Below are 57,671 nucleotides of genomic sequence, written 5' to 3'. Positions count from 1 at the left end.
AGATTAGAGGCTCGAATGATAATCTGGTTACAACTCAAACGCTGGATCAAAGCAAACATCTTTGTTTTGAATGGCAAAAACTTACTGTTCACTTTTCTTGGCTACATCGCTTTATCGTGGTCGATGCTGTATTTGGCGGGTGAAACAGATTTAACCAGTTCGGTTACCGTATTCGCTTACTACTTGGTGGTGACGGCTTCTACGGTTGGTTATGGTGATTTATCACCGACCACGGTAGCGGGGCAGTGGATCGTTATTCTATTTGTGATTCCAGGCGGGTTGAGCCTTTTTGCCGCGTTGCTCGGTAAAGTGGCGACAGAAGGTGTTGAATATTGGCGAGCGGGCTTGCTAGGAAAAAGGAGAGTTAGAGTGGACAACCACATTTTGATGTTGGGGTGGAATGAGCAAAGAACCATTCATCTCATCCGCATGCTACAACACGAAGAAACGGGTAAACGACCAATCGTGCTATGTACGCGTTCAGATATCGAGAACCCGTTACCCGGTGAAATCAATTTCGTCAAAGTAAACAGCTACACCGATGGCAAAGAGATGGAGAAAACGGGCATTGAGTCTGCAAGTTGCATCCTGATTGATAACCCAGAAGACGACATTACGTTATCTGCGGCGCTTTACTGTGCCAACCGAAACCCTAAAGCGCACCTTCTTGTTTACTTTAAAGATGAAGCGCTGAGCGATTTGTTACACAAGCATTGCCCTAACTCAGAATGTATTCCAGCGGTGGGTGCTGAGATGCTAGCAAAGGCTGCGGTAGACCCAGGTTCCAGTGCGCTTCACCAAGAATTATTGAGCTCAACAAGAGGCATGACACAGTATTCAACGTATTTCCCTGAAGACGCTGAGTCTGTCACCGTCGCGCCTATTTTCTCAGTGTTTAAAGAGAAGTATCAAGCAACTCTGATCGCCATTGATACGGGGAGCGGTATTGAACTCAACCCAGAGTTAGATCAAGTGGTCAGCAGTGGCACTAAGCTGTTTTATATTGCTGATGAGCGAATTGATGACTTCGATTGGAAAGGCTTCTAAAGCGACTATTTTATTTCGTCTGAAAACTAAAAAAGGCCTCATAATGAGGCCTTTTGGCTTGTATAAAGCTAACTGTTATTGAGCTTCAGCCAGTGCAATGCCACGCTGCGTTAGTCCGCAAAGCATCACAGGAACAGCGTTAAAGATCTCTTCGAACTGCTCTAGGCCTTCGATGCCTTGCTCTGCAAGCGTAGCAATTGACGTTTCTGGATCGTAAAGCATGCTCAGTGACAGCAGGACACCGCCAACGAGTGCGTTATCTTCGCTATCTTCAGGCATTAGTGTTTCCCAATCGTCGCGAGCAATCTGCCAGCCTTGAAGTAAGCCTTCACAAAAATCACGAGCGGCAGTGTTCACCACTTCTTCGTCGTCTAATTGACAAGCTTCAGGCCAAACCCAAGTCCCTTCAATCAGTTCAGGGCGGGTTTTATTCCAAAGCTCGATGATAACTTCAATGTAGCTTTCTAGCTGTTCACCATCCGTAAAAGGTGCGACTTCTTCGCCACCCCATAAGAACGGTAGCCACTCATGCGGGGTTAACACATTCGGTGCCGCTGCCATTGCAGTGACAAAGCCCATTGTTTTGTGTTCTGTGATTAGCTTTCCTTCCAACTCTGGAAGCGCAAGAATATCTTGTAAAGTCAAAGTGAGGTACCGTAAAAGGGAACATATTTGCGCTTATAGTACCAATGAACTTGTGCCAATCAAGCTTCAATCTAAAAAGGCTTGATGTCATGGATGATAAACACTAGGTTTAACAGAAAAGAAAACAATAAAAGAATTATGCAGATACGGTCGTCTTTAAAGAAAAAAAGCATGGTAGCGCTTGGATTATACCTTGCGATGTTTATTGCCATTGTCGGTAGTGTGACGTATTACGTCGTAGAATCCCCTGTGCGCGCCAAATTACAACAAAATCTCGACTTGCGTACGCAATTGTTATCCGCATTGATTACAGAGCCACTCAGCAGCTCTCAAGGCTTTGTAGACAGTCTCGTTGGGTTTGCTCAAGCACATCGAAATGGTGATGATGTTATTCCGCTATTTAAGTCCATGTTGGCGGCGAGCGACGATACAATTGTCAGTGCCGGTATTTGGCCTGAACCTTATGCGCTCGATTCTAAAAAGCTTCTCAACAGTTACTTTTTTAATAAAGCCGACGATGGAAGAATCGATCAGATATATTCTTACAACAACCCCAAAAATGCCCCTTATCAAGAAGAGTATTGGTACACCTCTGTCGTCAACCAAAAACAAGGAACGATCTCTTGGAGCGATGTGTATATCGACCCATACACACACGTTCGAATGATTACGGCGTCTTCCCCTTATTATTACGACGGTACTTTTGCCGGTGTTGCCACGGTGGATCTCTCGCTCGAAGAGCTGCTTGGTTTTATCAAGAACCACGCCGAAGAATACAACCTTGGCATTACGCTCAGAGATAAGCTTAACCAAGTGTTGGTTTCGCATAACTTTAATCTCGTTGAAGGCATTTACATCAGTAGCAATCAATTTGGTGATTTCGGCTGGCAAGTGGATGTGGTGAACTCCAAATCACGAGTAGAAGACGAAGTGTTTCGTCAGGTGATGAGCATTGAAGGCGGTATTGTTCCGCTATTGCTACTTTGTGTCATGGCGGGGTATTACTTATTGAACCGTTATTTGATTAGTCCAATCACAAGGATTGCAGCACAGGTTGATAGCTCGAAAGCCGGCGAAATCATTGATGTGGATTACTCGAGTGATGACGAAATCGGCCATTTGATTAAAACCTTCAACGAAAAGACCATTTATCTCGAAGCGGAAAAGGTTAAAGCTCAGGCATCCACCAATGCAAAAACCGCTTTCCTTGCGACCTTGTCACATGAAATTCGCACTCCGATGAATGGGGTATTGGGTACCGCTCAAATCCTATTAAAAACGCCTCTAAATTCTGAACAAGAGAAGCATCTTAAGAGCTTGTATGAGTCCGGCGATCATATGATGACTCTACTCAACGAGATCTTAGACTTCTCGAAGATCGAGCAGGGCAGGTTGGATCTTGATGAAACGCGTTTCCCGCTTGATTCGATCATCGGCAGTATTAACAGTGTTTACTACACATTGTCTTCCGAGAAAGGGCTTCAATTCAAAGTGTACTCTGAGGTGACTTCGGGTCGTTGGTACTTCTCAGATAAAGCTCGCCTTCGCCAAATTTTGTTTAATCTATTGAACAACGCGGTGAAGTTCACCTCCAGAGGCTTTGTTGAGGTGTACCTGAAAGAAGTTGTAGAGGGGAGTGACACCTATCTGAGCATTCGAGTTCGTGATACCGGAATTGGTATTTCTAAAGAAGCTCAGAAGCGTATTTTTAAACCGTTTGAACAAGCGGAGTCTTCGACCACAAGGCGTTTTGGCGGTACTGGCCTTGGCCTCGCGATTGTGAAGAAAATTGCCCAGTTGATGGATGGCAGTATTACTGTCACCAGTGAAGAAGGGATAGGCACGAGTTTTGATGTTCGCTTGAAGATTCAGCCATGTCAGCCAGGAGAAATCGAGAGTTTGCCACATAAGAAGTTGGACTACTCTGGCTTAAAGGTACTGATCGTCGAGGACAACCGAACTAACACGGTGATCATTGAAGCCTTCATGAGCAGTAAAGGCTTTACCTGTAAGAGCGTCGAAAACGGTGAACTTGCGATACAAGCCGTGGTTGCTGAGCGCTTTGATTTGGTGCTCATGGATAACCATATGCCTGTGATGGATGGCGTTGAATCAACCACTGCTATTCGTGCTTTGATAGGCGATGTGTCATCGGTATTGGTGTTTGGTTGTACGGCTGATGTCTTTAAAGAGACTCGTGAGCGTATGTTGGGGGCAGGTGTGGATTATATTATTGCTAAGCCGATTGACGAGCGTGAACTGGATGATGCCTTGTTCCGCTATTCAAATAAGCTTTATCAATACCATGAAGTAAAAGCGGATGAGCTCGAAAGCCAAGACGTAAAACCACACGATTCGAAAAGTAAAAGCGAGTCACTGCCTAAACCTGATCTTCGCAACAAAGATAACACTGAAGAGCTGTTAGTGACGTTGTATGTGGCGCTAGAAGACAACAACCTAGAACTGATTCAATTTGCACTAGAGAGCCTACGTGTCCACGTTGAAGCTATGAACAACGCGGAACTTACTGAACAAGTCGATAAAGCGTTAGAGCAGGTTGCTTTAGGATCACCACCTACACAAGATGTCATTAATATCATTACTGTAAATCTACCTATGGCTTAAATGTTGTTTAATTACGGTAAGTAAATGACGAACTGTCCAATATTTGACCTTGGTTGGATTTTTTGGTGAAAGTGACTGCTTTTAAAGTGGTTTTTGGTTGTTAATTTACAACTTGATTTTTAATTTGGAGTGTATGACTACTAATCTTGTGATTTAATAGCGACATTATCTGGTGAGGTGCAAATGTGCCTTGTTTATATGTTACTAAATCACTAATTAAGCAGTGATATATTTTAGGTTTGTCGTCAATGAAGTCTCGTGGTCCATTTTGTATTCGAAACGCAGCTGCGGATACATTTGCTATGGTCGTTTTCTGTTTTATTTCTGGCATGATCGTAGAAGTGTTTATTTCTGGTATGACGTTTGAGCAATCTCTTGCTTCTCGAACGTTATCTATTCCTGTAAACATTGCTATCGCTTGGCCTTATGGCGTTTTTCGTGATTGGTTCTTACGCAATGGTGCAAAACTTTCAGAAAGCTCATTGATGAAAAACTTGTCTGATTTGATGGCATACGTGTTATTCCAGTCTCCAGTGTATGCGGGTATTTTGTTGGCAGTGGGTGCTTCAGGCGACCAGATCGTTACGGCTGTCACCAGTAATGCAGTTATCTCGTGCGGTATGGGCGTACTTTACGGCTACTTCCTCGATATGTGTCGTCAATGGTTTCGAGTTCCTGGCTACTATCAACAAGCTTAAGAAAAGCAACAAGCGTAAGAATGAAATTTGGTTTGTTTTTGATCTAATGAGTTAATTTGTAATCGAACAAACCGAAAAAGGCACTTTTTTTGAGAATGCCCCTTGACCAAAGCAAGCAGAATCAATAAAGTAGCGCCTCGTTGAGTGACATGCTCAACACACAATTTGTGGAAGGATGGCTGAGTGGCTTAAGGCGCTCGCCTGGAAAGCGAGTATACGTTTATAGCGTATCTGGGGTTCAAATCCCCATCCTTCCACCACTATTCAAAACCCTAGCAGAAATGCTGGGGTTTTCTCGTTTTAGAGCCTCTATATCCCACCTCATCTGTATACCTCCCTAATATCCGTTCCTTTAATCATTGCTTTATAGTTATAATCTCTATTAATACCGTCGCAGAATTAACCATATTAGGTGTTTTTATCATAGATAATCGCTTGATTTTTTGGCGTGAACCTAGATTATTAATAGTACGCAATATTATGAATAATCTAACTATTAGGAATCCATAACCTCATGACAGAAACCCTAGTTTCTCCAATGCTCTCTTTTACGATCGCGATTTCATTACTGTTTATCGGTAAAGGTTTGATCGAGCGATCTGAAGTATTAAGAAAGTATTCACTGCCAGAGCCTGTGATTGGTGGCTTTGTCTGCGCAGCGACCGTAGCGGCGCTTTACTATATTTTTGAAATCCAAATCACTTTTAGCCTAGATGTCAGAGACTTTTTGCTTCTCTACTTTTTTGCTGGCATCGGGCTCCAAGCGGATATTAAAACACTGATTAAAGGCGGGCGACCGTTGTTCATCCTACTGTGTCTTGCTGCCATTTTTATCGTGTTGCAAAACGTAGTCGGAATGGCAGTCGCTTCTGGCTTTGGAATGGATGCGAAAGCAGGCTTGCTATCTGGGTCTGTTAGCTTGATAGGCGGCGTAGGCACAACGTTAGCTTGGGCGCCAATGTTTGTGGAAGAGTTTGGTATTGCTAACGCGCTCGAACTTGGTGTCGCTTCAAACACGGTTGGTTTAATTGCAGCGTGTGTGATTGGTGGTCCGATTGCGAACTACCTGCTCAATAAACACAAAGTAAGCCCTTCTAATGAAGAAGAGGTTACGGTTGGTGCATTCCAAGAGAGTGAAACAAAAACAGAGCTTAGCCACTACGGCGTTCTGTGGGCGTGGTTGATTCTTAACTTAACACTAATGCTGGGTTACAGCTTGAGTGAAGTTATCGACTCTATGGGCCTAAAACTGCCGTTATTCGTTAGCTGTTTAATCGCTGGTATCTTAATCGGAAACGTCGGTCGTGCATTGTTTAAGAAGCGTCGTACACAAGAGAAAATCGCTCAAGGCCGAAAAGGCTTAGCGATGATCTCTGATATCTGCTTAGGCATGTTCTTAACCATGGCATTGATGGGGTTACGTATCTGGGACCTCGATGGACTGTTTGGCTATATCTCTGTTGTCATGAGTATCCAGATCTTACTTTCGCTGCTGTTTACTGTGTTTGTCGTTTATTACTTGATGGGAAGAAACTACGACTCTGTGGTGATATGTTCAGGCTTTGGTGGTATCACTCTAGGCTCGACCGCAACAGCAATTGTGAACATGACCGCAGTAACTCACCGCTATGGCGCAAGCCCACAAGCGTTCATTGTGGTGCCATTAGTGTGTGGTTTCTTTGTTGATTTGATTAATGCGCTAGTGATCAGTTTCTTTGTTGGTCTGTAGCGCTAATTAAGAGCAATTGTCTTAAGCAAAAAAAGCCTAGCTGTGATGCTAGGCTTTGTTGTATTCAAGTATGAGCATTCTCTTCTACTAAGTGTATGTTTAGCTCCGAAGGTAATTGGCTGCTATTGGTGTATATGCGGTCAAAGTCATTCAGTGACGCTACCTTTAGAGCGGCAAAGCGTCCCCATTTACTGGCATCCGCGACAAGCCAGCTTTCACGGCTGTTCTTTATGATTGATTTGGATAGGTCAGCCTCAACTTGCTCATGTTCCATAGCGAAATGACTGTCTGTTACTGAGCCACACCCACAGATGCCAATGTCAGCTTCAAAATCGGAAAAGAAGTGGACCACGCTACTGCCCACCATGTCTTGGTGTTCTCGTCTGAACAAACCACCGGCCAAATACACTTCAATTTGCTCGTTTGCTTCTAAGATACGGGCCACTTGTAGGTTATTGGTGATCACTCGTAACGCGGGCTTTGCCAACAAATACTGCGCAATTCGAGTGACGGTGGTACCAATGCCCATCATAACCGTTGAGCCTTCAGGTATCGCATCGGCAACCGCCATCGCAATACTGTCTTTTGTTTCTGACTCAACGCCAGCGCGGAATCGATAACTCGTGTTCGTGAGCGTAGTAGGTAGGCTCACGCCTCCGTGCACTCTACGCGCTAGACCTTGCTCACACAGGTGGTTTACGTCACGGCGAATGGTTTGAGTAGTGACAGAAAACAACTCGGCTAAGTGGTCAATCTGAATATCTTGGTTTGCTTTAAGCGTTGCGAGTATTTCTTTCTGGCGATGGTTCAGTTCCATAGAAGCCCACTAAAATTGGTTTGGTACGTCAGTGATGATGTTATCGACGCCAAGGTTAAAATATTTAGCCGCCAATTGTGGATCGTTCAGAGTCCATATTTTAAGAACTGCGCCTGAAGCTTTGATCGCTTTTGCTATTTTCTCATCAAGAATGCGGTGATCGATATGAATGCTGTAAAGATCAAGTGATTGAAGGGATTCTAGGCTGAAATCGTTCCACACTTCGCAGATAAAACCACGTTTAACCTCTGGCATCATCTGTTGGCAAAGACTTAGCGCCTCTTTTTTGAAGCTTGAGATGAGCAGTTTTTCAATAGGGAACTGCTTTTGCTCAATCAGTGCGATCACTGTTTCAACTAGAGGCTGAATAGCCTTATCGTCGTAAATTTTGATCTCAAGGTTCAGAGTTACATCAAGTTCTAGGCATTTGTCGAACGCTTCACTCAAAGTAGGAATCGTTGTCCCCGCGAATTCGCTACCAAACCAACTGCCAGCATCTAAGGTCTTGAGTGTGGTTAAGTTTAAATCGGCGATATTGCCCGTTCCGTTAGTACAACGATTGACTGTCTTGTCATGAAAAAGCATAGGGATGCCATCAGCGCTCAACTGGGTATCAATTTCAATCCATTTAGCACCAGCTTTCGCTGCTTGTTCAATACTCACTAACGTATTTTCAGGTGCTAAAGACGCGGCACCGCGGTGGCCTGTGATCATAATTCAATCTCGATGTTCATTTGAAAACTCAGGAAACAGTAGCTCTACTTTATTACAGATTTATTATCTATCCGCTATATCTACTTATTTTAAATGAGAGCTAGCTAAAAGGTGTTGTACAGAGTTTATACAATAGTGAGACCTTATACTCACAATGTTCAAGTCGGTAAGATTAATGTTCATATGAATGTAATAATTCACTCACATACTCTACGAAAACTTAATAACCCCCTCTATATTTAGAAAACGATAGCCACATAAAGGTGATAAAAAATGAAAAAGCTATTAGGTACAGTAATTATGGCGGCAACGCTGCTTGTTGGTTGTGGTGAAGCTGACAAGGCTGGTTCTGAAGCTAAAGACGAGCCGATCAATATCAACATGAGCCTTGTGTTCACTCAAAATGAGCTGCTTACACAAGAGCTAATCAAAGCGACCGACAAAATTCGAGAAAGAACCGATGGCTCGGTAAACATTAAAGTTTTCCCTGGTGGCCAATTGCCTGTTTACAAAGATAACTTGGAACAAGTGGTTAACGGTGCCAACTGGATTGCCGTAGAGGATTTGACTTATCTAGGTGATTACGTGCCTGACTTTGCTGCACTTGCAGGTCCAATGCTGTACAACACCTACAATGAATACTTAGCGATGATGGACACTGATTTCGTCGCTGGCCTTAAGACTAAAGCGGAAGAGAAAGGCATCAAAGTACTGAATGCAGACTACATGTTTGGATTCCGCCACATGATCACCAATAAAGAGATCGTTAACTCTGATGACATGAAAGGCATGCGTATTCGTGTTCCACAAAGTCAGCTGTTCATTAGCACACTTTCAGCAATGGGCGCAGCTCCAGCTTCTCTTCCATTCCCTGAGACCTATGCAGGTGTTCAACAAGGCGTTGTTGACGGTCTTGAAGGTTCTATCCTGACAATGTACTCAACCAAGATCTACGAAGTGGCTAAGAACATGTCTTTGACTAAGCACTTCCTTGGCACAGTGGGTATCTACATTTCACCAACGCTTTGGGACAAATTTACGCCAGAGCAACAACAGATCATCAACGAAGAGCTAGAGGCTGGCGCTGAATCTAACACTGCTGAGCTAGTTAAATTGGATGTTGAATACACTCAGAAACTTGAAGAGCTAGGCGTTACCTTCAATGAAGTGAATTCTGAAGAGTTCAACCAGTTGACGGCAGATGTGTACAACCAGTTCCCAAGCTGGAGTGAAGGTATACACGCGACGATCATGAAAGAGCTAGAAACGATCCGAGCTGCACAGTAATCCTGCATACGTCAATTAATTAGTTAATGATTACGGCCTAACTATTCTTAGGCCGTTTTATTCCTGAAATACCCACGTTGTATTCGGTATTTCGCTGGAGAAGTCTTTTGTTTTTATTGAAAAATATTGAAGAAATCCTCGCTTCTATCGCTATATCGATCACCGTTTTGGTTGTTATCGTTAACGTCGTCCTGCGTTATGGATTTGGCTTTGTTGTCCCGTGGAGCGAAGAGTTGTCGGTTATTTGCTTCATTTGGGCTGTCTACTTAGGGATTAGCTCCTGTTACAAACACAAGCTTCACATGGGTGTGGACGTGGTGGTTGCCATGTTGCCAGAAAAAGCAAAAATCCCATTTAGGCTATGTGTTTCCGTTTTCCTACTGGCTCTGAACCTCTTAATGGCAGTTCTGAGTTATCAATATCTCATGTTATCTAACAAGGTAACGCCAGTCATGGGCGTATCATATTTTGTTATCAATGGCGTGTTGTTGCTTTGTTTCTCATTGATGGCGATCCACACCGTTCGATTTATCGCGAGCGATGTCGCTTCTCTAAAGCGCTCTTCTAAGTAGGTACGATTTATGGAAAGCTATCTTCCAATCCTTATTCTGTTCGTTCTATTTCTATTGAATATCCCCATCGCGTTTTCTCTGATCGCATCAGCGATGGTTTACTTTCTTTTTATCAATGACTCCATTCCGGTGAGCTTGGTGATGCAGCGCTTTATTAGCTCTGCTGAGTCTTTTCCGTTGTTGGCTATTCCGTTCTTTATCATGGTGGGCTCGGTGATGAACTATGCGGGGATCAGTAAGAGCTTGCTTGCCTTTGCCGACTCAATGATTGGCCATAAAACTGGTGGTCTTGCTCAAGTGAATGTCGCACTGAGTACACTGATGGGCGGTATCTCTGGTTCTGCAAATGCGGATGCGGTGATGCAGTCGAAGATTCTTGCTCCTGAGATGACCAAGCGTGGTTATGACTTGCCATTCACGGCCGCTGTGACCGCTGCGTCATCAAGTATCAGTCCAGTGATTCCACCGGGTATTAACTTAATCATTTTTGCGTTGTTAGCGAACGTGTCGGTTCATCAAATGTTTATTGCGGGCTACGTCCCTGCATTTTTGATGGCGTTGTCGCTGATGGTCACTATTGCGTTTATCGCGCGTAAACGTCGTTACAAACCTTCTCGTTCGGAGCCTGCGTCTGCCAAAGAGCGTTTTCATTACTTCCTAAAAGCGATTCCGGCACTGCTGATCCCGTTCGGTATTATTCTGGGCATGCGCTTTGGTTTGTTTACTCCGACAGAAGCTGGGGCTATCGCCGTATTGCTTTGTGCGATTATTGGCATTTTCGTTTATCGTCAACTGGGCTTACGTCATATCCCGCTCATCATGCGTGAAACAGTGCAAGGCACCAGTAGTGTCATGTTCATCATTATCGGTGCCATGGTCTTTGGTTACTACATGACGCTAGAACAGATCCCACACAATGTTGCGTCTGCTTTGATTGAACTTACCGACAACAAGTTAGTCTTGCTGTTGTTGATTAACGTACTGCTGTTAGTGGTAGGTATGTTCATCGAAGGCGGCGCTGCAATGATCATACTCACGCCATTGCTGCTGCCTGCTGTGCTTAACCTAGGCGTTAACCCGGTTCACTTCGGCATCATCGTGATAGTGAATATCATGATTGGTGGTGTGACTCCGCCATTTGGCTCGATGATGTTTACGGTTTGCTCGATTTTAAAAGTTCGTATGGTCGACTTCGTGAAAGAAGTGGCTCCTTTGTTGCTAGCACTACTCACGGTTCTGATGTTGCTGACTTTCTCTGAAAGCTTGGTGATGTTTTTGCCGAATTTGCTTTAACACTGTTTAGTGATTGATTATTTAGAGGTGTAGAAATGAATTCGGTATCGAATGAATTGAACCAAAATTGGAAAAAGATAGATTGGGTGTTAACCGATGTGGATGACACCTTAACGTGGCAAGGTCAATTGCCACCTGAAACCTTGATCGCGTTAAGCAAACTGCGTGATTCAGGGAAAAAAGTGGTTGCGGTAACGGGCGCTTGTGCAGGTTGGTGTGATCACATTGCTCAGTTGTGGCCTGTTGATGCGGTTCTCGGCGAGAACGGCGCGTTCATTATGGAAAAGAAAAACGGTTATCTGACATTGCGCTCTGATATCCCTTTGCCAGAAGTCAGTGCCAATCAGAGTAAGCTGAAAGAACAAGTATTGGCTATTTTGGGCGATTACCCAGAGCTCAGTTTAACGCTGGATCAGTCTTACCGCCTGTGTGAGGTGGCAATCGATATCGGTCAAAACCGTCCTAAAGTCGACGATGCCATTATCGAAGAGATAGTCTCTAAGATTCACGCGTTAGGTGCACATGCGACAGCAAGCTCAATTCACATCAATGCTTGGTATGGTGAGCACTCTAAAAAAGCGACATCGACCGCTTTTCTCAAAGATAAGGGGTTATCTGATCAAGAGATAGTCGAGCGTAGTTGCTATGTCGGTGACTCGATGAATGACCAATACATGTTTGAAATTTTGCCTAACAGTGTCGGTGTGGCAAATATCCAGCATTACTGGGCGCGACTTGAGCATCATCCATCAGTGGTGATGAGCAAGCCCGGCGGGTACGGTTTCTCAGAGTTTGTCGATAAGTTACTCGCGCTAAAATAGTCAGAAAGACATGCTCAAACCCTTCATAGATAAAAGTGAAACTACCCTTAAGGTGGTATCTGTACTTTCTGTCTATGAAGGTTATTTTTAATAAGGATTCATTGTCTGTTGGTGTTTTATTTGGTTTCTTGGTTCGATTTAAATAGAAACTAAAAATAATTTATCTTCCCACAAGATCTACTTCCCATCTTTATTTATCCGCTAATGGCCTATATTTCTGATATCCATTTAATTAGACCTTATTTTCATTTTTATCAGTATTGGCATGAGAAATAGACAGCTCATTTCTGTAAATCCCGCGCGATAGTGATTTATTAACATTGTTGTGATTAACGGAATTTAATTTTTTCGAGTGTCTGTCTGGTATCTTTATTTAGGGTAGAGACTAAAATCTGCTGTTAATATCAAATTTGTCATTGAGATCAGTATCTCACTTTTATTGAATGAATATCACTTTTTTAATCAAAGTTATGTGTATTTTTTGAACCGAAATTCGGTTTTTTTAAGACTTTGTTCACGTTTTTATCAATGGAAAATAAAGAGTTATTGTGTAATTTATAATTTACATAAATTGCCTAAAAATCAAGGATTTGTATTGTCTTTTTTGTTAATTAACGGAGGTTTTGTATAAATTTGATGCGTGAGATCAATGGAAATTTATATATTTAACTCAGAAATGAATCAAACTATAAATTTGGTCGTTTGAATGTTTAATTTTGAGGATATAAGATTGCGACAAACTTTTTCGATGTTGGTTCCAAATGTCTTCAAATAAAAAAATAGTTCGCTTTTTCATAGCGCTATTCGCGTTGCTTGTTCTTTCTGGCTGTCAATCTACAAAACCTGAATGGTATCTAAAGCCTAAAGTAGACAGTGACGAGTACATTTATGCAGTTTCTCAAGCGCTAACTCTGTCTCATGCTAAAAAAATTGCTGTAAACAACATCAACGAAAAGTTATGGACTCAAGTCGAGTCGTCTTTTTACATGAGAGACACCGTTCGAGAAACCAATGGTAAGGGTTTTTCAAATAGTCTAGTTGATAACAAAGTTAATACTAAGACTGAATCCTTGACCTTAAATGGTATCGAATATGTACAAATGGAAGAGAATGATCTTGGTGCGTTTGTCGAAGTAAGAGTGAAAAAGTCACTCGTGACTCAACAGTTGATTCGCGAAATAAAAGATCTAAACCGTAAATCTCAAATCGAACTTGATGCGCTTTCTCACGAAGATAAATTACTTTGGTGGTTAGACAATCGCAGTGTTTATCAAACTGAACACGATGCTTCTGTGCGTATCGCAATGCTTTCATCTCTGAAGCCTAGTTATAAAGCTGACATCAGCGCAATCGAACTGCTGACTATTACACACCAAAAACTAAGCAGCCAAATTAACATCCGTCTCTCTTCAGATAGAGAGTCAAGAAAAGCAATTGAACTGCTGGGGAACCAGTTATCAGAGTTCAATATCGCGACCTCAACTTCAAAGAACAAAAACCAAACTCATGTGTTGAAAGTGGATTCTGAGCGTCGAAGAAACAAAGTCGGAGACGCGTATATTTCAACCTTGGTCTCTAATGTTAAAATTGTAAATAACAAATCTAAAACAGTGTCTCGTAGTGAAATCATCTCTACAGGAAACTCTGTAACTAGCTACAAATATGCCGACGAAGGGGCTGCTCGCCACTTTGATGAGCAAATAAAAGAGAAAGGGATTTGGACTGCGCTGGGCTTAATTAAATAGCGAACCTCTAGTCCTAGAAAAATAAAATAAACATATTCGGGAGAGAATATATGTTAAAGAAAACGTTAATGGCTAGTGCGGTACTTACTATCTTGACTGGTTGTTCGAGTACGCCTGTAGAGGTTTGCACACCTGATACTCGCGTCGAAATTGAGCAAGCTGACGTAACTATCCCATCAACAGAAGACGTTAAAGTTATCGTACTTTCGCCAGATATTTCTTTTCAAGATGAAGCGCGAACAAAGCTGATTTCTTCAATGCGAAATGAGCTTGAAAGTCAGATTTCCAGCTCCGGTGCAGAATTGGTCGATCGTACTTTAGCTAATAAGCTTAAGAAAGAGCTAATGTTCGCCGAGCAAAGTGGCCGATACAACACCAAAGGAGCGTCGGTAGCAGATATTGCAATCATTACTGAAATAACGGCATCAGACCTTACTTACAAGTACAAAGAAGCTCGTAAGAAAACTAAGGATGATGGTGAAGTGAAATATTACCCAGCTGAATGTAGATTCGAGGTTGATGTTAAAGCAGTCACGAAAGTGGTTTCAGTCCCAAGTATGACATTGCTTAAACGCTTTGAAATGGAAGGTGATGAGCAAATTACAGTAGAAGAGCGCAGTTCTGATTGTCCAATCACAATTGGACAATATCAAAGCCTAGCTAGCAAAGCGGCTATGGAAGCGGTTGAACATACCTATGACTTAAAGCAAATGTTGGCAGCAAGTGCTCATGTATCCGAGCTTCGTCAGTGCCAACACGGCAGCATGGTGAAGTTAAATATGGGTAAGAATAAAAAGGTCACACCAGGGGCTGAGGTATTGTTTTCAAAAGCAATGAAGTCAATGGAAGGCGATACGGAAATATTCCCTATTGGTACCGGCCATGTTGTAAACAATGAACACAACGCAGTGACACCAAATTATTCTTGGGTGTCGATTGACGAAGAAACAGCTCTTAAAGTTCAAAAAGGCTCTTTAGGCAAAATGGTGCCAGAAGGCTGTCACTGGGCAGATATAGAATGCACGCTTAAATAGTCAGGTAATTAAAAAATGAAAAAACTACTTATTGCAACTTCACTAGTAGCAGTTCTAGCTGGCTGTCAGAGCAACAACGCGACGGTTAAGGAAGCGCAAAACTTCGCTCCATGTACTTTCCCAGATGCACCTACCGTATCTGCGCCGGGTTGGATTTGTGATGTGATACCAAGCGATATCGCTGCAGCGGCAAAAGGCTACTCCAAGAAGAGTGCAGCTGGTATGAGCGTTATGCGAAAAGTTGCAGTCAATGATGCTCGTGTAAACCTTGCAGCTGAGTTTGAAACTGACGTGAGCAACCTATTCCAAGCGGCTACTGAAGGTGTGACTTCTACATCGGCAGCAGAGGGTGTAACGCTAGTGACTGAAGATGTTCAAGAGACATTCGAGAACATCACTAAGACAGTCGTGAATAAAACGCTTACTAGCAGCCGCATTATCGTAAGCCAAGCAAGCCCAACGGGCGGCTTGTACGTTCTAGTCGGTATGGACCAAGCTGCATACGATGCGAATATGAACAAAGTAATTGATGAAGTTGGTGGTGAAGATTCTGCTTTGTGGGATCAATTCAACAATGAGAAAGCGGCAGCAGACCTTGCGGCGGCGTTCGATGCATTGAAAAAATAACCGCGAACGGAACCGCGATTAGTATTAGTGAAAAAGGCCGCCATTTGAGTGGCCTTTTGTCTCTATACACTCTGGGAGTGAACTATGTACAAAATGATCAATAAGACCGTGTTAGCTGTAGTTATTTCGGCAGCTATTAGTTCTCAGGCATTTGCTGTGTCAGAAGAACAAAAGCAGCAGCTAAACAATGCTGTTGCCAAAGCAAGCCAGTCTCAAGAAGACAAAGTCAAAGAGTTTCATGCTTACGTTAATGCTTATTTGGATGAGTACGAAGCTTGGCGTGATGAATATACTAACAACCTCGATGAGCGCAGAACCGATCTAATCAAGACATGGGGCGAGGGTGAGGTTTCATCTCAAACCAAGCAGGTGGATTACTCTCAAGACGATCAGGTGAAAACTTCAGTCGATTACGAAACCAATACTGCAACAGTATCTGTATTGGTGGATGAAGATAGCAGCCCAGAAGAGATCAAAGCGCTTGTTAAAAACATTCCGGTTGAGGTTGCTGGTCAAAACGTTGAGCTAGCGGAGCTAAAAGCAGAAGACCACGCGGTGCTTTACTCTTTGGAGAAAGAGCAAGAAGAGAAAAACTTCGTTATCCAGCAGACGCAAAGCCAGATGAATGAGTTGGATGTGCAAGCCGAGCGATTGATTTTATCTGATACTGGTATTCCAGACTCTTTCATTTACCAGCGTGCTCATAACAAGAAAATGGCACTACTGGCAAAAGCTCAGGAACGTATTGCGGCGCAAACCAAGCTGTATGACGAAATGCGTGCCAAACATGGTATTGAGGTTAAACGACCAGAGCCAGAAGTTGAGATCGTAAAGCCAGCTGAAAAGGTTGAAGTATCAAAAGAGGTTGCCAAGCTAGAGCCCGCGCCAACAAAAAAGCAGCCGCCAAAAGTTGTGGAAAAAGTCGTCGAAAAAGCGCCACAGCCACAAGTGGTAAAGCCTAAGCCAGCCGTTGACGTTGCGGCGGCCCCGGCTAAGCCGAAAAAAGTGATCAGTTACAAAGTTAAGCTTCCTGAGAACAGCTTAAAAGCGCGCGCGAGCAAGTACAGTGCGTTGGCTGAAAACGAGAGTAAAAACTGGGAAGTTGATGCTGCACTGATTATGGCAATCATGCACTCGGAATCGGCGTTCCGTCCGGATGCGAAATCACACGTGCCTGCGTTTGGTTTGATGCAAGTGGTACCAACCAGTGCGGGTCATGACGTTAACAAACAAGTCCGTAATATCGACGCGCCAATGAAAGTGGCGGATCTGTATCAACCAGTTATCAACGTAGAAACAGGTACGGCCTATTTAGACATCCTAAACAGTAAGTATCTTCGCAAGATAAAGAATGACGAAAGCCGTTTGTACTGTGTCATTGCCGCCTATAACACTGGTGCGGGTAATGTGGCTAGAGCGTTCAATAAAGATCGCTCCACCAGTATTGGCAAAGCATCGAAGATTATCAACCAGCTGACGCCTCAACAAGTCTATGATCAGCTAGTGGTTAATCTGCCGTACGACGAAACCAAAAATTACTTGAAGAAAGTAAACAGTCGTATCGCTTTGTATAAGTAATAAATTAGTTAAGCAAAACAAACAAGTACATGTCATTGGCATGTACTTGGATTACCAGTTAATGAATTGAGAGTAGCAATGTTTAAAATTTTCGCTTTAGTATTTATCGGTATCGGCATTTATCTTGGTCTTAATTACAGCGATGAAATTGAAAGCACCATGGACACGGATGCTTTTGAGCGAGTTCAAGAGAAGGCTGAAGATGGTACAGATGCGCTAATGGATAAAATCGACGAGATCAAAGGTTAAAAATGTCTGAAGAGCAAAACAAGGATATTCAAAAAGATATACAGGAAGAGTTACAAGAACTTCAAGACACTCAAGAGTCTCTGTTGGAAGAGCAGAAGAAGGGCGGTATGGCACGCACTATCGGCTTAGTGTCGGTTATTTCCATTGCTTTGGGCGGCTTTAATGACAGCTTTGACGCGCTAGAAAAGATGTTCGATTTTGGTCTTTCTCAAATGACAGACATTCCATCGCATAGAAAGTTGGACAAAATCTATATTCGTTCATCTGCCGAAACCTTAGACCAAACATTTGGTGCGCCTGTTTATATTAAGCGCGCTACAACGGATGATGTGATTAAGTACTACCAGGACGACAACTTCATCCTTTCTGCGATTACTCGAGATAATGCGATCGTCGCTTATCTGGTCTTCCCAAATGAAGACTTTGCTCCAGAAACATTCGAGCATGCAGGTGGTTCTGAGTTTTTTGCACAGACGTTTAGTTCTATTGAAAGTGTCAATGAGATCCGTGCATCGTTTGCAAGAACAGGTAACTACTACATTGAAGAGAATAATGGTGGCGAATTTGGCTACTTGTACTCATCAATCAGTGGTGCGAGTGAGTTTATTTCGCCGATGTCACAAGAGAACAGGAAGTTGCTTTCGGAAGTGGTAGACGCTTTAACAATGGACGAGAACGTTGTAGAAAGCGTACAGTCTTTACGTTTGAATGCGAAACCTAATTTCTATGGTTACAGTACGTTAGGTGTGGGGGCTTTAGAAGAAGCTATTTTGTCTAACACCGAATATCGTTTAATTCATAAGAGTTAACCATTAACACATCAGTTCTAGCTTATGATCAAGCTAGAACTTTATTAGCAGTGGGATTATGGCAAATTTAAAGTTCGAAAGCTTTCTAGAACGGCTTAAGGGTGATGACAGAATCATTATTCAAGCTCATGACTTCCCTGACCATGATGCGATTTCTTCCGCATACGCTTTAGCATACTTATTAAAAAGCAAAGGGTTGCGCCCATATATTACGTTTCATGGTTATATAGATCGAGTGTCACTCAGGAACTTAATAGATTGGTTAGATATTCCAATCTATCAGCCAAAAGATTTGAAACTACAACCGGATGACAAGGTTATTGTTGTTGATGGCTGTATTGGTGAGAAAAATGTCATCGATTTTCCGGGGCTTGAGGTCGGAGTGATCGACCACCATCAAGTGAAAGCACCTGATTTTGTATGGTATTCCGATATACGTTCAAACTATGGTTCAACAGCAACCATAATGGTTGAGTATTATCGTTATTTTTCTCTGCAGATGCCCCAAAATATTGCGACAGCACTATTGGTTGGTCTGAGTTTTGATACCGCAAACTTTACCCGAGGGGTAGGGACTGCAGATCTAAAAGCATTGTTGTATCTTCAAGCGAAGGCCAATAATGATATGGTTAACAAAATTTGTCGTAATCAAGTAGAGTTCCATGAATTAAAACTTTTCTATTCCATGCTCGATAGCTTACGTCGTGAAAAAAACGCAGCATTTGCTGTGCTTCCTGAAGGTTGCCCTAAAAATATGCTTGGCGTGTTAGGTGATTTCTTGCTGAGTGTTGATGAGCTCGATATTGTTGTTCTCACTGCTAGAAATAGAGAGAAGACCTTTATCTCTCTCCGTTCAGAGTGTTCAAAAAACAATGTCGCGAAGATAGTTAGAAGGGCCCTTAATGAAAAAGGGATTGGTTTTGGCGGCGGGCACCCTCATATGGCTGGCGGCATTATCAACAAACAGTTTGAATTCAGCAGTGAACTTGCTTGTGTTTATGACTTGATTCGACCGAACCTTTTACTTGATGCCTAAGTCCATCAGTGAAAATGATTGTTGCTCTACAAGAAGTAACAACTCAAAGGCGATGACGAAAGTTGTCGCCTTTGTATTATCGACAGCAAGCTAAAACACGTATATCAGCCTTTGATGTAGTGCCTTGAAGTGACTCGGTGCACAAGTTAGTAAGAGCAATTACGATCTTGATAAATTGGGATATATGTTCGCAGCAAATTTGTGAGACGCTTGATCAAGTGTCAGTTGAATCACAAGGAAGTTGAATGCACCACTTTAATATCCGCGCGCTGGAATACCTTAATGCTTTATCGAAATATGGGTCGTTACGTAAGGCATCTAAGATGATGAATGTTGACCCTGCCGCGATGAGCAGAATGCTGACACAGTTAGAAGCGCAAGCGGAAATGAAAGTATGGGAGCGCAACAACCGCCAATCACTGTTAACCGAAGCAGGTAATGAACTGTTGAATTACTACCGTTCCATAGTTCGTAGTGAAACGGCGGTACTGGCTCGTCTAACTAAGTTGAAAAACCTCAAGGGCGGTAACGTTAGCATTGCGATTGGGGAAGGTTTTATCACTAACTTGGTTTCTAAACCGATGCAAACCTTCATGGCTCGATACCCTGATATCAATTTATCGATTGAAATTGCAGGTGCATTGGATGCCGTGAAAATGTTAGAAGATCAACAGATAGATTTCGCGATCACCTATGCGTCTGCACCTCATCCTAAACTGCATTCACACGTCGAGCGTAGTCATCCTCTAGAGCTTATCGCGCCAAAAGGGCACGTACTAACGACCCAAGAAGCACCAGTGACACTGCAAGATGTTAGAGAGGCCTCTGTTGCTTTGATCGACAACTCGACAGGTATGGGGAGGTTAGTAAAGCAGGCTGAACAAAACTCTCATCTCACTTTGCAACCTAAGCTTCAAACTAACTCGGTTACCGCGCTAACTAACTTCGTTTCGGCAGGCCTAGGCGTGACCTTTATGCCCAAACTCACGGTGCTTGATGAGATAAAGTCAGGGCAGATTGAAGTGGTTGCGACCGAGTTGGAGATGCTATCGAAGGCGACGGTTAAGGTTCAATCTTTGAAAGGCCGTGCACTAACGCTACAAGCCGAAACCTTGTTGGATTTCTTACTCGAGAACGCCACTTTCTTAAGCCATGACGCTTACAATATCTAGGCTTAGTTGATTTACTTAGCGACTCCTACCTAAGCTTTCAAATACCGCCAATATCACACTTCCAAACTGACGAATTCGTTTTTAAGTCGAATTGATGTTTTGTCAATGCTACCTCTATTGTTAAGTCAACACATGCGGAATAAGTTACAAATTATTAACGAAACGAGTTTTAGACTGACAGCTGTGTTCGACAGGTTTTGGCTTTGTCGGGCATTAGGGGAAGAGAATGGAAGTTATTGTAATTGGCAGCGGTGTTATTGGGTTGACCAGCGCTTGGTACCTTGCGAAGGAAGGACACTCGGTCACAGTGATTGATCGTCAAGATAGCAGTGGTAAAGAAACCAGCTTTGCGAATGCTGGGCAAATTTCTTACGGTTATTCATCACCATGGGCGGCACCGGGCATCCCTTTGAAAGCGATGAAATGGCTTACCCAAGAACATGCGCCACTTAAAGTGAAGCCTTCTCTTTCTCCAGAGTTAATGTCTTGGGCGACTAAGATGCTCGCCAACTGTAATGAAGCCAAGTACGCACAGAATAAATCGCGGATGTTACGAGTCGCTAACTACAGCCGAGATTGCCTGACTCATATAAGAATCAGTGAAGATTTGGCTTATGAGGGCCGGCAGAAAGGCACCTTGCAAGTATTCAGAAGCGAAAAACAATTGGACGCTATTCAGCAGGATATGAAGCTATTAACAGAGAGTGGAATCGAACACTCGCTGTTTGATGTTGAACAGTGTCTGTCAGTGGAGTCTGGTTTAGCAGACGTTAAAGACAAGCTGGTGGGCGGCCTGTATTTACCACACGATGAAACCGGTGATTGTCATCAGTTCTGTTTAGCGCTGACTGAGAAGGCCAAGCAACTTGGTGTTAGGTTCGTGTTTGATACTGAAGTGGTAAGTTTGAATCATCAGAACCAAACCATAAAGAGCATTACGACAACTCAAGGTGAATTCAAAGCGGACGCTTATGTGGTAGCTTCGGGAAGCTACTCTCGTGAGCTGCTCAAGCAAGTGGATTTATCAATCCCGGTTTATCCAGTCAAAGGGTATTCGTTAACACTACCGATCGTGAATGCAGATAAGTCACCAACCTCGACTGTGATGGATGAAACCTACAAGGTAGCGATGACGCGATTTGATGACCGTATTCGTATCGCGGGTACGGCCGAGCTTGCGGGTTTTAATTACCTGATTCCAGAAAAACGCAAAGCCACGATTGATATGGTGATTAAAGATCTTTTCCCACAAGCGGGGGACTTTTCTAAAGCCGAATACTGGACTGGGTTAAGACCAATGACGCCAGATGGCACGCCTATCATAGGAAAGACGCCTATCAAGAACCTATTTACAAATACTGGACATGGGACATTAGGTTGGACAATGGCATGTGGCTCAGGAAAGATCTTGGCAAGCGTGGTCAGTGGCTCAGCTAGTGATATTAAAACTGATGACTTAAGTATCCACCGCTATTTGTAGCGAGATGATGCAGTGATAATTAAACAACCCCATTCTTAAGTTTTCGAATGGGGTTGTGGGTTCTGAGGGAGAAGATTATCTGGTCGTGGTTTCTAGCACATGGGTAAATCTATCCCAAGATTTTTGGTCAGCTTCATGTTGATAGTTATTCGATCCGAATACTGTGAAGGCGTGTGGCGCACCACTATAAGTGATCATCTCATGCGGAACTTTGGTTGATTCAAGTTGAGCGGCGAGGCTTCCAAAGTCGTGCATTGAAATCATGGCATCAGCCGTGCCGTGGAACACGACTACGGGAGCTTTAGTCTGCGAGTAGTCTTGACCTTTTGGTGTTGATAAACCGCCATGGAAGGTGACATAAGCCTTCGAAGGAATGCCCGCACGAGCGGCTTCCAATACAGCGGCTCCGCCGAAACAGTATCCCATCATTACGTTGTTATCTAAGTTGCCGCCAAGTCTTTTCGCTTCCATGGCACCAGCGTTGAGCAACGTACGCATTTTTTCTCTGTCTTTATACAGCTCGCCTGTATGTTGCTTTTTATCTTTCACTTCCGTAGGGCGAATGCCTTTACCAAATAGGTCGATGGCGAACACGTTGTAACCGAGTTCGTTGAGCATCTCAGAACGTTTCTTTTCGTAATCGGTTAAGCCATCCCAATCGTGTATTAGCAGTACCAAAGGCGCTTGGTCACTGGCTTCACTCCAATAACCTTCGTAATCCATCCCATCGACTTGGTAAGTGACGTTTTCTCCTGATATCGCAGAGAAGGGCAGTAAAACTGAAAACAGGCCGAGCGTAGTGAGTTTTCGCATGCGTAATTCCTTTCGATGACAATTGACGTTCCAATCGAAAGTATAGATAACGCGATGATTCTCGCCAGATTTCTGTCTCTAACTTGAAATGTCTGGCAGGGATAGCAGGTGGCTATTACTGATAAACAGCCATCGAAAGGGAGTGCGATGGCTGTTCATGATGCGCTGAGAAATTCTCAGTTCGCAGAAACGCGGGGCATTAGAGTAGAAAAGAACGGATTACTACCAAGTAGCGTTATCAGCGGTGTGGCTACTTCGAAGTTCTGGGTACTTACGTTGATAGCGCGGCAACATCGACTCATTACCTAAGATGCCACCTTGATGGATATAGATGACGGTTTTGGTTGGGTTCTCTTCTTGCCATTGCTCTAAGCATTGCCACATCAATGGGTCGTAGAGCAGGTCGAATTCAATATCAGTTTGTTCTTGTAGATCCAACCAAGTTTGATAGTCCTGCTGGTACAACTTACCAAAGTGGTGTTTGGCTTTAAGCGGTAATATCTGCGGGTGATCGGTTTCGCCAAGCTCGTTGAACTGTTGCGTTAGGTAATCACTGCCGCCAACACATGCACAGGTTAATACCGGGATGTTGTGTAGTTTTAAATGCTTATGTAGATACAGAGCCGTGCTGCCTGTGCCTGCTGGCAGTGCCACAACAAAATCGTATTGGTTTTCAAAGCGAGTCCAGCTGAGTATTTCCATCGCCAGTTGTTTTACGCCATATTCAGAAAGCTGAGAGCGTCCACCTTCTGGTAACACAATGCATTGTGAGTCAGGTTGTCTTACTTGCTCAATATACTCTTGTGGATGAAGCTCAGAGCCAGTTTCTTTGACTGAAATAACCTCAGCCCCGAGATCGATAGCGCCACGGTAGTTGCCGAGTGGGCGTTCTTGTAGCCATCGAGGTAGGTGATCAACGTAAAACTCAAGCGTCCAACCTTTGATTTTTGCAAGTGCGGCTAGCGAGAACAATGAGTTGGCTTGAGCGGAACCATAGCTTATTAGGGTGGTAGTGCTTGGGTGCTCGTCTTCCAGTAGCTTCATGAACTTTCTGGCTTTGTTGCCGCAAAAGTGGGAATGAAGCTGATCGTCACGCTTTAAGAAAAAGGTGTGGTCGTTGTATTGATGTTGAGTTACAGGGCTATTATTTAGTTTCATCGCACTTAGACAAAATGCTGACTCAAGAGCCAGCATTTTTAAATCAAATAGGACGGACGAGTATCTAGTAGCCTGCAAGTGCTGTAAACCAACTAAATCAAGTTTTCGTTCGATATTGAGCCTCGAACTATGAATTCATTTGCTCTGAGATTGATGCGGATATATCGGTTTGAAAGGTGATTTTAGCGGTACATCCACCACAGCTGCGATTGACCAATTCAAAGCCCCACTGGAAGCGTTGACACAAGTCCTCGACAATCAATAAACCTAATCCATGACCATTCGGATTGTATTGTTCCTGAAGGCCTTCACCTTGGTCTTCAATCACAATACTCTGTTCGGACAGGGTAACCGTGACAGTGCCACTATTGGTCGCTGCAATGGCATTCCTCAATAAATTGCCGACCAACATATTCATGATCGCGCTGGTGGCTTGAATGGTCGGCTCTGATTGAATGTGTAAGGATATCTCGACTTGCTTCTCATCCGCCTGTAATGAATTCTTGGAAACGATAGCTTCTAACTCTTGCTGACTAAACAAGCGCAGCGGTGCATCGTCACTGTTTCTTTCATAACGAACTAAACCAAGCAGTGCATCGACCATTTCAGACATTTGAACAATGGCTTCATCAATACGTTCAACCTGACGAGATTGAAATTCGGTTGTTTCGCTTCTCAGTAACAGTTTGTTGGCACCACGAGCAACAGTCAACGGAGTTCTTAGTTCATGACTTGAGTAGCGTGCGAAAGCTTGCTCGCGTTTTACTAGAGAATTGATTTCTCTTCTGTATTGATTGAGTTGATCCGTCAACTGACGAAACTCCACCGCCGCATCGTCATTCACTCCAAATTCTTCGTTTAGATTGAGCTTATTGGATTCAAGCTGTTCAGACAGGGAGTTGAAGGGCTCAATCAGCCGTTTAGACAACCGATAGAGCAGAGCTCCGAAGCTGAATATTAGAATAGAGAGAAGGGCTAATACAAATGTGGTGGCATAAACGAGCTCAAAGACACTAAGCTCGACACGGTCTATTTCAGAAAGCAGAACAATAGGGTGAGTTCTACCTTCATGAGTATACTCGCCTACATAGACCATGCGAGATTCTGGATCTTCACCGACCTCACCAATGAAATTTTCTTTGCCTTCAATATACTTTAAATACTTTTTCGGTAGATAGGAAAGATCGTTGTAAGCGATAGTCAGGTCATCAATACGAAGCTCTCCACTTTCACCTGACTGGAATAACCCGACTGCATAGTTGCGGTCAATTAGGATGCGTCTTTCACCCACGCGGTCTTCCGACAAGTACAGGGCTGTGATAAATACCACATAGACAAATGCCGACACAATTACGGCCATTAACCCAAAGAAAACCGCTAAGCGGCCCGTTAGGGTTTTTGTGCTTGTAAGAACATTTGAAATCAATTCGATGGCTCCAATCGGAAGCCAACTTTAGGCACCGTAATTAACATCTGAGTGTCGAAAGGCTTGTCGAGTTGATTACGTAACTGATAAATGTGACTGCGCAACACATCATTGTTGGGTTCGTTTTCTTCCCATAACTTGTAGGAAATAGCTTCACGAGTGACTACTTCAGGTGCGCTTTGGCACAGCATCTCAAGTATGGTGTAAGTGGTTGGGTTGAGTGCGAGCAGCTTATCTTGGCGGTAAGCTTTACGGGTTTTTTGGTCGATGGTGAGTTCATCGAACTGAAGTTTTGAAGAGGCGACTTTTCCGCGGTAACGACGGACTAACGCGTTCATTCTTGCTTCTAGAATATCCAAATCAAATGGCTTGGTGAGGTAATCATCGGCACCGTGTTCAAAGCCTTTCAGCATATCTTCTCGGCTATCTAACGCAGTCAGCATCAAAATAGGTGTCGCGTTACCTTGGTCTCGCAGTTTATTACAAACCGTTAGGCCGTCCATTCTCGGTAACATTAGATCCAATATGATGATATCAAATGAGTTTTCCAACGCGAGTTGTAGGCCAAGTTCACCGTTGTCTGCGTAATCGAGTTCCATGCCAATACACTCAAAATAATCAAACAAGACACCTGCAATTTCACGGTTATCTTCGACTAATAGAACTCGTTTCATTTTGATTCTCATACAGAAATAGACAGTAACATTATCCTGAGTGAGCGTGAAAAATATGTCAATAACATAACTTTCACTTATGGGAGGGTAGGTTGGCTTCAGATTAAAAAATAGAAGAACGTATTATGTCTGAACTTCATATTAGCCGACCTAAAGTCTCCACATCACGGATCAATCCCGCCGTTTCACTATCGATCATTGTGCCGTTTTACGATGAACAAGAGGTGTTAGAAGAGTTTCATTCTCGCTTAACCAAGGTACTGGATAGCTTACCCATCACCAGTGAAATTGTTTATGTCGATGATGGCAGCAAAGACAACAGCTTGGATTTGGTGAGTTCATTCACTTCAATCAATAGCTCAATTTCTGTGATCGGTTTAAGCCGTAACTTTGGTAAAGAATCAGCGATGAGTGCTGGCCTCGAACACTGCCGAGGACAAGCTGTGATCTTGCTCGATGCCGATCTACAAGACCCACCCGAGCTGATTCCTCAAATGATTGCCAAATGGCGCGAAGGTTATGACGTCGTCAATATGCAGCGTAGCCAACGTGATGGTGAAACGTGGTTTAAGAAGTTTTCAGCAGCAAGCTTTTACAAAGTCATGAACGTGGCAGCGAAGATCGATGTTCCAGAAAATGTCGGTGATTTCCGACTGTTAAGCCGAGTGGTTGTCGACCATATCAACCAACTGCCTGAACGTAATCGCTACATGAAAGGTATTTTCTCATGGCCGGGTTTTAGGCAAGCAACGATTCAGTTTAAGCGCGATGCTCGCTTCTGTGGCGAGACGAAATGGAACTACCTGAAACTCATCGGATTGGCGATGGATGGCATCACATCATTTTCTATCCGCCCACTGCGTATTGCGACGGCCGTTGGTGGATTAGTGGCGCTTACCGCTTTTGTGTATGGCGTCTTCATCGTGTTCAAAACCATGATGTTTGGTGAGCCTATCACGGGCTACCCATCCATGATGGTTGTACAACTTGCCCTCGGCGGCATTCAACTTCTGAGTATTGGTTTAATGGGGGAATACATAGGTCGTATTTTTATCGAAACCAAGAATCGCCCTTTGTATCTGATCCAGTCTGTGGTTGATACACCCGCGTTAAAAACACATTTTAAATTAGAGGAGTCAGCATGAGCCTGAACAGAACGCACCTATGGTATTTGTTGGCTTTTGCATTGGTTTTAAGGCTTTTATCTTTGGCAACCTACCCATTAATGGACACCACCGAAGCACGCTACGGTGAAATGGCTCGTCTAATGGTGGAAACGGGTAATTGGCTAACGCCGCAGTTTGATTATGGCATTCCTTTCTGGGGTAAGCCGCCGCTGTTTACATGGATGAGTGCTGCCGGTATTGAGTTGTTCGGCCTAAGTGAATTTGCTGTTCGAGCTCCTCATTGGTTAGCGGGTGTAGTAACAATTTTGCTGACGGCTTACATGGCGAAGCGAACAGGACAAAGCGCTTTAGTTGCAGCCGTTGTATTGGCGACATGTGGTATTTTTTCTATCGCTGCGGGTGCTGTGATGACAGACATTGCGTTAACCTTAGCGATGACTATTGCCATGCTAGGCTTCTACCTGTGTTGGAAGGGGGAAGGGAGTGCGAAGACTAATAGATACTGGGGTTACGTTGGCTTTATTGGTTTGGCATTAGGCTTACTTGCAAAAGGGCCAGTAGCGATTGTCATCATGGGTATCGCAGTATTCCCTTGGTTGGTCTTACAACACGGTTTCTTTGGCGCTTTTAAAGCGCTTTGGCAACGTTTCCCATTGTTGTCTGGTTTAGGTGTGATGTTAGCGATCGCTTTGCCTTGGTACATCATGGCAGAGATGGCGACACCGGGTTTCATTGATTACTTTATTGTTGGCGAACATTTTAAGCGTTTTGTTGTGAGTGGCTGGGAGGGGGATCTTTATGGATCTGCTCATGATGAAACACGAGGCATGATCTGGGTATTCTGGATTCAAGCCGCTGCGCCTTGGTCGATTGTATTACCGATATTGGCATTTGCTCGACGCAAGAGAATTGCAGAAATTAACGTTGAGAATAGCGGACTGTTTTCATTCCTTGTGTGTTGGTTGATTTCACCTTTGATTCTTTTCACTATGGCGGGCAATATTCTTCCTGCTTACGTGTTACCAGGTATTCCTGCTCTTGGTTTGTTGGTTGCTATACTCGTAGTGGAAAAAGATAAGAAGTGGTTCTCCAGCGTGGCCTTAGTTCTGCCAGTGTTGCTGATGATTGCGATGGTTTACCTAAACCTAGGTAAGGCGAACGAGAAGAGTGACCGTATCATCTTTGAACAGATTACGGATTCTGCGCCAAGCTTCTATGTGGGTAAGCGACCATTCTCAGGCCAATTTTATAGCCATGGGCAAGCAAAGAAACTGCTCGATATCGAGCAACTAGATGGCATCGACAAGTTCTACTTGATTGGTAAAAGAGCAGAAGTAGAAACCAAGATTAAAGACAACGCGTTAACTTGTATTTTGGAACCAACGGTGAAAATAAAGCGTGCTTTGTTTAGCTGTCATAGCCAAAACATCAAACCAAATTTGTCGTTGAGCCACATTCGAAGTGATGGCGATGTTCAATTTTAACTCGTCATCGAGACTGTTTAGCCACAAGTTCGACGCGCTAAACAAAAAACTACAACCTCACCATAAGATGATTAAATTCGCTATGGTGGGGGCGGGTGGCTTTGTTGTCGATTGTGCCGTGTTTGCATTGCTGCATTACGTTATTGGGCTGCCGTTAATGAGTGCTCGAATTGGCTCTTTCATCGTTGCAGCAACGACAACCTGGTTTGGAAATCGAGTGTTGACCTTTGAATTCAAAGGGCAGGGGAATTGGTCCGAAAAGCTGATTCAATGGCAAAAGTTCATGTTCTCTGCATCAATATCGGCGATACCTAATTTGCTGTGCTTTAAGTTGATGACTGAATTGCTGCCTGCATTTACTGGGGCAGTGTTTATCGCAATGGCGGTTGGCATCTTGGTGGGCATGGTCAGTAACTATTTGCTTAGTCAGTATTGGGTGTTTGCTCGTTAGGCTATCTTGTAACAGACACAAAAAAGCGCAGCTAAATAGCTGCGCTTTGTGTTTTTACGATAGCGAAGTCAATCGGTTCGCGATATTAGCGTTGTGCTGCGCGCTGGCGGTTCTTGCCGTTACTTGCAGGTTTGCCACCTTGACCATTGCCCGCTTTGTTACGGTTTGGTTTGCCATTTCCGCCGCCATTACCTTGTGATTGCTGACCACCAGGACCTTTCTTAATGAAGCCAGTCGCTGGTTTACGAGCATTGCCATTACCGCCACCTTGGTTAGCATTACCTTGGCTACCGTTGCCGTTACCAGTCGGCTTCTTGCCACCCGGTTTCTTACCAGAGTGGTTACGTGGGCTTTCGCCACCAAGACCTGGCTGAGATTTACTGTGCTTAGTCGCAAAGCGTTGTGAACCGTGACGACCAGACTTACGACGTTGTGCCGGTGTTTGTGCATCAAAGTCTTCTGCTGGTACTAGGCAGTTTGCTTTGTCACCAATTAGGTGCTGTTTACCCATGCTGATCAGTGCTTCACGGATGATTTTCCAGTTTTCAGGATCGTGGTAACGAAGCAGTGCTTTATGCAGACGACGTTGACGATCACCTTTCGGCACAGGAACATCTTCACGCTTCTTATATTTCACGCGTTTCAGAGGGTTAGTCTCTGAGTAGTACATCGACGTTGCATTACACATTGGCGATGGGTAGAAGTTCTGTACTTGGTCACACTCGTAGTTGTGCTTTTTCAGCCACATTGCAAGGTTAAGCATGTCTTCATCTTCTGTGCCCGGGTGAGCAGAGATAAAGTAAGGAATTAAGTACTGTTTCTTACCGGCTTCAGCGCTGTACTTCTCGAACATCTCTTTGAAACGATCGTAAGTGCCCATGCCCGGCTTCATCATCAGATCCAGTGGGCCTTTTTCAGTATGCTCTGGAGCAATCTTCAAGTAACCACCAACGTGGTGAGTCACAAGCTCACGAACGTATTCTGGAGATTCAATCGCTAAGTCGTAACGTACACCAGAAGCGATCATGATCTTCTTAACACCCGGTACTTTTCTCGCAGAGCGGTACAGGTCGATAGTGTGTTGATGGTCTGTGTTTAGCTTTTCACAGATTTTCGGGAACACACATGATGGACGACGACAGTTAATTTCAGCTTTTGGATCTGAACAACCTAAACGGTACATGTTCGCCGTTGGGCCGCCCAAGTCAGAAATAGTACCTGTGAAGCCCGGTACTTTATCTTTAATGTCTTCGATCTCATCCAAGATAGATTCTTTCGAACGGTTCTGAATGATGCGACCTTCGTGCTCTGTGATTGAACAGAAAGAACAACCACCAAAACAACCACGCATGATGTTAACTGAGGTTTTGATCATGTCGTATGCTGGGATTTTCGCTTTGCCGTACATCGGGTGCGGAACACGCTTGTACGCAAGGCCAAACACGTAGTCCATCTCTTCTGTGGTCAATGGAATAGGCGCTTGGTTAATCCAAAGCTCGCGATCACCGTGACGTTGAATCAGAGCACGACCTGAGTACGGGTTTGTCTCAAGGTGCAGAATACGACTAGCGTGAGCGTAAAGAATACGGTCATTGTTTAGCTTTTCGTAACCTGGGATACGAACCGCTGTAGTTTTTGCATCGTGACGAGAAGGGCGAATAGTAATAGGTTGCGCTTTTACTTCTTCTTTTTCGTCTTTCTTGGTATCACACTGAGTTTCAACTTCGTACGGGTTAACCGGAACATACGCTTTGTTCGGCTTTTCGATACGAGAAGAGTCAATGATCTTGAAGCCTTCAGGGGCCGCAGGAAGATTGATAGCAGTACCGCGGATATTGGTCAGCGTAGACATGTCTTCACCATCGGCAATGCGGTGTGCTACTTCAACCAGTGCACGCTCAGCGTTACCAAAAAGAAGAATGTCAGCTTTTGCATCAAACAATACAGAGCGGCGAACTTTATCTGACCAGTAGTCGTAGTGAGCTACACGACGTAAGCTCGCTTCAATACCACCAAGCACGATTGGCGTGCTTTTGTAAGCTTCACGACAACGTTGAGAATAAACCAGAGTTGCACGATCAGGACGCTTGCCACCTTCATTGTTCGGAGTATAAGCATCATCGTGACGTAATTTGCGATCAGAGGTGTAGCGGTTGATCATGGAGTCCATGTTACCCGCTGTGATGCCGAAGAATAGGTTAGGTTTACCTAGCTTCATGAAGGCATCTTTATTGTCCCACTTTGGTTGAGCAATAATGCCCACGCGGAAACCTTGAGCTTCAAGCAGACGGCCGATGATAGCCATACCAAAGCTCGGGTGATCGACATAAGCGTCACCAGTTACAATAATAATGTCACAGCTATCCCATCCAAGAGCATCCATCTCCTTTCTACTGGTAGGCAAAAAGGGTGCAGTTCCGTAGCACTCGGCCCAGTATTTTTTGTGTTCGTGAATAGGAGTGATATCGCTGTACATATTTCAACCTCTGATTTTTGAGGCGGGAATTATAGCGGCATGAGCCTAGACTAGCCAGTAGAACATGCCCCTGTTAGTTCTGGTGTCTTTCGTCTTTTTACGGTAAATGGCGACAAAAGAACCATACAACAGCATAGTTGAAGCCTTGAATAACGTCGCTAATTTGTGATTTTGATTAGTGTTCGCAGCAGTTTTTGATATTATTCGCGAAAATAAGTCTGAAGAAGTAGATCCACAATGGTCGAAACGTTATTAGTACAATTTGCTCCGATGCTTTTAGGAGCCCAACTGATCTTAACCCTCATCTTGGTGAAAGGGGATATTTGTCCGGGGCAGCGTGGTCGTATCCACAAGATGTTACCTGCGATTGGCGTGCTGTGGCTTGCCGTTGCCTCAGTAAAAATTGAAGCCTTTCTGGTCGTGTTTGCGATCTTTTATTTCTATTCTCAAGTTCAAACTAAGAAGACACGCGATTCTGGCCCTATTTGGGTGATGTACTTAGCTTGTGGTTTGGCATTGTCTTACGTTGCTATCCAAGCGACGGAACAAGCAACTACCGTTGGTATCATCACTACTGTATTGCTAGTGGCACTGTTAGGCTCAGCGTTTGGCCATTTACTGCTGACGATTGCAAGAACACGCTTACAGGCATTTCACCGTGTTCTGCCTGTTGTTGGTGTTTTGACGGGCATGTTGGTGGTTTTGGCAACAGTCGTGAGTGTCTATTCTTTGTCTGAAGCTCAACTAGAACCAGTGATTTCAACGCTACTGTTCAGCTTTGCTTTGCTAATCTCAGCTATCGTGGTGTGGTGTTGGCATCTACTGTTCGTTAAAACCCCGGAAAAACTTCAACTGACGGTTTCGTTACTGATGTTATTGGCTGCGGCTGTGGGTTTAACGCCAGTGTGGGCACTTTAATCGCGGACTTTCATTAATTACGTGCGCTCATTAATCACGCATTCTCTTTAAGAAGTGTGATCAGTTTTTTAGCATGGCCTTGGTAAGCGTTCTAAACTTAATTTTAGTCGGTGTGTTCGTAAGGAGTACGAGATGGATTTAAGCAACGTCAAAGGTTTCGATAGCATTATCTTGCTGGGAATCGTGAATGAGAAACTTCGCCTAGAGTGCGATAGCTTTGAAGAGCTGATCAGTATGTATGAAATGGATATAGAAAGTGTCGTGGGCAAGCTCGATATGCTTGGCTATCAATACGACCCATTGACTAACCAGTTTAAGTCTTATCCAAGATAGTCTATTTTCGCGAATCAACAGATATCGAAAATCATCGATACTGAAACTAAAAAGTCACAGATTATCTGTGACTTTTTTTGTTTCTGGCGTTTGCCTTTCCGATTTAATACAGGCTTAAGCTAGCTCAATAATGAACCTCTTAAACGACCTCAATACCATCTAAGTGACTCTTACTCTGCTGTCTTGCTGTGCTAAAGAAAGCCTGTAGGTAACGTTTGTCTTTTTCTGAGTTTCTTACTGCGGCAAACAGTCTTCTTGAAAGCCCTTTACCTAACGGTTTGCTGGCTATCAAACCTTGTCTTGAGAACTCACTGATCGCCCAATTTGGTAATGCCGCGACACCTAATCCTGCTGATACCATTTGCACCAACATTAAGGTGTTGTCTGCTTGTTTCCACTTCTTAGGTTCTACACCTGCTGGTTGCAAAAAGTGCTTCACTACGTCTAAACGCTGCTTTTGAACTGGGTAGGAGAGCATAGTGAGATCGCTAAGATCTTGCGGTTCAATGCTCGCCTTTTCTGCCAAAGGTGAGTTGATTGCGGTGATCAAACGCATCTCAAAATCAAAGAGTGGTTCGTAGTGAACCTCAGAGCGAGGCTGTATATCAGAGGTGATCACCAAATCTAGCTCGCCTGCCATTAGCGCGGGTAGCGGCTCAAACCCAAAGCCTGACGAGAAATCTAGCGTTACGCTTGGCCAAGCCACTTGATATTCCTTCAAAGCAGGCATTAACCATTGGAAGCATGAGTGACATTCAATCGCCATGTGCAAACGACCATTCACATCCTCTTTCAGGCTCGCGAGTTCGTTCTCCGCTTTAGCTATTCTTGGCTGTATCTCATCGGCAAGCCTAAGCAAAATCTCACCTTCAGAGGTGAACTTAACTGGTCTAGTTTTACGTAGGAAAAGCTGACCACCGATACGCGCCTCAAGGTCTTTCAGTTGGTGAGAAAGCGCCGACTGAGTCAAGTGAAGAGAAGTTGCCGTCGCTGTTAGCGAGCCGCTGTCTCTTAAGGTAGTCAATGTTCGAAGGTGTTTAAGCTCTATCATGAGTTTTCCTCATATTCCCTAAGCCAATTCAATATTTCTTAATAATCACCCTACGGGCTTTTCTTTCATTTGTAAACGTCTAGATGTCCAGATGGATTTAATTTTTCAGCTTTAGATTATTCAAGATGAATATTTTTAATAAACAAGATGAATATTTGGACGTTGTTCATCGTTCAGATTAGGGAGATAGTTTAGCCATCTAGACGCCTTGTAAAGAACTTAAACCATAAGCTAGGCAGTTTGATCGAACACTAAAAATTATTGAATAAGGAACAGGTTCATGACTACGACAACGCATATTTTAGGCTACCCACGTATCGGCGAAAAACGCGAACTCAAATTCACTTTAGAAAAATACTGGCGCGGTGAGATTAACCAATCAGATTTAAAGCAACTCGGTAGCGAACTAAGAAAGCGTAACTGGAATGTACAAGCTAAGGCGAATCTAAGCTTTGCAACTGCGGGTGACTTCGCATGGTACGACCATGTTCTAACAACGACGTTACTTCTAGGTCATGTACCTGAGCGTCACGCTGGTGGATCAGAAGGTGAAAAAGCCTTCCCAGATTTAGATACCTTGTTCCGCGTTGGTCGCGGTCAATCTCAAACTCAAATACAATCTCAAAGGCAGCCAACTTGTTGTGGCGCTAAGCACGGCTCTGAAAGCGCTAAAGATGGTGCAGCAGCATCAGATATGACGAAGTGGTTCAACACTAACTATCACTACATTGTTCCTGAGTTCAGTAAAGACGACACCTTTGAAGTGAGTTGGCCACAACTGTTTGACGAAGTGAGTGAAGCGATTAAAGCGGGGCATAAGGTGAAGCCAGTTCTTCTAGGCCCATTATCTTATTTATATCTCGGCAAGGAAGTAGAAGAGGGCTTTGACCGTTTAACTTTGCTTCCACGCTTGCTTACCGCTTACCAAGCGATTCTGGCAAAACTGGCCAAGTTGGGCGTTGAGTGGGTACAAATCGATGAACCTATCCTTTCTCTGGAACTTGAGACTAAGTGGGCAGATTCATTCAAATTGGCTTATCAGGTGATTCAAGGTGATGTGAAGCTACTCCTTACCACGTACTTTGATTCTGTGACTGACACGTTAGATAAAATCATGGAACTGCCCGTCAACGGCTTACACATCGATTTGGCTGCCGCACCGCAGCAACTCGATCAAGTGGTGAATAAGCTACCTGAAGATTGGGTGCTTTCTGCGGGTGCAATCAATGGACGCAATGTTTGGCGAGCAGACTTAGCCGCGCAGCTTGAGTTACTGCAACCAGTGAAAGAAAAGCTAGGCGATAAACTATGGGTCGCAAGTTCATGTTCATTGCTGCATAGCCCAGTCGACCTTGAGTTAGAAGAGACGCTTAGCGAAGAAGTGAAGAGTTGGTTTGCCTTTGCAAAACAGAAAGTCACTGAGGTGAGCTTATTGGGTGCGGCGTTAGACGGCGACCAAAATGCCATTTTAGCGTGTGAGACGTATAGCCACCCGATTGTTGCACGCAAGAGTGCAACTCATGTGAATAAGCCGCAAGTTCAAGCTCGTATTAACACGATAACTAAAGCGCTAGCAGAGCGCACTGCTCCATACGCAGAACGTGCCGCGCACCAGTCTGAGGTGTTAGGCTTACCGCTGTTACCAACCACAACCATTGGTTCATTCCCACAGACAGGCGAGATCCGTGTTCAACGTAGCGCTTACCGCACTGGCAAACTGAGTGAAGCGGAATATAACACTGCATTGAAAGGCCATATTGCGGATGCCGTTAAACGTCAAGAAGCACTGGATTTGGATGTGCTTGTTCATGGCGAAGCTGAACGTAACGACATGGTGGAGTACTTTGCAGAAAACCTAGCAGGCTTTCAAACCACTAAGTTTGGTTGGGTACAAAGCTATGGCTCACGCTGCGTGAAGCCGGCGATTGTGGTCGCGGATATAGAGCGTGAGAAGCCGATGACCGTAGAATGGTCGACCTATGCCCAATCTCTGACCTCGAAGCAGATGAAAGGGATGCTGACAGGCCCAGTCACTATCTTATGTTGGACATTCCCACGTGAAGACATTTCACGCAAAGAGATCACTAATCAATTGGCATTTGCGCTGCGAGATGAAGTGTCTGATTTGCAAGACGCGGGCATCAACATTATTCAAATCGATGAACCAGCGATTCGTGAAGGTCTGCCATTGAAAAAGCGCGACCACGCAGAATACCTAGAGTGGGCGGTCGATGCCTTTAAGATCTCAGCGGCAAGTGCTAAACCAGAAACTCAGATTCATACCCACATGTGTTACAGCGAGTTCAACGAGATCATTGATTCAGTAGCCGCGCTAGATGCCGATGTGATTACCATTGAGACTTCTCGCTCGAACATGGAACTGCTGAAAGCATTTGAAGAGTTCAACTACCCGAATGCGATTGGACCTGGCGTTTATGACATTCACTCACCAAACATCCCGTCAGAAGAGTGGATTGTTGATTTACTTAAGAAAGCGGCAGAGAAAATTCCAGCGGAACGTTTGTGGGCAAACCCTGATTGTGGGCTGAAGACACGGAACTGGGCAGAGACGGAAGCGGCGCTGACTAACTTAGTTTCGGCAACTAAAGCACTGCGTAAAGAGTGGGAATCAACCGAGGCATAATTCAGCTTAGGATTTTGATTGCTTCATAAAACAAAGGCCTCGCATTTGCGAGGCCTTCTGGTTTTATACTTGTTCGAATCTCGAGCTAGAATCTAGCTGCTGCTCTGACACGTCTCTTTGCTGATCAACTTCTCAACCATCAGTTGTCCGCGAGTGTTGCGAATCTTGATGTTGTAAGCCAAGCCCATATCAAGGTTTGCTCTCACTTCAGAGTTGGTGCAGTAGCTATTCACACTCATGTCTACAACTTGGTTTAAAGGCTTAGCACCTTTTGCATCTTGGTTGTAGATCATCATGATTTCGATAACCGTGTTTTTTGCTAGCACGCGCATGACCGACAGTGGGCCATACTCAATCGGCAGGCCTGCAGATAAAACGCCAGCTCGGTGCTGCGCCATCATCTCTAGCTGTCTTTGTTCGTCTTGCTCACTTGAAGCACAGCCTGCAAGCAGAGCTAAAGCCAGTGAGCCAATAATCCATTTTTTCACGTTAAAATACTTTCTTGAATGGTTTTACAATCACATTTTGGTAAACGCCAGCATCAATGTACGGGTCAGCGTCTGCCCATGCTTGTGCATCTTCCAAAGAGTTAAATTCAGCAATCACAGTTGAACCTGTAAAGCCTGCTTCGCCAGGGTTATCTGAATCAATCGCTGGCATTGGACCTGCTGTTAACAGTCGGCCTTCATCGTGAAGTGTTTGTAGGCGTTCTAGATGTTGTGGGCGAACACTTAGGCGTTTTTCTAATGAATTTTCGACGTCTTGAGAAAAAATCACGTACCACATATTGAGATATCCTTATTTTACTTCACTAAATTTGGGGCGTTTAAATTCGCTATCTTGCTAATTTACGCGAACTAATTGGTATTGGAAGGGCTAATGATAAGAAATTGTGAATTGGTGCGGGAGAGTGAGAAGGTCTTTAGCATTTTTAATCGAAATGGCTAAAGACCTTACAGTGCGATAGGGCTGTCGAAAGTCCTATTTATTGATAGAGCGAGGCTTGCCACTTTCATCAACTGCCACGTAATTGAACGTCGCGCCACACACCTTGTAACGGTCGCCGATGCCGTGATCAAGTACAGGCTTAACCCATACTTCTAGGTCGATATTCATCGAGCTACGACCAATTTTAGTACAGTCACCATAAACGCACACCACATCACCTACTGAAACCGGCTGTTTGAACTCGATACTCGATACTGAAACGGTGACTATTTTGCCGTTAGAGATCTCTTTTGCCAGTATGCCGCCAGCAAGGTCAAGCTGTGACATTATCCAACCACCGAAAATCTGGCCTGCTGCATTTGTATCAGAAGGCATCGCTAATGTGCGAAGAAGTAAAGAACCAATCGGGTTCAAAGTTGATTGAATAGTCATTGTCGTACTCTTAATGGTATTGATTGTTTTATATAAAAATAGATGTGTTTACGAGACTCGTGGTGGTCTAATTTTTAACGTCTTCACCGAACACAAATAATCAGCGGCCAATGATCACGAGTATCATTGGCCACTGTTAAATAGCATATTGATAATAATTGTATCAAAAAGGGGATGAGGACTCATCCCTTAGGGTTACTTCTCGTCGGTATTTTTATCCGTTAACTCGTTCTGCTGATCTTTTGGTAGATGCTTATAGATGTAGACACCCGTTAGCAAGGTAAATGCAAAAGTAGCGATCAGTAAGCCAAACACTTTGAAGTTTACCCAAACATCCAAGGGTAGGCTGAAAGCAACGTAAACGTTGAGAATGGCACATAGGGTAAAGAACAGCGTCCATGCCCAGTTGATCTTGCCCCATACCGAATCAGGCAGTGTGATCTCTTTGCCTAACATACCTTTAATCGCTGATTTGCCCATGATGTGACTGACCGTCAGGCCAATCGCAAACAGTGCGTAAACGATGGTGACTTTCCATTTAATGAAGTTGTCGTCGTGCAAGAAGATGGTCATGCCACCAAATACGGCAACCATTAGAAAGGTGATGACCTGCATTTTTTCGACTTTCTTGTAGATGAAATAAGTCAAAATAATTTGAACTGCAGAGGCAACGATCAAAGCGCCGGTCGCGGTATAGATGTCGTACATCTTATAAAGCGCAAAGAAAATAATGAGAGGAATGAAATCAAGAATTTGTTTCATGAGACACTGACTATCCAGTTAGTTGAGTTGCTGACAGTCTAACGAAAACTGTCTCGATGCTAAATAGCTCGAGACAATTGGGTGCCAATTAATTCAATCTAACCACTCATCGTGTTTAAAGAGTTGAAGCAGGTTATCGCATTGACGAGGTTTGATAGCGAGGTATCAGCTTTTTGATATCTTCAAGGTAACCTTCGCTCTTTAAGCTGTCTAAGGTGTTTTCGAGCTCTTGCTCACTCATGGCAAAACATGTCGATTTACCGGTCGTTAAGTCGAGATACTCGTGATATTCACGCTCTGTGAAGTGGCCAATTCTGTCCATTAATAGGGTTTTAATTCCATGGTGAATCAAGCCGTAATACGTATGTCTTTGTAAGGTCATAGCCTATCCTCCGTGACAAGCTGCAGTGAAACTGGTGCAACCTGCTGTATATTGGTTGGGTTATCTATGACAAAGCAACTCGAATGCCATTTTCTCCAACGGAACAGAATAAATTCCAGGCTAAATAGAATTGAACTTCTTTTCAAATAGTTAAAGGAAGGTACGTTCTATTCTCTGACAATCAATACGAAACAGACATCAAATAGTTTCATTTTGAGAACGGAAAAATTCTCATTATGACGCTCTCCTGCCGCTTATAAAGAGGCCTACCAACAATGATTGCCGCTAATCGACGAGCCAATCAACAAGCGTAGATAAGGATGTATTTTGTCGATTCTTGGGTTGCAGCAAGAAGTAACCATTTCCAGAGAAGACACTGCCTTCACTCACTTTCACCAATCTACCCAAATCAATATCTTGCTTGGCCAGCGTGATGTCGCCTATGGCAATGCCAAACCCTTGAATGGCGGCGTTCATAGCTTGATCGAGTGTTGCGAATTGTTGGTTGTTCTTGCTTGAAAGGTCGTGGCTGCCTATGTGCTCTAACCAAAGTCGCCAATCACTTTGCTCATTGTTGGCGTGTAGCCAAGTGTATTGGGCAAGCTTGTGTGGCTTGATGATGGTCGATGCGTCGTCGACAAGATGGCTCTGTGTAATGCTTTGTGCTTGGCAAACGGGCGCTAGCTGCTCGTTAAACAATAATTGGCTGATAATCGATTGTTGGTTTGGCTTCTTACCATAGGTAATTACGGCGTCAAACGGATCAAAGCTTGGTTCGAAGACGTGCTTGATGGTCGACGTCAGTTCGACATCAATTTCAGGATAGGCTTGCTGAAAAGACATCAACTTAGGTAGTAGCCAAGAGGTAATACAGCTCGGTGCGTTGAGTTTGATCTTAGACGGAGAGCTAGCCACTTGATTTAGAGCCGATTGCAGCTGATGAATCGTTCCTTGTATCAGGGGAACCAGTTCTTCTCCTTTCGGCGTTAAAGACAATCCGCGAGCATGGCGATAGAAGAGATCACAGCCAAGGCTTTCTTCAAACGACAATACCTGACGACTCACTGCACCTTGCGTAACATTGAGCTCATGTGCCGCGCGTGTAAAGTTGAGGTGCCTTGCCGTAGACAAAAACGCGAGCAAGGTTTTGGTTGAAGGAAGTGTGCGATTCATATCTTTACCTATGACTTTTTATCATGGCTATTATGTGATTATTTCGATTCATTTATCAATAGTGTTCTGTTTGAATGTAAATACTTAATCATCATTTGTGATTCAATATTTGTATAAGTCACATTTTTTGAATATTAAGGCAATGATGAAGACATTGTGATTTTGTGAAAGGGATAGCTTCTTGACATCTTTTATTGATAGCTTAGTGCCTCAGGCTGTAAAAAAATTAATACCTTATCAATCGGCAAGAAGAATTGGTGGTGATGGACGTGTCTGGCTAAACGCCAATGAATTGGAAAGCTCGCTGTTTCAAGGAGAAGCAAGTCACAACCGATACCCAGACTTCTTACCACAAGATATTGCTAAGGCTTATCAAGATTACTGTAGTACCGATGCCGCGACTGTGGCTGTTCGTGGTGCAGATGAAGCGATTGATTTGCTGATCAGAACATTCTGTAAACCGGCGTGCGACAACATACTTATCTGCTCTCCAACGTATGCGATGTATGAGTTTTGCGCTGATGCATTGGCGATTAATACCTTGGACTCTCCATTGCAGGAAGACTTTAGCCTGAACGTCGCTGATATTGTGAATAAGGCAGAACTGGCGAATATCGTGTTTCTTTGCTCACCAAACAATCCAACGGGCAATGTGATTCCTAAATCGGATTTGATTCAGGTATTGGAAGGCACGATTGGGAAGTCGCTAGTGGTCGTCGATGAAGCGTATATCGAATTTGAACCACAAACGTCAGCCGTTAGTCTTATTGAACGCTATCCACATTTGGTTGTGATTCGCACCTTGTCTAAGGCATTTGGACTGGCTGCGGTTCGTTGTGGTTTTATCTTAGCGAGTCAAAATGTGATGCAGTATGTCGCGAAGCTGATTCCACCTTATCCGATGCCAGATTGCTCATCTCAAATTGTATTAGACGCGTTGTCTGATGAACGAGTCTCAGTGATGCAAGATGCGACGCAGAATCTGGTTGAGCTGCGTAACTGGTTTGCTTGTGAGTTAACGCAGTTTGATTTCATCGAGTCTGTTTACCCTTCATCGACAAACTTCATTTTGCTGCGTCAAAAAGCTGGGCATCAAGTGTTCAGTGTCTTGGCGAAGGACGGCATTGTGACAAGGAACCAAAACCATGAACCGGCTTTGCGTAACTGTGTTCGAATCAGTATTGGTAGCCAAGAGAGCATGCTAGAAGTGATAACGTCACTAACACGTTACCAAACCGAATTAGAACAGAGTCAACAAGGCAAACACATTCAACAAGCTCAACATAAAGAAACTCAATCTCAACTCGATAAAGATCATATCTAGGATGGCAATGATGAAAAAGATAATACTAGGACTCGCTTGTGCGGTCGCTTTACTTGGTACAACGGTACAGGCGAAAGAAATCCGTTTGGCGTCGGACTTTACGTATCCGCCATTCAACTATAAAAACAGCGACGGTGTGCCTGTCGGGTTTGATATTGAGATAGCTGATGCCTTGTGTGAGCAAGCTAAACTCGATTGTACTTGGGTTTCACAAAGCTGGGATTCGCTAATTCCAAGTTTGTTGGCAAGAAAGTCAGATGTGATTATGGCGTCAATGCGTATCACCGAAGAGCGTAAGCGTAAGATCTTATTTACTGATAAGTACTACCAAACTCCAGCCGTGTTTGTTGCTGCTAAAAGCGCGGAGTTCAGCGTTGATGAGGCGGGCTTGGCGGGCAAAACTATAGGTGTTCAACAAGGTACGATTCACGATCGCTACGTAACCGACAAGTTTGGCAGTGTGGCCAACATTAAGCGTTACACAGGGCAAGATGAAGTGTATCTGGATCTGCAAAATGGTCGTCTAGATCTAACCTTTGGCAACTCGGATCAACTGTCATTAGCTTTCTTAGATAAAAAAGAAGGTGAGGGCTTTGAATTTAAAGGTAAAGCAGTAACCGACAAAGCCTACATTGGCGAGGGTACGGCGTTAGCACTAAGAAAGCAGGATTCAAAACTGGCGAAACAATTCAATGCCGCGATTGAAGAGATCAGAGCGAACGGTACTTACGACAAGATCGCCGCTAAGTACTTCACGTTTGATATCTATGGCGCTGATTTGTAATTCGTTTAACGCCTAAAAACTAGAACACCAAAAACAAAAATCCGAGGGCTGTGAAGCTCTCGGATTTTTGTTACAAATAATTCGTCTTAGTAAGATTCCCACCGTTGTCTTTATCCCTGCTTATCCACTCTTGTTCCATACGCTCAGCCTAAAACCTTACCTCGACCACCTCGACCACCTCGACCACCTCAGAAATCGCCGTTCACGATTCGCTTTTTCAATCGATGAGACCTTCTTTGTCCGTGCTTAATTACTGATTTTAAGATCTTAAAATAACACAAATTTGCGCGTGATTTTTGCTAATAGACGGTTCTAAAAGCAGTTGAAAGCGCTCGGAATTCCCCAAAAATCCGAAGTTAGACTGCTTAATGGTCTAATTGGTGCCAAATATGATTGGTATCACAATCAATTCAGCTCTCTGGCAAATAGATGAACCTTAGCTCACAAAATATACACATAGTATTGTAATACAAAATATATGAAGGTAAGAATATTGTAATGAAACGTTACTGCTATGAGCGATGTGCAATTGAACGTTAGATTTCAAACTTAGCTATAGCGTTGCATATAAAACTGTACCTCTTACAAAATGGATTCTGGAGAAGAACATGAAAAAACACCTACTGACGATTGCAGCGGCTTCAATTCTGATGGCATTTGGCGCTCAAGCAAAAACTTTGACGTTAGGGCATGCAATGTCATTAGAAAGCGCAGCTCACCAAGGCATGGTGATCATGGCTGATAAAGTGAAAGAAAAATCGAATGGTGAACTTACGATTAAGATCTTTCCAAACGGTCAATTAGGCTCTGAACGTGACCAAGCGGAGCAAGTTGTTACTGGCGCGATTGATATGGCCAAAATCAATGGTGGGTTAGCCGAATCTTTTGAACCAACGTTTAAGGTTAATGCACTGCCTTTCTTATTCCGTGACGTTCCACATATGAGAACCTTCATGCGAAGTGAAGCTGCACAAGAGATGCTGCTTTCAAGCGAAGGTAAAGGTTTCATCGGTCTTACATTCTATGATTCAGGCACACGTAGCTTCTACGCTAAGAAAGCCATCAACTCACCAGCAGATCTAGCTGGCATGAAAGTTCGAGTTCCTGGTTCTCCAACCATGATGGAAATGGTTAACTTACTTGGTGGTAAAGCAACGCCTGTACCTTTCAATGAGGTATACACGGCTCTGCAACAAGGTGTAATTGATGGTGCTGAGAATAATATTTCTAGCTTAGTTGAAATGAAACATAGTGAAGTTGCCAAATTTTACTCTATGGACCAGCACATGATGACGCCTGACGTGATCATCATTTCTGAATACAAATGGGGTACTTTAACGGCTAACGAGCAAAAAATCTTAAAAGAAGCTGCAGCTGAGTCTCTTGAAGAGCAGATCAAAATCTGGGACGCAACAGATGAAATGAACAAAGAGAAAGGAATGAAAGCAGGCGTAACGTTTGTTGATGTTGATAAAGCCCCGTTCCGTGCCGCTGTTAAACCTATGATTGATGAAGCCAAAAAAGACCCTAAATTAGCTTCATTCATTGAAAAAATTGAAGTTCTGTAATCAGTCTTAGTGAAAATATAATTTTGCCTTGGCTTTGCTAAGGCAAAATTTTTTGAGGTATCACACCATGTTAGCAACTTTCAGAAACCTACTTGATAGGTTGATTCTTTTTGTCTCTTCTTTTGCATTAATGTTACTTGTCGTTACTGTCACTTGGCAGGTTTTTAGTCGCTATGTTTTGAATGACCCAAGTAACTGGACTGATGAACTTGCTCGTTATGCGATGGTATGGCTTGGATTATTAGGAGCAAGCTACTTATTCGGTATCAAAGGGCATTTAGCTATAACGTTATTGGATGGTTATCTTAAGGGTAAAGCGCACATAGCATTACATCTACTCATCAATATCATTTCTGGCGCATTTGTATTTCTGGCAATGCTTCAAGGTGGCATCGCCTTAATGGGAAGAACCACACAACAACTCTCTCCAGCACTGCAATTACCGATGTCGACAGTGTATTCAATCTTGCCGATTTCAGCCGTTATTATCCTCATCTATTTGGTCATGAATACGTTTGATCTTTTTTGTGAACCCAACAAAAAGTAAGTTTTAAAAGGATTCTATATTATGGATTTGTCCATTGGTGTTTGGCTGCTAGGCCTATTCTTATTCATGATCGCGATAAGCATGCCGATTGCGATTGCAATTGCCATGTCATCTTTAACCATCATGTATTTCATCTTACCGTTTGAAGTCGCGAGTATTACTGCGGGTCAAAAAATCATTACCGGTATCGATAGTTTCAGTTTATTAGCTATCCCTTTCTTTATCCTCGCGGGGAATATAATGAATGTGGGTGGCATTGCGAGTCGACTCATCAACCTTGCAAAGCTCTTGGTTGGTTGGATCCCGGGCTCACTTTTTCACGTCAACATCTTCGCCAATATGATGTTTGGCGCGGTTTCAGGATCAGCCGTTGCAGCAGCTGCTGCGGTTGGTAAAACCTTAGGTCCTGAATTAGAAAAAGATGGTTATGATAAAAACTTAGCAACAGCAGTAAACGTTGCATCCTGCCCAGCAGGCTTACTAATACCGCCGAGTAATTCACTGATCGTATTTTCAGTAGTATCGGGCGGAACATCCGTTGCGGCGTTGTTTATCGCAGGTTATGTCCCAGGTATTCTAATGGGCTTAAGTTGTATGGTCGTCGCCTATTTCATCGCTAAAAAGAAAGGTTATAAAACAAGTGCCAATGACGGCTTCACAGCGAAAGATGTGCTGAATATTGTTTGGCAAGCAACGCCCAGCTTAGGGCTTATTGTAGTGGTTATTGGCGGTATTATTGGTGGTGTTTTCACTGCAACAGAAGGGGCATGTATAGCGGTTCTTTACTCTTTTATACTGTCACTCTGTTACCGAACCCTCAAATGGGCACACTTCCCGATAATTTGTAGAGAAACCGTTCAGGTCACTGGCATTATGCTGTTTTTGATTGGTGCTTCTACCATCATGTCATGGGCTATGGCGTTTACCGGTCTACCAACCATGATCAGCGATTGGATGCTCTCTATTTCAGACAATCCAATTATCATCTTTATTCTGATGAACCTGATTCTACTGATTGTGGGTATGTTTATGGACCTTACGCCAGCCGTATTGATCTTTACCCCTATCTTTATGCCGATTGCTGAGCATTTAGGCATGCATCCAATTCACTTCGCGATGATGATTATCTTCAACTTATGTATTGGCATTGCAACGCCACCCGTTGGTACGGCGCTATTTGTGGGTTGTAGTGTCAGTGGCTCTAAGATTGAAAACGTTATAAGAAGTATCATGCCGTTTTGTGCCGTATTGATCGTCACACTGTTGGCCATTACTTTTATTCCTGAAATTAGTTTGGCTCTGCCTCGTGCGTTTGGACTCATCAATTAGCCTGACAAGGGTAAGATTTACCGAATCAATATCGATCATTACCTAATAAAAAAACCGCCTCATGAAGGCGGTTTTATTTATCAATCAAACTGAAGCTTAATATTACGCTTGCTGTTTTTGTAGCTCAGCTTCTTTCGCTTCGTCTTCGATTAGAGAATCAACGATGACTGCACATGCTGCATCACCAGTGATGTTTAGAGCAGTACGGATCATGTCGAAGATACGGTCTAGAGCGAACAACAGAGGTAGACCTTCAATAGGGATACCAGCTGCTAGAAGAACCGCAACCACTAGGAAAGAAGGACCTGGAACACCTGCTTGACCAACTGCGCCTAGAGTCGACGTTACGATGATAGCAATGTAAGCGCCCATAGACAGGTCGATGTTGAACAGCTGTGCGAAGAAGATAGCAACTAGGCCGTAGTAAATTGCGTTACCAGACATGTTGATCGTCGCACCAAGTGGCAGAACGAATGAAGCCGTAGAGTTACGAACGCCAAGTTCTTTCTCTACCGTTTCCATTGTTACTGGCAGTGTCGCCATTGAAGAGGCTGTTGATAGTGCAACCGCTTGAGGCTTCTTCATTGCCACTAGGAACTTCTTAGCAGAAGTCTTAGTGAAGATTTGAATCATTAGCGGGTAAGCAACAAAGCCGAAGATCAGAATCGCAGCGATGTAGACAACGAACAGTTTGAACACAACCATAAGTGCGCCAAAGCCGAATGTACCCACAGCTTCTGCCATTAGGCCGAATACGCCAAGTGGTGCAATGATCATAACCTTGTTGATCATCCAAACCATAGCGTCAACAATCGCGTTTACGCCATTGATGATAGGGTCACGTTTCTCTTTCGCTTGTTTAGAAATCGCAATACCGAAGAATAAGCAGAAAACTAGAATTTGCAGAATGTTTGCTTCATTCAGTGATTGGAAAACGTTGGTCGGGATCATGCCTGTGATGGTTGCCCAGAACGTTGGAAGTTCACCTTTCGCAGCGTATTCAGAAGAGAACATGCCTTCAACGCCAGAAACATCGATACCACGACCTGGTTCGAATATTTCACCCATTACTAGCGCTAGTGCTACAGCAAGTGCAGACGTTAGTGCAAAGTAACCTAGAGTGGTCACGCCCACTTTACCTGCTGATGAGCTGTTGCCTAGACCAGCAGCACCTGAAATTAGGGCAACCGCGACTAGAGGGATAACCAGCATCTTGATCAAATTGATGAAGATAGCACCCAGTGGAGCGAACATAGTTGCGCTGTCACCCATCATCGCACCGACTAGGGTACCGATGATCATTGCAATAACGACTTGAACGCCGATGTTGCTTAGTAAACTCTTTTCTTTTAACACTTCCATAACCTCTGTGCTACTAAATATAAAAATCCCAGAACTACTCACCAATGTACGATGTACCATTGGATTAATATTTCGCGAGAAGTTTTACACGTATCTTTTACATTTATCAATATGAGCAGAGATGAAAGAACACCAAAAAGCAGTAATCAAATGTCATTTGATGATTTTCCACACTAAAGCAAACGTTTGCTTTTTGGTTTGTCATTATTTTTATAAATGGTGGTGATGTTTTGGTGGGGTATTATAGGTGTGCTACAGGTTTGTATGAGGTGTTGTTTTTATCAGAAATTTAACAATTGAGAGGGTTTGGACGTGTTCTCGGAGAAAAACTCCCACAGCGCAAATTATCGCACTAGTGGGAGCCTATTTATTATTTTTGCGTTGCCGCTTTCATTGGCGTAACAAACTCAGCAAGTGCTTTAAGCATTGCTTCTGGTTGTTCAACGTTGTTTTCAATGATTTTCACAACCGCAGAGCCAGAGATAGCACCAGCAGCGCCAGCTTCGATGGCTTCTTTTACTTGCTCAGGAGCAGAGATACCGAAACCAAGCAGTGCTGGTGGCGCATCAAACTTGTTCAAACGGTCAAGTAGGGCTGTCACAGGCATGTTTGCTTTGGTTTCTGCACCCGTTACGCCAGCACGAGAAAGTAGGTAAGTGTAACCACCACCTAGCTCAGAAACCGATTGAAGCGTCTCATCACTTGCTGTTGGTGGAGCAATAAAGATTGGGTGAATACCAAACTTCTTAGCTGCAGCAACAAACTCGCCACTCTCGTTGGTTGGTACATCAGCAATCAATACTGAATCGATACCTGCATTCGCACAACGCTCGTAGAAGTTCTCGATACCACGTGCGTACACCAAGTTTGCGTACATCAGTAGGCCGATTGGCAGATCTGGGTATTTAGCACGAATTTGACCAATAAGATCAAAACACACATCTGGCGTTACTTTTGAATCTAACGCACGAATGTTTGCACCTTGGATTGTCGGGCCATCTGCAAGCGGATCTGAGAATGGAATACCAAGTTCAAGTGCATCAGCACCCGCTTCAACGAGTGTTTCCATGATCTTAAGAGACTGCTGAGGGTTAGGATCGCCAACCGTTACGAATGGTACAAATGCGCCCTGATTCTTTTCAGCTAAGCGAGTGAAGAGTGATTGATAGCGATCCATTATAATGCTCCTTTCTCTTTAAGAATGTCGTGTACAGAGAAGATGTCTTTATCACCACGACCAGATAGATTAACCACTAATAGCTGTTCTTTCTCTGGGTCATCGTGAGCCATTTTAACAGCATGAGCCAAAGCATGAGATGACTCTAGCGCTGCGATAATACCTTCTTTACGTGCAATCAATTGGAACGCTTCTAGCGCTTCGTCGTCGGTCACGTTGTCGTATTCAGCACGGCCAATAGCATTTAGGTGCGCGTGTTGAGGACCAACTGATGGGAAGTCTAGACCCGCAGATACAGAGTAAGACTCTTCTACTTGGCCGTTCTCATCTTGCATCAGTGGCGCTTTCATGCCGAAGAAGATACCGGTTTTACCGTGCTTAAGCGGCGCGCCGTGTTGGTCGGTATCAATACCTTTACCAGCCGGCTCTACACCGATTAGGCGAACAGTTTCTTCTTCAATGAAATCCGCAAACATACCGATAGCGTTCGAACCACCGCCGACACAAGCGATAACCGCATCAGGAAGGCGACCTTCACGAGCTAGAATTTGGTTCTTCGTTTCTTCACCAATCATGCGTTGGAAATCACGAACAATCGTTGGGAATGGGTGAGGACCCGCTGCAGTACCCAATAGGTAATGCGCGTCTTCATAAGTTGCAGACCAGTCACGTAGTGCTTCGTTACACGCATCTTTTAGCGTTGAAGAGCCAGAATGAACAGGGATAACCTCTGCGCCCATTAGCTTCATACGGAACACGTTCGGGCTTTGACGTTCAACGTCTTTTGCACCCATGTAAACACGACACTTAAGACCTAGTAGAGCACACGCTAGAGCCGTTGCCACACCGTGTTGGCCTGCGCCAGTCTCAGCGATGATTTCCTGCTTACCCATGCGTTTTGCTAGCAATGCTTGACCAAGTACTTGGTTTGTCTTGTGGGCGCCACCGTGAAGTAGATCTTCACGCTTAAGGTACAGTTTGGTTTTTGTGCCTTTAGTTAGGTTACGAGTCAACGTTAGTGCCGTTGGACGACCAGCGTACTCTTGAAGAAGCGTCATGAATTCGCTGCGGAACTCAGGATCGGCTTGTGCATCGATAAATGCTTGTTCAAGTTGGTCTAGTGCTGGCACTAGGATCTGCGGTACGTATTGACCACCGTATTCACCAAAGTAGGCATCGAGTTTAGCCATTGTGTTATTCCTTCAATTCTATCGATGTGTATTCACACCAAGTCATTTAATCTTGCTTGAGCTCCGCAAAAGGCAAAGCCCACAAATAAGTTTCTAGTGATTAGGCTCGTAATTTAGAAAAGCTTAGTAATTACGAATCGCTGTAAAAGCGCGTTGCAGTTTGTCTGCGTCTTTTTTACCTGGAGCTGATTCAACGCCAGAGTTTAGGTCTAATCCTAAGCAGCCTAACTTAGCCGCTTGGTTAGCATTTTCTGGATTTAGACCACCCGCCAACATGATTGCGCTTTGGTTATTGATTAGGCTCCAATCGAACGCTTGACCAGTACCACCTGTTTGAGAACCAACTTTAGTATCTAGTAGGTGACGAGTCACGTTGCTTTCCAGTAATTCTGGTAGCGAGCTTTTAGCACCGGAAGCAACACCGTAGGCTTTCCAAATCTCAACGCTTTCAGGTAGTGACTGTTTTAGCTCATCGACAAACGCTTGAGACTCATCACCGTGCAATTGCACAGCGAACAGGCCTAGCTCAGAAACCGTTTTCGCAACGTCAGTAACGCTGTGGTTTTGGAACACACCCACGTAGTTCAAAGGTGCGCCGCTCATAGTCAAACGAGCCGCTTCGATATCCACATGACGCTTAGATGCTTCAACGAATATCAGACCACCGAATACCGCACCAGCTTGATAAGCCTTTGCTGCATCGTCAGAGTGAGTTAAACCACACACCTTGTTTTCACCCAGTGTTACTTTGCGTACCGCAAGCTCGAGGTTCTTCTCTGCCATTAGAGAGCTACCGATTAGGAAGCCATCTGCAAACGTTGAAAGGTCACGAACTTGTTGATGTGTGTAGATGCCAGACTCTGAAATCACAACTGCGTTTGGAGCCAGTTCGCGAATCAGCGGCGCCAACTCTTTAGTACGGTTCAAATCAGTCGAAAGGTCACGAAGATTACGGTTGTTAATGCCGATCACCTTAGCGTTTAGAGCGACTGCACGGTGAAGCTCTTCTTCGTTGCTGACTTCGGTCAATACACCCATGTTGAGTGAGTGAGCGACTTCCGCCAGCGCTTTGTACTCTTCGTCATCTAATACCGATAGCATTAACAAGATAGCATCAGCTGAGTAATGACGAGCTAGATACACTTGGTAGGTATCAACCATGAAGTCTTTACACAGGATAGGCTGCTTAGCAATGCTGCGAACTTTAGGTAAAAACTCAAAGTCACCTTGGAAGTACTTCTCGTCTGTCAGCACAGAAATCGCGTTTGCGTGGTTGTTGTAAACAGAAGCAATGTAGTCGAGGTCAAACTCGTCACGGATTAAACCTTTTGACGGAGAGGCCTTTTTACATTCAGTGATGAAAACCGTTTGTTCTCCGCTCAGAGCGTCATAAAAGCTGCGGTCTGTTGCAGTTAGTGACGCTTTAAACTCGTCTAATGGTTGAGTCTGCTTACGTGCTTCAACCCATTGGTATTTATCACGAACGATTTTTGCTAATACTTCCGCCATTTCAGCTTCTTTGACTGAAACGTGGGTCGACAGTTTATCGGTAGTCTGTGTCATGTTCTTTGTCTCGATTCGTCGTTCGTTAGGCGTGTGCAGCAAGCTTTTGTACAAGCTCGTATGCTTTGCCAGAGTTCATCGCGTCAATTGCTTGCTGTGCGTTGGCTTTTAGGTCTTCGTGACCAAACAGACGCATCAGTAGAGCAACGTTGACTGCCACTGCGCCAACTTGAGCATCAGTGCCTTTACCCGTCAGGATATCGGTTGTGATGGCTTTGTTCTCTTCTGGCTCGCCGCCCTTGATTGCTTCAAGAGGGTGAGTGTTCAGGCCAAAGTCTGCCGGTGTCACTGTGTACTCGTGAATTTTGCCATCTTTAATTTCAGCAACGATTGTCTCGCCATGAATAGCCACTTCATCAAGGCCACTACCATGCACAACGGCAGCACGCTTCATACCCATTTGCAGCATGGTTTCCGCGATAGGGCGGACGAGCTCTTTGCTGTAAACACCCATTAACTCGATATTAGGGCGAGCAGGGTTAATCAGTGGACCAAGGATGTTGAAGATAGTGCGCGTTTTCATCGTCTGACGAACAGGCATCGCGTGACGTACACCGACGTGATATTGCGGAGCAAATAGGAATGCTACGCCAAGCTCGTCGACTGCAGTACGAGTGTCTTCTGCTGTCATCGCTAGGTTAATACCGAACGAATCCAGTAGGTCAGAAGAGCCTGATTTGCTCGATACGCTGCGGTTACCGTGCTTCGCGACTTTTAAGCCACACGCTGCGGCAACAAATGCAGAAGTCGTCGAGATATTGATGGTGTTGTGACCGTCGCCACCTGTACCTACGATGTCTGCGAAATCGTAATCAGGGTGCGGGAACGGGTTTGCATTCGCAAGTAGTGCTTTTGCTGCGCCTGCAATTTCATCGGGCGTTTCGCCTTTGATTTTCAGTGCAGTTAGCGCAGAAGCCATCAAGATTGGGTCTAGTTCACCCTTGATGATCACATCAAATAACTGTTGGCTTTCTTCTTGAGTAAGAGACTGCTGTTCGTAAAGTTTATTAATCTGTTCCATGATCGTTTCCTATATCGTCTTTTTCTCAAGAGCCCATTCGATAGCGTTTGCTAGAAGCGTTGCACCGTAGGTCGTCATAATTGATTCAGGGTGGAATTGGAATCCACACACCTTATCTTGTTCTTGAACCACAGACATCACCAAATCATCTACTTCAGCGGTCACCGTTAGGCTATCAGATACATGCGTTGCCACTAAAGAGTGGTAGCGAGCGATAGCCAATGGCGAAGGTAAGCCTTGGTAAGTCGCATGGTTTTGGTGTTCCATCATCGACACCTTACCATGAATGATTTCGCCAGCGCCTGCAACGGTGCCGCCATAGGCTTCAACAATCGCTTGGTGGCCTAAGCAAATACCAATCATTGGCACTTTACCTTTTAGAAGCTGAATCAGCTCTGGCATACAGCCCGCATCTGCTGGAGCGCCAGGGCCTGGTGAAAGCAGTGCAACAGGGTTGTCTAGTTCGTTGATCGCCGCTTCAACTACTTTTGCAGGAATGTTGTTACGGTAAATTTTTACGCTGTGACCTAATGAACGAAATTGGTCTACAAGGTTGTAAGTGAACGAGTCGAAGTTATCGATGAATACAATATCAGCCATGATTACGACTCCTTCTTATTTGTTAGGTTCTTAGTATGAGCTGCTTGAATCGCTGAGATAACCGCTTGTGCCTTGCCGCGAGTTTCATCGGCTTCTGCTTGTGGGTCTGAATCGAATACCACACCAGCGCCAGCTTGTACTTGTGCTACGCCATCTTCAACGTAAGCAGAGCGAATTACGATACAAGTATCTAGAGTCCCTTCACCGGTTAGATAACCGACTGCACCACCGTAGCTACCACGACGCGTTTTTTCTACGTCACGAATAAGCTGCATTGCGCGGATTTTTGGTGCGCCCGTTAGCGTGCCCATGTTCATACAAGCTTGGTAAGCGTGCAGAGCATCTAAGTCTTCACGGAGCTGACCAACAACACGAGAAACCAAGTGCATTACATGGCTGTAGCGGTCTACTTTCAGTAAGTCTGCTACGTGGCGAGTGCCAGCTTCGGCAATACGTGCCACATCGTTACGCGCTAGGTCAACTAGCATCATGTGCTCGGCGTTTTCTTTCTTGTCGGTACGCAGTTCAAGCTCGATACGGCTGTCTAGGTCGAAATCGATTTGACCGTCAGGGCGCTTACCACGACGACGAGTACCAGCAATCGGGTAGATCTCGATTTGGTTGGTTTCTGTCTCGTATTTCAGCGCGCTTTCTGGAGATGCACCGAACAGAGTAAACAGCTCGTCTTGCATGTAGAACATGTAAGGGCTTGGGTTGCTTTGTTTGAGTTCTTTATAAGCCGCCAGTGGGGCAGGGCAAGGTAGAGTGAAGCGGCGTGAAGGTACCACTTGGAATACATCGCCTTTAACTACGTACTCTTTTAAATCACGAACCGTTTGGCAGAAGTCTTCATCTGAAACGCTAGGTACAGCTTCAACGTTGTCTAACGGCGTTACTTCAGTGATGGCTTTCAGGGACTGACACTGAGTTTGAATGTCGGCTAGACGGTCAGTTAATTGCGCTTTGATGTTGTCATCTTGAGCAAATAAGCTCGCGTGAAGTAGGCCTTCGTTCTCTTGGTGATCGAAACGCAATAGTGTTTCAGCTACGTAGAATACAAAGTCAGGACAATTGTTGGTTGCTTCAGCATCACCTAGTGGCTCAAAGTTTGCCACGATGTCGTAAGCGAATAAGCCCGCCATGAATAATGCGTGTTTGTTATCCGCGTCTTGCTCAAAGCTGTGCTGAACCAAACGCAGTGCATCGAATGAAGAGGCTTCTCTTAAACGTGAGTCTTCGTCTAATTCGTTGCTTGGTTCGATAAAAGTCAGCGTCAAAACGTTATCAGTAAGGTCAGATTTAATTTCTGCTTTCACGTTTTGAGTGAGATGTTCGATAAGCGCTTGACCGTTTTCAGTCAATGCTTGAAAGGTTACTTCATGTCCGCGACATACGATGCGAACAGCAGAGTCGATAAGGAGTAGGCTTGTCAGGTTCTGTTTAGATTCAATCTCGGCAGATTCCAACAAAAGACTATCAGTTTTGTTTTCACACAAAGTATGAAAAACGCTGGTTGGATCTTGCGAGTAAGGAACTGAGGAATTGATGACCTCAATGGTTCCCAGCTTTTTGATTTCAATGGCCTTGTTCACAAGACCTCCTTTATGATTCTTTAAATTTCCTGCCGTACATAGTCGCATAAAGATACCTTTCACCCAATCTAGAATATGGTCAATTCGATGATTTGTTAGTCAGTTGAATGTGAGATGTTCGACAAATTAAAAAGCCCGCTATTAAAGCGGGCTTAGTGATAACTTTTTTATAAACAAACTGTTTAACTAGAAGTACACGTTAGCCCACCAAGAACTTGTCCAAGTGCGCCACCAATTAAGCTCTGAACTTGCTTCTACTGAAGAAAGTTCTAAAACTTTATCTTTATGGTTTTGGTTAAATTCTTGTAACATGGTGAACCTATCAAATGTGATACTTCGTATTTGTGTACTAGTTAACTAGTTTTCTGCTTGCGGGTCAAGTGTGTTGACACAAATATAACGATAAAAATTGAAAACAATGAAAAAGAATATATGAGAATTGATCTACATAGTCATACAACAGCCTCAGATGGCCGACTTACTCCACCTGAGCTAATTGACCGAGCGCTTGGCTTTAACATCGAAGCGCTAGCGATTACAGATCATGACACGACTGATGGGCTTGCTGAAGCACGCAGCTACATTGCGGATAACAACCTTCCTATTCAGTTGATAAACGGCATTGAGATTTCGACTGTTTGGCAAAACAAAGATATCCATATTGTTGGGTTAAACGTTGATCCTGAGTCACCAGAACTCAAAGCGCTCATTGAACAACAGAAGCAACACCGTATTGGGCGTGCTGAGATGATCGCTCACCGTCTTGAGAAAGCGACTCGTGAAGGGGTGTTAGAAGAAGTTAAATTGATTGCGGGTGATGCACCAATCACTCGCGCTCACTTTGCTAAGTGGCTAGTCGACAATGGCTATGCGAAAACTATGCAGCAGGTGTTTAAAAAGTTTCTTACTCGTAATAACCCAGGTTATGTGCCGCCAACTTGGTGTTCAATGAGTGATGCTGTCACGGCTATTCATGCTGCTGGTGGACAAGCCGTACTCGCTCACCCTGGGCGATATGGACTTACAGCCAAGTGGGTTAAGCGCCTGCTAGCGGCATTTGTTGAAGCGAAAGGGGATGCGATGGAAGTAGCTCAACCTCAGCAAGCGCAACAAGAAAGACGCACACTCGCGGATTATGCTATACAATACAAACTATTAGCCTCCCAAGGCAGTGATTTCCATTACCCATCTCCGTGGATGGAACTTGGACGCAATCTCTGGCTACCTTCTGGGGTCGAAGAAGTATGGAAAGATTGGGAGTTTCAAACGGTTTCACCATCTGAATAGTCTTTAGGTGAGCCAGCTCCTTCTGATGATAGAGTCGAGAGATTCGATAACGAGGATCAACAATGAGCCAGTTTTTTTATGTACACCCAGATAACCCACAAGCACGCTTAATTACTCAAGCGGTTGCGATTATTCGCAATGGCGGCGTTGTGGTTTATCCAACAGATTCCGGTTATGCGCTGGGCTGTCAGCTTGAAAACAAACAAGCACTTGAACGTATCTGTAAAATTCGTCGCATCGATGACAAGCACAATTTCACCTTGTTATGTCGTGATCTTTCTGAATTATCACTGTATGCACGCGTCGATAACGTGGCTTTCCGCCTACTGAAAGCACATACACCAGGTGCTTACACGTTTATCTTTAAAGCAACCAAAGAAGTGCCAAAGCGTTTGATGAACGCCAAGCGTAAAACGATTGGTATTCGTGTCCCAGACAACAAGATTGCACTCGACCTTTTGGAAGCGATGGGTGAACCATTAATGTCGACGTCTCTGATTCTGCCGGGTAACGAGACTACGGAGTCGGATCCAGAAGAAATTCGTGACAGCCTAGAACATGCGGTTGATGTCATTTTGAATGGCGGTTACTTAGGTGAGCAACCGACGACGGTTATTGACTTCAGTGACGATGATGCCGTGGTTCTACGTCGTGGTGCTGGCGATCCTGCGCCGTTTGAATAATCGCTTTACTGATTAACAGTCTGTAACGATACAGCAAACCTGCCACAGTAAATAACAAGTGCTTTTTGGCAGGTTATTTGCGATAATACGCGACCGCGATTTGGTCGCGAAAAATTCATTCGACGTCTGTGAAGACGACAATTAGGTAGAAAAGAGTAAATGAGCGAAAAATTACAGAAGGTTTTAGCGCGAGCTGGTCACGGTTCTCGTCGTGAACTAGAAGGTTTAATCAAATCTGGTCGTGTAAGTGTTAACGGTCAAGTTGCGAAACTGGGCGAGCGTCTTGAAGACGAGAACTCAGTGATCCGTATCGATGGCCATACTGTTTCAGGCAAGGCTTCTGAAGAAGTGGTTTGTCGTGTACTTGCTTACTACAAACCTGAAGGTGAGCTTTGTACTCGTCACGACCCTGAAGGCCGCCGTACTGTTTTCGATCGTCTACCTAAGATCCGTGGTTCTCGTTGGATTTCAGTTGGTCGTCTTGATGCAAACACATCAGGCCTTTTGCTTTTCACTACTGATGGTGAGCTTGCAAACCGTCTAATGCACCCAAGCCGTCAGGTTGAGCGTGAGTACCTAGTACGTGTATTCGGTGAAGTGACTGAGCAAAAAGTTAAAAACGTTACTCGTGGTGTACAACTAGAAGACGGCATGGCTCGTTTTGAAGATGTTGTTTACGCTGGTGGTGAAGGTATGAACCATACTTTCTACGTAGCGATTAACGAAGGTCGTAACCGTGAAGTTCGTCGTCTTTGGGAATCTCAAGAAACGACAGTAAGCCGCCTGAAACGTGTACGTTACGGTGATATCTACCTTGATAAGAAACTGCCTCGTGGCGGTTGGAAAGAGCTAGATCTTCAAGAAGTTAACTACCTGCGTGAGCTTGTTGAGCTTAAGCCTGAGAAAGAGACACTGTTGGATCTTGATCCTTCAAACACTTCTCGTAAGCGTGAGCGTTCTCGTAGCCAAAAAATTCGTCGTGCTGTTAAACGTCACGAAGAGCGTGCAAACGCACCAAAAGGCCGTAGCAACCAAACTAAGCGTAAGAAGCCTGCAACTCGCGGTACTACAACACCTGATTCAGGTCGTAGCGCTCCAGCTGCAAACAAAGGCAAACCTCAGGCTAACAAAAGTAAGCCTAAACTGAACAACGGTCGTCCGGCTAAACCAGCTAAGCCAAGAACACGTCAGTAATTACGTAATTTCTTACGCGTAAAGCTTCATTAGCTGAAAGCACTGAATACTAAAAAACCTGCTCATTGAGCAGGTTTTTTTACGTCTGGAGAAATAGCAGATGCGGGATGCGAGTAACCGAGTATCGAAAACATGCTGCCATAAGTGACAGTAAGCGAGCTTTTCGCATCTCTTATCTCGTGTAGGCGCATCTATAATCTGCTCGTATCTCGTATCTCGT

54 protein-coding genes, 1 tRNA gene and 1 other annotated feature are annotated in these 57,671 nt (G+C 44.2%); of the genes, 32 read left to right on the top strand and 23 right to left on the bottom strand.

From position 1 onward, the window contains the following. Window positions 1-15: 15 nt before the first annotated feature. Window positions 16-1,047, top strand: coding sequence for a potassium channel family protein (locus AB4512_RS00745; RefSeq protein ID WP_017063519.1), 1,032 nt, complete (start codon window positions 16-18; stop codon window positions 1,045-1,047). A gap of 75 nt (window positions 1,048-1,122) precedes the next feature. On the opposite strand, the gene AB4512_RS00740 is transcribed toward AB4512_RS00745, so the two are convergent. Next, window positions 1,123-1,692 carry a UPF0149 family protein gene (locus AB4512_RS00740; protein ID WP_372174150.1) on the bottom strand — a complete coding sequence of 190 codons (570 nt, stop codon included), beginning with the start codon at window positions 1,690-1,692 and terminating at the stop codon, window positions 1,123-1,125. A 171-nt stretch (window positions 1,693-1,863) separates the two neighbouring features. Between AB4512_RS00740 and AB4512_RS00735 the strand changes: the two genes are divergently transcribed. From AB4512_RS00735 to gltS, 4 genes are all read left to right on the top strand, one after another. Next, a complete protein-coding gene (locus AB4512_RS00735) occupies window positions 1,864-4,317 on the top strand; it encodes an ATP-binding protein (protein ID WP_372174148.1) in 2,454 nt (817 codons plus the stop codon). 248 nt (window positions 4,318-4,565) lie between these two features. Then, on the top strand, window positions 4,566-5,015 hold the full coding sequence (locus AB4512_RS00730) for an L-alanine exporter AlaE (protein WP_372110720.1): 450 nt from the start codon (window positions 4,566-4,568) through the stop codon (window positions 5,013-5,015). Window positions 5,016-5,184: 169 nt separating this feature from the next. After that, a tRNA-Ser gene (locus tag AB4512_RS00725) sits at window positions 5,185-5,275 on the top strand. A gap of 254 nt (window positions 5,276-5,529) precedes the next feature. Further along, window positions 5,530-6,744, top strand: a complete 1,215-nt coding sequence (gene gltS / locus AB4512_RS00720) for a sodium/glutamate symporter (RefSeq protein ID WP_017062061.1) — start codon at window positions 5,530-5,532, stop codon at window positions 6,742-6,744. A gap of 64 nt (window positions 6,745-6,808) precedes the next feature. Here the strand turns inward: gltS and AB4512_RS00715 are convergent, their stop codons facing one another. Further along, a complete protein-coding gene (locus AB4512_RS00715) occupies window positions 6,809-7,561 on the bottom strand; it encodes a DeoR/GlpR family DNA-binding transcription regulator (protein ID WP_052879051.1) in 753 nt (250 codons plus the stop codon). Window positions 7,562-7,570: 9 nt separating this feature from the next. Next, a complete protein-coding gene (locus AB4512_RS00710) occupies window positions 7,571-8,275 on the bottom strand; it encodes a glycerophosphodiester phosphodiesterase family protein (protein WP_065585136.1) in 705 nt (234 codons plus the stop codon). A 273-nt stretch (window positions 8,276-8,548) separates the two neighbouring features. Between AB4512_RS00710 and AB4512_RS00705 the strand changes: the two genes are divergently transcribed. The 13 genes from AB4512_RS00705 to AB4512_RS00645 all read left to right on the top strand — a co-directional run bounded on the left by AB4512_RS00705 (window position 8,549) and on the right by AB4512_RS00645 (window position 21,978). Beyond that, complete coding sequence (locus tag AB4512_RS00705) at window positions 8,549-9,562, top strand: C4-dicarboxylate TRAP transporter substrate-binding protein (protein WP_017062050.1); 1,014 nt, start codon at window positions 8,549-8,551, stop codon at window positions 9,560-9,562. A 107-nt stretch (window positions 9,563-9,669) separates the two neighbouring features. After that, on the top strand, window positions 9,670-10,134 hold the full coding sequence (locus AB4512_RS00700; protein ID WP_065585138.1) for a TRAP transporter small permease: 465 nt from the start codon (window positions 9,670-9,672) through the stop codon (window positions 10,132-10,134). A 9-nt stretch (window positions 10,135-10,143) separates the two neighbouring features. Next, window positions 10,144-11,427 (top strand): TRAP transporter large permease, encoded by a 1,284-nt coding sequence (locus tag AB4512_RS00695; RefSeq protein WP_372174146.1) that lies wholly within the window; start codon window positions 10,144-10,146, stop codon window positions 11,425-11,427. Between the two features lie 35 nt (window positions 11,428-11,462). After that, on the top strand, window positions 11,463-12,248 hold the full coding sequence (locus tag AB4512_RS00690; RefSeq protein WP_372174144.1) for an HAD-IIB family hydrolase: 786 nt from the start codon (window positions 11,463-11,465) through the stop codon (window positions 12,246-12,248). 761 nt (window positions 12,249-13,009) lie between these two features. Beyond that, entirely contained in the window at window positions 13,010-13,993 is a 984-nt protein-coding gene (locus tag AB4512_RS00685; RefSeq protein ID WP_372156493.1) for a hypothetical protein, read from the top strand. Window positions 13,994-14,043: 50 nt separating this feature from the next. After that, a complete protein-coding gene (locus AB4512_RS00680) occupies window positions 14,044-15,027 on the top strand; it encodes a hypothetical protein (protein ID WP_029236521.1) in 984 nt (327 codons plus the stop codon). 15 nt (window positions 15,028-15,042) lie between these two features. Beyond that, window positions 15,043-15,654, top strand: a complete 612-nt coding sequence (locus tag AB4512_RS00675) for a lipoprotein (protein WP_065675506.1) — start codon at window positions 15,043-15,045, stop codon at window positions 15,652-15,654. A gap of 84 nt (window positions 15,655-15,738) precedes the next feature. Further along, window positions 15,739-17,232, top strand: coding sequence for a transglycosylase SLT domain-containing protein (locus AB4512_RS00670; RefSeq protein ID WP_017062043.1), 1,494 nt, complete (start codon window positions 15,739-15,741; stop codon window positions 17,230-17,232). A gap of 78 nt (window positions 17,233-17,310) precedes the next feature. Further along, window positions 17,311-17,481, top strand: coding sequence for a hypothetical protein (locus AB4512_RS00665; RefSeq protein WP_017062042.1), 171 nt, complete (start codon window positions 17,311-17,313; stop codon window positions 17,479-17,481). Between the two features lie 2 nt (window positions 17,482-17,483). Further along, window positions 17,484-18,290, top strand: coding sequence for an ETEC_3214 domain-containing protein (locus AB4512_RS00660; RefSeq protein WP_017062041.1), 807 nt, complete (start codon window positions 17,484-17,486; stop codon window positions 18,288-18,290). A 58-nt stretch (window positions 18,291-18,348) separates the two neighbouring features. Continuing rightward, window positions 18,349-19,326: a bifunctional oligoribonuclease/PAP phosphatase NrnA gene (locus tag AB4512_RS00655; RefSeq protein ID WP_017062040.1), complete on the top strand. Its 978-nt coding sequence runs from the start codon at window positions 18,349-18,351 to the stop codon at window positions 19,324-19,326. A gap of 245 nt (window positions 19,327-19,571) precedes the next feature. Then, the gene (locus AB4512_RS00650; protein ID WP_372174142.1) at window positions 19,572-20,498 is read left to right on the top strand and encodes a LysR family transcriptional regulator; all 927 of its coding nucleotides are present in this window, start codon (window positions 19,572-19,574) and stop codon (window positions 20,496-20,498) included. A gap of 226 nt (window positions 20,499-20,724) precedes the next feature. Continuing rightward, window positions 20,725-21,978 carry a D-amino acid dehydrogenase gene (locus tag AB4512_RS00645; RefSeq protein ID WP_372174140.1) on the top strand — a complete coding sequence of 418 codons (1,254 nt, stop codon included), beginning with the start codon at window positions 20,725-20,727 and terminating at the stop codon, window positions 21,976-21,978. A 75-nt stretch (window positions 21,979-22,053) separates the two neighbouring features. Here the strand turns inward: AB4512_RS00645 and AB4512_RS00640 are convergent, their stop codons facing one another. The 4 genes from AB4512_RS00640 to AB4512_RS00625 all read right to left on the bottom strand — a co-directional run bounded on the left by AB4512_RS00640 (window position 22,054) and on the right by AB4512_RS00625 (window position 26,049). Beyond that, on the bottom strand, window positions 22,054-22,791 hold the full coding sequence (locus AB4512_RS00640; protein WP_371724955.1) for a dienelactone hydrolase family protein: 738 nt from the start codon (window positions 22,789-22,791) through the stop codon (window positions 22,054-22,056). A gap of 222 nt (window positions 22,792-23,013) precedes the next feature. Further along, entirely contained in the window at window positions 23,014-23,949 is a 936-nt protein-coding gene (locus AB4512_RS00635; RefSeq protein WP_136973591.1) for a pyridoxal-phosphate dependent enzyme, read from the bottom strand. Between the two features lie 127 nt (window positions 23,950-24,076). Further along, window positions 24,077-25,375: a sensor histidine kinase gene (locus tag AB4512_RS00630; RefSeq protein WP_372147908.1), complete on the bottom strand. Its 1,299-nt coding sequence runs from the start codon at window positions 25,373-25,375 to the stop codon at window positions 24,077-24,079. After that, on the bottom strand, window positions 25,372-26,049 hold the full coding sequence (locus tag AB4512_RS00625; protein ID WP_017062034.1) for a response regulator transcription factor: 678 nt from the start codon (window positions 26,047-26,049) through the stop codon (window positions 25,372-25,374). The genes AB4512_RS00630 and AB4512_RS00625 overlap by 4 nt, the downstream gene beginning before the upstream one ends. Before the next feature lie 125 nt (window positions 26,050-26,174). Between AB4512_RS00625 and AB4512_RS00620 the strand changes: the two genes are divergently transcribed. From AB4512_RS00620 to AB4512_RS00610, 3 genes are read left to right on the top strand one after another with little or no spacing between them, the layout of a single operon-like run. Then, the gene (locus tag AB4512_RS00620) at window positions 26,175-27,194 is read left to right on the top strand and encodes a glycosyltransferase (RefSeq protein WP_372174138.1); all 1,020 of its coding nucleotides are present in this window, start codon (window positions 26,175-26,177) and stop codon (window positions 27,192-27,194) included. After that, window positions 27,191-28,660, top strand: a complete 1,470-nt coding sequence (locus tag AB4512_RS00615; protein WP_372174137.1) for an ArnT family glycosyltransferase — start codon at window positions 27,191-27,193, stop codon at window positions 28,658-28,660. Before AB4512_RS00620 ends, AB4512_RS00615 begins: the two co-directional genes overlap by 4 nt. Next, window positions 28,647-29,111 carry a GtrA family protein gene (locus AB4512_RS00610; protein WP_372097804.1) on the top strand — a complete coding sequence of 155 codons (465 nt, stop codon included), beginning with the start codon at window positions 28,647-28,649 and terminating at the stop codon, window positions 29,109-29,111. Before AB4512_RS00615 ends, AB4512_RS00610 begins: the two co-directional genes overlap by 14 nt. A gap of 85 nt (window positions 29,112-29,196) precedes the next feature. Here the strand turns inward: AB4512_RS00610 and AB4512_RS00605 are convergent, their stop codons facing one another. Beyond that, window positions 29,197-31,587 (bottom strand): YgiQ family radical SAM protein, encoded by a 2,391-nt coding sequence (locus AB4512_RS00605; RefSeq protein WP_372174135.1) that lies wholly within the window; start codon window positions 31,585-31,587, stop codon window positions 29,197-29,199. 237 nt (window positions 31,588-31,824) lie between these two features. On the opposite strand from AB4512_RS00605, the gene AB4512_RS00600 reads away from it, so the two are divergent. After that, window positions 31,825-32,505 carry a hypothetical protein gene (locus AB4512_RS00600; protein ID WP_017062029.1) on the top strand — a complete coding sequence of 227 codons (681 nt, stop codon included), beginning with the start codon at window positions 31,825-31,827 and terminating at the stop codon, window positions 32,503-32,505. 132 nt (window positions 32,506-32,637) lie between these two features. Then, entirely contained in the window at window positions 32,638-32,838 is a 201-nt protein-coding gene (locus AB4512_RS00595) for a DUF4250 domain-containing protein (RefSeq protein WP_004736508.1), read from the top strand. A 139-nt stretch (window positions 32,839-32,977) separates the two neighbouring features. On the opposite strand, the gene AB4512_RS00590 is transcribed toward AB4512_RS00595, so the two are convergent. Beyond that, window positions 32,978-33,889, bottom strand: coding sequence for a LysR substrate-binding domain-containing protein (locus AB4512_RS00590; protein WP_017063530.1), 912 nt, complete (start codon window positions 33,887-33,889; stop codon window positions 32,978-32,980). A gap of 280 nt (window positions 33,890-34,169) precedes the next feature. Between AB4512_RS00590 and metE the strand changes: the two genes are divergently transcribed. Further along, on the top strand, window positions 34,170-36,533 hold the full coding sequence (gene metE / locus AB4512_RS00585) for a 5-methyltetrahydropteroyltriglutamate--homocysteine S-methyltransferase (protein WP_372174133.1): 2,364 nt from the start codon (window positions 34,170-34,172) through the stop codon (window positions 36,531-36,533). Between the two features lie 92 nt (window positions 36,534-36,625). Here metE and AB4512_RS00580 read toward each other — a convergent pair whose 3' ends face one another. The 6 genes from AB4512_RS00580 to AB4512_RS00555 all read right to left on the bottom strand — a co-directional run bounded on the left by AB4512_RS00580 (window position 36,626) and on the right by AB4512_RS00555 (window position 40,230). After that, on the bottom strand, window positions 36,626-37,021 hold the full coding sequence (locus AB4512_RS00580) for a GspS/AspS pilotin family protein (RefSeq protein WP_017062026.1): 396 nt from the start codon (window positions 37,019-37,021) through the stop codon (window positions 36,626-36,628). Window position 37,022: 1 nt separating this feature from the next. After that, window positions 37,023-37,319, bottom strand: coding sequence for a YciI family protein (locus AB4512_RS00575; protein WP_004741234.1), 297 nt, complete (start codon window positions 37,317-37,319; stop codon window positions 37,023-37,025). Between the two features lie 195 nt (window positions 37,320-37,514). Beyond that, entirely contained in the window at window positions 37,515-37,913 is a 399-nt protein-coding gene (gene yciA / locus AB4512_RS00570; protein WP_009846426.1) for an acyl-CoA thioester hydrolase YciA, read from the bottom strand. A gap of 195 nt (window positions 37,914-38,108) precedes the next feature. Continuing rightward, window positions 38,109-38,675: a septation protein A gene (locus AB4512_RS00565; RefSeq protein ID WP_372057993.1), complete on the bottom strand. Its 567-nt coding sequence runs from the start codon at window positions 38,673-38,675 to the stop codon at window positions 38,109-38,111. A gap of 133 nt (window positions 38,676-38,808) precedes the next feature. After that, complete coding sequence (locus AB4512_RS00560; RefSeq protein WP_017069991.1) at window positions 38,809-39,057, bottom strand: hypothetical protein; 249 nt, start codon at window positions 39,055-39,057, stop codon at window positions 38,809-38,811. 285 nt (window positions 39,058-39,342) lie between these two features. Further along, the gene (locus tag AB4512_RS00555; protein ID WP_017063534.1) at window positions 39,343-40,230 is read right to left on the bottom strand and encodes a LysR substrate-binding domain-containing protein; all 888 of its coding nucleotides are present in this window, start codon (window positions 40,228-40,230) and stop codon (window positions 39,343-39,345) included. A 181-nt stretch (window positions 40,231-40,411) separates the two neighbouring features. On the opposite strand from AB4512_RS00555, the gene hisC reads away from it, so the two are divergent. The 5 genes from hisC (at window position 40,412) to AB4512_RS00530 (ending at window position 45,782) form a co-directional block, all read left to right on the top strand. Beyond that, window positions 40,412-41,554: a histidinol-phosphate transaminase gene (gene hisC / locus AB4512_RS00550; protein ID WP_372174131.1), complete on the top strand. Its 1,143-nt coding sequence runs from the start codon at window positions 40,412-40,414 to the stop codon at window positions 41,552-41,554. A gap of 10 nt (window positions 41,555-41,564) precedes the next feature. Beyond that, a complete protein-coding gene (locus AB4512_RS00545; RefSeq protein WP_102393430.1) occupies window positions 41,565-42,338 on the top strand; it encodes an ABC transporter substrate-binding protein in 774 nt (257 codons plus the stop codon). A 608-nt stretch (window positions 42,339-42,946) separates the two neighbouring features. After that, window positions 42,947-43,906, top strand: a complete 960-nt coding sequence (locus AB4512_RS00540) for a TRAP transporter substrate-binding protein (protein ID WP_017061504.1) — start codon at window positions 42,947-42,949, stop codon at window positions 43,904-43,906. A gap of 67 nt (window positions 43,907-43,973) precedes the next feature. Next, the gene (locus AB4512_RS00535; RefSeq protein ID WP_017061503.1) at window positions 43,974-44,453 is read left to right on the top strand and encodes a TRAP transporter small permease; all 480 of its coding nucleotides are present in this window, start codon (window positions 43,974-43,976) and stop codon (window positions 44,451-44,453) included. A 21-nt stretch (window positions 44,454-44,474) separates the two neighbouring features. Next, window positions 44,475-45,782, top strand: a complete 1,308-nt coding sequence (locus tag AB4512_RS00530) for a TRAP transporter large permease (protein ID WP_017083908.1) — start codon at window positions 44,475-44,477, stop codon at window positions 45,780-45,782. A 102-nt stretch (window positions 45,783-45,884) separates the two neighbouring features. Here the strand turns inward: AB4512_RS00530 and AB4512_RS00525 are convergent, their stop codons facing one another. The 8 genes from AB4512_RS00525 to AB4512_RS00490 form a co-directional block, all read right to left on the bottom strand. Then, window positions 45,885-47,204 carry a dicarboxylate/amino acid:cation symporter gene (locus AB4512_RS00525; protein ID WP_346393668.1) on the bottom strand — a complete coding sequence of 440 codons (1,320 nt, stop codon included), beginning with the start codon at window positions 47,202-47,204 and terminating at the stop codon, window positions 45,885-45,887. Between the two features lie 310 nt (window positions 47,205-47,514). After that, a complete protein-coding gene (trpA, locus tag AB4512_RS00520) occupies window positions 47,515-48,321 on the bottom strand; it encodes a tryptophan synthase subunit alpha (protein WP_017070760.1) in 807 nt (268 codons plus the stop codon). Then, entirely contained in the window at window positions 48,321-49,511 is a 1,191-nt protein-coding gene (gene trpB / locus AB4512_RS00515) for a tryptophan synthase subunit beta (RefSeq protein ID WP_017061500.1), read from the bottom strand. Before trpB ends, trpA begins: the two co-directional genes overlap by 1 nt. A gap of 123 nt (window positions 49,512-49,634) precedes the next feature. Further along, window positions 49,635-51,074, bottom strand: a complete 1,440-nt coding sequence (trpCF, locus tag AB4512_RS00510) for a bifunctional indole-3-glycerol-phosphate synthase TrpC/phosphoribosylanthranilate isomerase TrpF (RefSeq protein WP_372174129.1) — start codon at window positions 51,072-51,074, stop codon at window positions 49,635-49,637. Between the two features lie 25 nt (window positions 51,075-51,099). Further along, complete coding sequence (gene trpD / locus AB4512_RS00505; RefSeq protein ID WP_372174127.1) at window positions 51,100-52,095, bottom strand: anthranilate phosphoribosyltransferase; 996 nt, start codon at window positions 52,093-52,095, stop codon at window positions 51,100-51,102. A 9-nt stretch (window positions 52,096-52,104) separates the two neighbouring features. Next, the gene (locus AB4512_RS00500; protein WP_010438041.1) at window positions 52,105-52,695 is read right to left on the bottom strand and encodes an aminodeoxychorismate/anthranilate synthase component II; all 591 of its coding nucleotides are present in this window, start codon (window positions 52,693-52,695) and stop codon (window positions 52,105-52,107) included. A 2-nt stretch (window positions 52,696-52,697) separates the two neighbouring features. Further along, a complete protein-coding gene (locus tag AB4512_RS00495; RefSeq protein WP_017063545.1) occupies window positions 52,698-54,287 on the bottom strand; it encodes an anthranilate synthase component 1 in 1,590 nt (529 codons plus the stop codon). Window positions 54,288-54,412: 125 nt separating this feature from the next. Next, window positions 54,413-54,527 (bottom strand) — a sequence feature (Trp leader region). Continuing rightward, window positions 54,474-54,599, bottom strand: a complete 126-nt coding sequence (locus tag AB4512_RS00490) for a trp operon leader peptide (RefSeq protein WP_009848753.1) — start codon at window positions 54,597-54,599, stop codon at window positions 54,474-54,476. Its footprint overlaps the feature before it by 54 nt. Before the next feature lie 120 nt (window positions 54,600-54,719). On the opposite strand from AB4512_RS00490, the gene rnm reads away from it, so the two are divergent. From rnm to rluB, 3 genes are all read left to right on the top strand, one after another. After that, complete coding sequence (rnm, locus tag AB4512_RS00485; RefSeq protein WP_017061496.1) at window positions 54,720-55,574, top strand: RNase RNM; 855 nt, start codon at window positions 54,720-54,722, stop codon at window positions 55,572-55,574. 62 nt (window positions 55,575-55,636) lie between these two features. Beyond that, window positions 55,637-56,257: an L-threonylcarbamoyladenylate synthase gene (locus tag AB4512_RS00480; RefSeq protein WP_009848751.1), complete on the top strand. Its 621-nt coding sequence runs from the start codon at window positions 55,637-55,639 to the stop codon at window positions 56,255-56,257. 159 nt (window positions 56,258-56,416) lie between these two features. Then, window positions 56,417-57,451, top strand: a complete 1,035-nt coding sequence (gene rluB, locus AB4512_RS00475) for a 23S rRNA pseudouridine(2605) synthase RluB (protein WP_017055112.1) — start codon at window positions 56,417-56,419, stop codon at window positions 57,449-57,451. Window positions 57,452-57,671 lie beyond the last annotated feature (220 nt).

This window comes from Vibrio sp. 10N.222.52.B7 (assembly GCF_041474275.1).
In the GTDB taxonomy this organism is placed as follows: Bacteria; Pseudomonadota; Gammaproteobacteria; order Enterobacterales; family Vibrionaceae; genus Vibrio; species Vibrio crassostreae_C.
Note: the sequence above shows the minus strand (reverse complement) of the source record. Positions and strands in the feature narration are given on the sequence as shown.

Bases quoted from the DNA above. Each gene is read 5' to 3' on its own strand.
- AB4512_RS00745 (WP_017063519.1), top strand. From the start codon at position 16: ATGATAATCTGGTTACAACTCAAACGCTGGATCAAAGCAAACATCTTT.
- AB4512_RS00735 (WP_372174148.1), top strand. From the start codon at position 1,864: ATGGTAGCGCTTGGATTATACCTTGCGATGTTTATTGCCATTGTCGGT.
- AB4512_RS00730 (WP_372110720.1), top strand. From the start codon at position 4,566: ATGAAGTCTCGTGGTCCATTTTGTATTCGAAACGCAGCTGCGGATACA.
- gltS (WP_017062061.1), top strand. From the start codon at position 5,530: ATGACAGAAACCCTAGTTTCTCCAATGCTCTCTTTTACGATCGCGATT.
- AB4512_RS00715 (WP_052879051.1), bottom strand. From the start codon at position 7,561: ATGGAACTGAACCATCGCCAGAAAGAAATACTCGCAACGCTTAAAGCA.
- AB4512_RS00710 (WP_065585136.1), bottom strand. From the start codon at position 8,275: ATGATCACAGGCCACCGCGGTGCCGCGTCTTTAGCACCTGAAAATACG.
- AB4512_RS00705 (WP_017062050.1), top strand. From the start codon at position 8,549: ATGAAAAAGCTATTAGGTACAGTAATTATGGCGGCAACGCTGCTTGTT.
- AB4512_RS00695 (WP_372174146.1), top strand. From the start codon at position 10,144: ATGGAAAGCTATCTTCCAATCCTTATTCTGTTCGTTCTATTTCTATTG.
- AB4512_RS00690 (WP_372174144.1), top strand. From the start codon at position 11,463: ATGAATTCGGTATCGAATGAATTGAACCAAAATTGGAAAAAGATAGAT.
- AB4512_RS00685 (WP_372156493.1), top strand. From the start codon at position 13,010: ATGTCTTCAAATAAAAAAATAGTTCGCTTTTTCATAGCGCTATTCGCG.
- AB4512_RS00680 (WP_029236521.1), top strand. From the start codon at position 14,044: ATGTTAAAGAAAACGTTAATGGCTAGTGCGGTACTTACTATCTTGACT.
- AB4512_RS00675 (WP_065675506.1), top strand. From the start codon at position 15,043: ATGAAAAAACTACTTATTGCAACTTCACTAGTAGCAGTTCTAGCTGGC.
- AB4512_RS00670 (WP_017062043.1), top strand. From the start codon at position 15,739: ATGTACAAAATGATCAATAAGACCGTGTTAGCTGTAGTTATTTCGGCA.
- AB4512_RS00665 (WP_017062042.1), top strand. From the start codon at position 17,311: ATGTTTAAAATTTTCGCTTTAGTATTTATCGGTATCGGCATTTATCTT.
- AB4512_RS00660 (WP_017062041.1), top strand. From the start codon at position 17,484: ATGTCTGAAGAGCAAAACAAGGATATTCAAAAAGATATACAGGAAGAG.
- AB4512_RS00655 (WP_017062040.1), top strand. From the start codon at position 18,349: ATGGCAAATTTAAAGTTCGAAAGCTTTCTAGAACGGCTTAAGGGTGAT.
- AB4512_RS00650 (WP_372174142.1), top strand. From the start codon at position 19,572: ATGCACCACTTTAATATCCGCGCGCTGGAATACCTTAATGCTTTATCG.
- AB4512_RS00645 (WP_372174140.1), top strand. From the start codon at position 20,725: ATGGAAGTTATTGTAATTGGCAGCGGTGTTATTGGGTTGACCAGCGCT.
- AB4512_RS00640 (WP_371724955.1), bottom strand. From the start codon at position 22,791: ATGCGAAAACTCACTACGCTCGGCCTGTTTTCAGTTTTACTGCCCTTC.
- AB4512_RS00635 (WP_136973591.1), bottom strand. From the start codon at position 23,949: ATGAAACTAAATAATAGCCCTGTAACTCAACATCAATACAACGACCAC.
- AB4512_RS00625 (WP_017062034.1), bottom strand. From the start codon at position 26,049: ATGAAACGAGTTCTATTAGTCGAAGATAACCGTGAAATTGCAGGTGTC.
- AB4512_RS00620 (WP_372174138.1), top strand. From the start codon at position 26,175: ATGTCTGAACTTCATATTAGCCGACCTAAAGTCTCCACATCACGGATC.
- AB4512_RS00615 (WP_372174137.1), top strand. From the start codon at position 27,191: ATGAGCCTGAACAGAACGCACCTATGGTATTTGTTGGCTTTTGCATTG.
- AB4512_RS00610 (WP_372097804.1), top strand. From the start codon at position 28,647: ATGTTCAATTTTAACTCGTCATCGAGACTGTTTAGCCACAAGTTCGAC.
- AB4512_RS00605 (WP_372174135.1), bottom strand. From the start codon at position 31,587: ATGTACAGCGATATCACTCCTATTCACGAACACAAAAAATACTGGGCC.
- AB4512_RS00600 (WP_017062029.1), top strand. From the start codon at position 31,825: ATGGTCGAAACGTTATTAGTACAATTTGCTCCGATGCTTTTAGGAGCC.
- AB4512_RS00595 (WP_004736508.1), top strand. From the start codon at position 32,638: ATGGATTTAAGCAACGTCAAAGGTTTCGATAGCATTATCTTGCTGGGA.
- AB4512_RS00590 (WP_017063530.1), bottom strand. From the start codon at position 33,889: ATGATAGAGCTTAAACACCTTCGAACATTGACTACCTTAAGAGACAGC.
- metE (WP_372174133.1), top strand. From the start codon at position 34,170: ATGACTACGACAACGCATATTTTAGGCTACCCACGTATCGGCGAAAAA.
- AB4512_RS00575 (WP_004741234.1), bottom strand. From the start codon at position 37,319: ATGTGGTACGTGATTTTTTCTCAAGACGTCGAAAATTCATTAGAAAAA.
- yciA (WP_009846426.1), bottom strand. From the start codon at position 37,913: ATGACTATTCAATCAACTTTGAACCCGATTGGTTCTTTACTTCTTCGC.
- AB4512_RS00565 (WP_372057993.1), bottom strand. From the start codon at position 38,675: ATGAAACAAATTCTTGATTTCATTCCTCTCATTATTTTCTTTGCGCTT.
- AB4512_RS00560 (WP_017069991.1), bottom strand. From the start codon at position 39,057: ATGACCTTACAAAGACATACGTATTACGGCTTGATTCACCATGGAATT.
- AB4512_RS00555 (WP_017063534.1), bottom strand. From the start codon at position 40,230: ATGAATCGCACACTTCCTTCAACCAAAACCTTGCTCGCGTTTTTGTCT.
- AB4512_RS00545 (WP_102393430.1), top strand. From the start codon at position 41,565: ATGAAAAAGATAATACTAGGACTCGCTTGTGCGGTCGCTTTACTTGGT.
- AB4512_RS00540 (WP_017061504.1), top strand. From the start codon at position 42,947: ATGAAAAAACACCTACTGACGATTGCAGCGGCTTCAATTCTGATGGCA.
- AB4512_RS00535 (WP_017061503.1), top strand. From the start codon at position 43,974: ATGTTAGCAACTTTCAGAAACCTACTTGATAGGTTGATTCTTTTTGTC.
- AB4512_RS00530 (WP_017083908.1), top strand. From the start codon at position 44,475: ATGGATTTGTCCATTGGTGTTTGGCTGCTAGGCCTATTCTTATTCATG.
- AB4512_RS00525 (WP_346393668.1), bottom strand. From the start codon at position 47,204: ATGGTACATCGTACATTGGTGAGTAGTTCTGGGATTTTTATATTTAGT.
- trpA (WP_017070760.1), bottom strand. From the start codon at position 48,321: ATGGATCGCTATCAATCACTCTTCACTCGCTTAGCTGAAAAGAATCAG.
- trpB (WP_017061500.1), bottom strand. From the start codon at position 49,511: ATGGCTAAACTCGATGCCTACTTTGGTGAATACGGTGGTCAATACGTA.
- trpCF (WP_372174129.1), bottom strand. From the start codon at position 51,074: ATGACACAGACTACCGATAAACTGTCGACCCACGTTTCAGTCAAAGAA.
- trpD (WP_372174127.1), bottom strand. From the start codon at position 52,095: ATGGAACAGATTAATAAACTTTACGAACAGCAGTCTCTTACTCAAGAA.
- AB4512_RS00500 (WP_010438041.1), bottom strand. From the start codon at position 52,695: ATGGCTGATATTGTATTCATCGATAACTTCGACTCGTTCACTTACAAC.
- AB4512_RS00490 (WP_009848753.1), bottom strand. From the start codon at position 54,599: ATGTTACAAGAATTTAACCAAAACCATAAAGATAAAGTTTTAGAACTT.
- rnm (WP_017061496.1), top strand. From the start codon at position 54,720: ATGAGAATTGATCTACATAGTCATACAACAGCCTCAGATGGCCGACTT.
- AB4512_RS00480 (WP_009848751.1), top strand. From the start codon at position 55,637: ATGAGCCAGTTTTTTTATGTACACCCAGATAACCCACAAGCACGCTTA.
- rluB (WP_017055112.1), top strand. From the start codon at position 56,417: ATGAGCGAAAAATTACAGAAGGTTTTAGCGCGAGCTGGTCACGGTTCT.